The organism is Methylobacter sp. BlB1 (genome assembly GCF_015476545.1).
GTDB lineage: Bacteria > Pseudomonadota > Gammaproteobacteria > Methylococcales > Methylomonadaceae > Methylobacter.
The window spans coordinates 23,528-80,478 of record NZ_JADMKV010000003.1; the positions used below are offsets into that span (position 1 = coordinate 23,528).

Genomic DNA, 56,951 nt, shown 5'->3' on the forward strand with positions numbered 1-56,951 from the left:
ATACTGTTCAGACCTACACCAGCAACTGGTCGGACAGCAACGGAGGCAGCGGCTCCAGTACGTCGACTTACACCTATGACGCCAGCGGCCAGTTTATTGGCAGCACATACTCTGACGGTATCACTACCACGGTATACGACAGCAACTGGAACATCGTGAGCCAAAGCGTCGATGTTTCACAGCTCACGCCGGACGGCCAAGGCGGCTATTTCCATGATGACGGATACGGCAATATCACCACTTATGACGCGAACGGCGTGGTAACCGGTCATAGCAGCACCTATAGCTACGATGACGGTTTGGGCAACAGCTACAGCAGCACCAGCTATTACGATGCGAACGGAAACTCCTGGGGCAGCAGCACCTCTACCGATAGTCAAGGCTATAGGTACACCTCCAATTGGAGCAACAGTACCAGTACCGACAGCGCCGGCAATACCGTCCAGACTTACATCAGTAGCTGGTCGGATAGCAACGGAGGCGGCGGCTACAGCGAGTCGACTTCCACCTACGACGCGAGCGGAAACTCCTGGGGCAGCAGCACCACTACCGACAATCAGGGCTACAGTTACACCTCAGAATGGAGCAACATCACCAGCACTGACAGCGCCGGCAATACCGTACAAACCTACAGCAGCAGCTGGTCGGACAGCAACGGAGGCAGCGGCTCCAGCGAGTCGACTTACACCTATGATGCCGGCGGCCAGTTTATTGGCAACACGTACTCTGACGGCATCACTACTACCTGGTACGATAGTAATGGGCAAATTATTGACCAAGTGTCTTCAGACGAGACTGCGCCGACACTGCAGTTCACCACACCGCAGGACGATGCACTTGATGTGGCTGTCAACAGCGATATTATCCTGACCTTTGATGAGAGCATTCAACCCGGCAGCGGCAATATTGTCATCAGTGACGGTCTGGGCGATGTGCGCACTATCGACGTCAATGACAGCAGTCAGGTGAGTTTTGGCTTCAGTAAGAACGGCACGACCAATACCGTCACCATCAATCCGGCGGAAGATCTGCTGGCGGACAGCAATTATTTCGTCCAGCTGGACGCGGGCGTAGTTACGGATCTGGTAGGCAATGCCTTTGCGGGTGTGAACGACGAAACTACGCTGAACTTTGTGACAGCGCCGCTCGATACGGTTGCGCCGACACTGCAGTCCATCACGCCGCAGGACGATGCGTTTGATGTGGCGGTCAACAGCGATATTATCTTGACCTTTGATGAGAGCATTCAACCCGGCAGCGGCAATATTGTCATCAGCAATGGTCTGGACGATGTGCGTACTATCGACATCAACGACGGCAGCCAGGTGAGTTTTGGCTTCAGTAAGAACGGCACGACCAATACCTTGACCATTAATCCGGCGGAAGATCTGCTGACAGACAGCAATTATTTCGTCCAGCTGGACGCGGGCGTGGTTACGGATCTGACCGGCAATGCCTTTGCAGGCGTGAGTGATGAAACCACGCTGAACTTTGCGACAGCACTTGGTACGACAGAGCCAGTATCGCAGACCAGCGTTCCGTTAGACAGTGCGCCTGTAGCTCCGGATAACAGCGGTATCACTGTAACTACCCCTGTCGGTCGAGATATTACCGTAACTACTCCAGCCGACAATGATATTGCCGTAACTACCCCGACCAGCAGCCATATTAGCGTTCCAACTCCAGCCAGCAGGGATATTAGGGTGACAGCCCCAGCCAGCAGTGATGTAGCCGCTCCAGCAGCCGATCCGGCGGCAAGAGTTAATCACGGAAGCGCGCCGGATAATGGCGATGCATTGGATGTGCATAGAGATACTGGTGATGTGACTTTCTCCATTGAGAATGATGCAGTTCCTGAAAACCCTATCTCGCTTGTAGGAGTAACCGATATAGCTGGTAATCAAGCCGGTGTTTTATACTCAGTGTAGTAAGGTTTAAATTTATCATGATTGAATTGAGCCTCAGTTTAAGATCAGGCTCAACGAGAATGATATTTTTTAAACTTGCATGATAAGAAATACCCATCAGGAGGTTAAATCCTGGTGGGTATTTTCCAGTCGCCTCGATGAAAAGGAGTGATAGTGGTGGCAGCGATTGTTTCAACGGTTTCGTTGTCGGATGCCTTGAGAAAGATTGTCGGTTATCTGCAAGCAGGACAATTTGAAAAAGCGGAAACATTATGTCAGCGAGTAAATGCAAGGCATCCGAATCAGCCGGATGCCTTGCATTTACTCGCTATTATTTATGCGCGAACACGGCGTTACGAAATAGCTAATGAGTATTTCATTAAAGCGATAACCAGTGCTCCTAAGCGCGCTGAATTTTATGGGAATTATGGTAATGCATTATTGGAGCAGGAACGTATCGATGATGCTATAAAGTATTGCAAATATGCTTTATCGTTGGACAGTACCCGCTTGGAAGTGTACAACACGCTAGGCAATGCTATGTACAGAATGGGTAAGATAAGCGATGCCATTGACTGTTATCGTAAAGTGATCGATTTGCAGCCAGATAGTCCAGACGCTTATAACAACTTAGGGCAGGCTCTGAAAGAACAATATAACGCCATTGAGGCACAAGAATGCTTTCGTAAGGCATTAGAGCTACGGCCTGATTTTGATAAAGCGGCTTCTAATCTCGCTGAAGTTGACCCGATATGGCTTGAATCGCTCTATGGGAAAAGGATTTGCCTAAAGCGTTTTTGTGAAGATGATGCTGCGTATCTGTGGCGCTGTTCTCAAAATCGTGAGTTTATGGCGCTATATAACTGTTTTATTCCTCGCAATAAGGACCCGGAAAGTCTGGCTTTAAAACTTCGAGAAGAGGAGTTGATTCATCCTTGTCGAAAAAAGTCGATGAGCTGGGTTATTACCAGGATATCTGATTCGCACACCAAGTGTTCTATAGGCATTGCCAATCTTGTTGATATTCAGATGGATCATAGAAAAGCCGAGTTTCTGATTGGTATTCCAGATCCTGTAGATCGTAATGGCTCTATTGGCGCAGAGGCTACTCTTTTAGTAATGGATTTTGCGTTTAATAAAATTCGTCTTAATAAATTAGTGACCTTCGTATACAGCTACAATTTGGCATCTCAGAAAAACACTTTAAAAATAGGTTTTAACCAGGAAAGTTTTTTTCGGCAACACCTCTGGTTGCCTGAAACCAGAGAGTTTATCGATGTGTACGGTAACGGTATGACGCAGAATGATTTTCGCATGAACAAGCGAGCGGCTAAGCTCTCACAGCGATTGCTGGGAAGAGATATTACTCGGACGTAAAGTCCGGGATTCACTTCATAAAGCTACTCACAAAGGAAATGAGCCGGAGCGTATATGCAGGGCTTAATTATATGGAATTTTAGAAATCCACATTTTTCTTTCAATATGGAAAGGGTAGTATCTTAATTTATTATCCAATTATGATATGACGATTAAGCGCAATACTCTGCCAAGTGATCAAGAAAGTGGATAATCTGAGATATGCTTAAACATAACTTTTTATATGCAATCTAAATTTAAAAATACTGTTTGTAAAATGTTAATGTTTTTCTTTCGCTATACACTTTTTTAGAAATTGAAATTATGCATTATTAATAAGGCGACTATTAAAAAGCAGCGTTTTAATTGCAACAAAGAAGTTATTTATTTGAGAAGCTATATAATTTAAGGACATATTATGAACAATGAATTGAGTACAAAAGCGCTTAATGACTTACTTGAGGTTCAAAAAAAACAAATTGCAGAACTGGTTATTCAACAGCGAAATCAGATGTCTTCTATACTGAAGCAACAGCAGATCCAAATAGAAAACGTAAAAAGGCAACATGAAATACAAATGGAAAGCCTTAACAGGCATCATCAGATTCAAATAGAGAATTTAAATAAAAACGCCAATTCTTCTCTAATGCAGGAAGTCAGTTCGGCAAGCACTCATTGATTAAAGCCGCAGGAGTGAGGATGTCGTAGAATTCTGCGCCACAAATTGCTGTCATATGCAGGTTCGGGCCTGATCTGGCCGTTTCTGGCTTTCTGGAAACGTCTGTCAAATTAAATTTGGCGTAAAAATTATCGCTCCATATGGATTTGCCAACGTGCAAGTTAGCTGTTGATATCAATCGCAATACCTTGCGCTGATAGGCCCATTGATTTTTAGTGATTGTTTGAAGGCAAGCATTAGATGTAATCACTCAATAAAGCTCTCCAGCGTCAAACCTAACAAGTTATCTGCCCGCTCGAATCACTGCCTAATCTAACGGCCAGAATAAGATCCAGCGGGCTGCCCGGTATCTCTGTCTCTATGCTGGCATGAATTTTAGTAGTAAAATTGTTTTTTAAGCGCCATAAGGCTTCGCTCAGTTAGCTGTTCTGCCAGTCGCTCCGACAGCACAGGTATATCGCAGGTGTTTGCACTATCGATCGAGACTTTCCGCACCTGGGCATTGACTGCAGTCCGTATGCAAAAAACTTCCCTACTTCATATTCCCAACAGTGTAAAAACGTTTGAAATTCAAATACGTTCAACGACTATTGGTTAGAAATTTCATTGTTTTTATCGGCTAGTTTCGTTCCGCTATTCATCTGTGCTCAGGATGGGCAGAGATTTTGTTGGATTTTTATGAAATGTCGATAGAACCTAAACCATTTTCTCTTACTAGAGGTATCTAATGTCATTTGAACAACTCGGATTAACCGAGGAACTCCTTAAAGCCGTCGCCGATCAAGGCTATGCCACACCTACACCTGTTCAGCAGCAGGCTATTCCTTTGATTCTGGAAGGTCGCGATGTGCTGGCTGGCGCTCAGACAGGCACCGGCAAAACGGCGGGTTTCACGCTGCCTTTGCTGCAGCGTTTAATGGTGCATTCAATGCGCCCGCAAAAACCGCGTCCTGTGCGTGCGCTGATCCTGACGCCGACCCGCGAACTGGCCGTTCAGGTCTATGAGAGCGTCAAAACTTACGGAAAATACTTGCCGCTTCACGCACAAGCGATTTACGGCGGCGTCAACATCAACTGGCAGATGCGCAATTTGCGTAGGGGGTGCGATATCATCATCGCCACGCCTGGCCGCTTGATCGATCATGTACAGCAGAAAAACGTCGACTTGTCGAAGGTGGAAATGCTGGTGCTCGACGAGGCCGATCGCATGCTCGACATGGGATTCATGCCCGATATCCGCAAGATTATCTCGTGGGTGCCTGCTGACCGCCAGAATCTCCTGTTTTCAGCCACGTATTCGAGCGAGATAAAAGGGTTGGCTGCATCGGTGCTGAATGATCCGGTCGAAGTTGAAGTCGCAAGGCAAAATGCCACGGCGGACTCTATTACAGAGAAGGTTTATGGCATCAATCGCGAGTACAAACGGGAGTTGCTGTCCTATCTGATCGGCAGCGGCAACTGGAAGCAGGTTCTGGTTTTTGTGCGAACCAAACATGGCGCAGACAGGCTGGAAAAACAACTGCAAAAGGACGGCATTCGCGCCGGAGCACTGCACGGCGATAAGACGCAAGGCGCGCGCAACAAGGTGCTGGAGTATTTTAAAGCCGGCAAGATCGCCGTACTGGTTGCAACCGACATCGCCGCGCGCGGTCTCGATATCGACCAGTTGCCGCATGTGGTTAATTTCGATTTGCCGCAGGTGGCCGAAGATTATGTGCACCGTATCGGACGTACCGGACGCGCCGGCTCAAGCGGCGAAGCGCTGTCGCTGGTATGCCCTGAAGAAGCCTATCTGCTGGCGGAAATAGAAAAACTGCTGAAACGCCAGATCCCGCGCGTTGCCGACACCGGCTATGAACCGGTGTCGTTAAAGGTTGTCGATATGCCCAAAAAGAATGCGCCGAATAAAACGACCGGTAAAAAGGATTATCGGCACAAGAAAAGCATCGACAGGCGCCGGGCCAGCCCCGGCAACAGTGCCGACAAGGAAGTTAGAAGAGGCTCAAGAGGCAAGGCCAGGGCGGCGCGATAAGCACTAGCCCTGGACCAATATCCAGGGCTTGACCACTACGCACCAAACCTGAGCGTCCGCTTCAAACCAGCTGAGGGCCTGCTGATCCGATACCAGGCCCAATTGGTTGTTTTGAAGCCATTGCTCGACCTGAGCCTTGTTATCCATTGAAAACTGATAGGCCACTTCAACCAGATCCAGTTCCGGCGCTACATAGACGGCCGTGCCGTTGGCGAAGAAGCGTTGCAGTTCTTTCCAGGCTATTTGCGAAGTTTCCAGATTGACTTTTTCCCTAGCCAGATCGGTTTCAGTGTGACTCATTAAAGCGCTCTCTTGGTTGTGTTTCAGTCATGTGTTTATTGACACATTGAATCCGGACATTAGAATGCAAGGTTGCTGTATCAATAACCATAATTATAACCCACTAGATGAGGAGATAGGCGCATGTCGTTATTCGGAGCATTTGCAAAAAGAGCCAAGCTGAATTCAGCCATTAAACAGACAGCAGAGGCGCGCAAAAGTGAAGCCGGCAAGGCTGACCAATTGTTTAAAAGGGTCTATCAGGGCTATGCCGAAGTCGTAAGCGACCATCCTATGCTGGCCGAAGCCTTGTACAACTGGGGATTTGCCTTATTGCATCATGCCAAACTGAAATCTGGCGAAGAAGCCGCCGCTCTTTACCAGGAAGCCATATCGAAATTCGCTTTTTGCCTGACGCTTGAGCCTTATTACCTGGGCGCGGCCATAGATGGTGGCGTGGCGTATATGGATCTGGCCCGCGTTAAAGGCGTCAAGCCCGAGGATCACTTGTATGACATGGCTGAAGAACAGTTTGAAAAAGCCAATGCGATTCAGGCTGGATCAGCTTCCTATAACCTGGCCTGTATTTATGCCTTGCGCGGCGATGAAACTGCTTGTCTGAATGCCTTGGAGGATTCCAGAGATAGAGGCAGCTTGCCTAGTGTTGATGACGTAATGAATGACCCGGATATCGCAGCTGTCAGAGAACAGGGCTGGTTTGTTGAGTTCATGGAAGCGGTGAGGGCAAAAAAAGAAGCGGTACCTGAAGAACCTGCGGCCCCTGAAACTAAGGCCGGCGAAGAACTTCCGGTTGAAGAAGAGGTTAGAATGGAGGGGCATGAGCCTCCTGCCAAGGAAGAGACGCCTGCAGAAGAGGAAGCAAGCAAGGAAGAATCGCCTTCTACTGGCGAAGAAGCCAAATAATCTTTCCAGAACCCCGGCAGAAGGCGTAAGACATCGCTTACGCCTTCTGCGCTGTTTTTTATCGGCCTGCTTCGGTGCTTTATTGCCCCGCTTGATAGCAGGCCGCTAACAAAGCCTGCATTTTGGCCAGGCCTAAACGCCGCGTCAGTTCGATATTGCGCTCGGGGATGTTTTCAGGATGCGGGTAGGCGGCCACGGCCCGCTCGATGCTTTCTTCCCGTATCAGATGAAGCATCGGATAGGGAGAGCGGTTTGTATAATTAGCTGGGTCATCCTGTGCCGCGCCTTCAAAACAGTAGCCGGGATGAAAGCTCGCCAGCTGATAAATGCCTTCATAGCCCTGCTCGATCAGCAAACGTTCGGCGATGTCCAGATAGTCCAGATAATCGTCGAAGCTCGATAAAGCCTCCGGGTAAATCAGCAGCGTGGTTTCAATGCCGTCATCGCTGTCCAGCCGCTCGCATTCCTGTATCAGCTGCTCCAAAAAATATTCAATGTCCGCAGTGCGTTTGACCGTGTAATAAATGCTGCCGCGGTCCCATTCGCGTTTCGCGAAAGGGCAAATGCTGTAGCCGATGATGAATGATTTCACCCAGGCTTGGGTGGTGCTGATGGCTTGCTGATCGGTAAGTAATTTAGGCATTATTCATTGCCGCTCATGGTTTGCGCGTGGTTTTCATTGGTTTTTTCGATTGTTGAGAACACCCGGAGAATATCGGTTGCCGACAAAATGCCTACCAGTTTGTCGTCCTTATTGACGACGGGCAGTGCGCCGACTTTGTTATCAGCCATTAAGGCGGCAGCTTCCGAAGCATAGGTGTCAGGAGTGACGGTCAACACGCCGCGGCGCATGATGTTCTGCACTTTTTTCGGAATCACATGCATTTCGGTAACGCCCGTTTCAATGACGTTGGGGTTGTTTTTGGGGCCGAGCGCCTTGTACAGGTCGCGGTCGGATACCATGCCGACCACTTTGCCTTTTTTAACGACCGGCAAATGGCGGATTTTCTCGTAGTGAATCAGGAAAAAAGCCCGATCTATTAGGTCCTGTTGTTCGACGGTAAATACTTTTGAGGTCATCAATTCTTTAACGCGCATCGAATTTCCTCCTAAAAGATAAGGATTACAGATAAGAATAGGGATTCATGCGCATTTTTACAAGAGATTTAATGGGTTGTGTTATAAAATAGGCGATTCTAATTTTATCTGGCCATAAAATCAGTGCTCGGTTTTGTGGCGGCACATTTGGAGAATTTATGCGCATCATCCTTTTAGGGAGCCCCGGTTCAGGCAAGGGAACTCAAGCTCAGTTTATCACTGAAAAATACGGCATTCCGCAGATTTCCACCGGCGATATGCTCAGGGCGGCAGTACGGGCAGGCACGCCTCTGGGCCTGGAAGCCAAGAAAGTGATGGATGCCGGCGGCCTGGTGTCCGACGACATCATTTTAGGATTGATCAAAGAGCGCATAGCTCAACCTGACTGCGCCAATGGTTTCCTGCTGGACGGCTTTCCGCGCACGATTGCCCAGGCCGAAGGGCTGGAAGCGATGGGCGTGACCATCGATACCGTCATTGAAATTGTCGTTGCCGATGAGGAAATCGTCAAACGCATGGCAGGCCGCCGCGTACACTTGTCTTCAGGTCGTACCTATCATACCGAATTCAATCCTCCCAAAGTCGACAACGCCGATGATATTACCGGTGAGCCCTTGATTCAGCGCGACGATGACAAAGAAGAAACCGTGCGTAAGCGCCTCAGCGTTTATCACGAACAGACCAAACCGCTGGTTGGCTATTATTCCGCCGAAGGCCGCCCGGTCAAGTTCGCATCGATCAGCGGCATTGGATCGGTTGAAGACATCACTGCCAAGGTTTTCGAGATTTTAGGCTGAACAGTCAGGACACTTCATATTAATGCAGCCGTCCGGGCGGACGGCTTAACCCTACCAGAGAGTTATGTCAGGTAAAACTTTATACGACAAATTATGGGAAGACCACGTCGTTTGTACTCAGGACGACGGTTCTTCGCTGATCTACATCGACCGCCAACTATTGCACGAGGTCACTTCGCCGCAGGCTTTTGAAGGTCTGCGGATGGAAGGCAGAAAGCCGTGGCGGCAATCCCGCAATCTAGCCGTGGCCGATCACAACGTGCCGACGACCGACCGCCATAAAGGCATCGCCGATCCGGTCTCGCATCTGCAAGTTGAAACGCTGGACCAAAACTGCGCCGAATTCGGCATTACCGAATTTGATATGGCCGACGAGCGCCAGGGCATTGTTCATGTAGTCGGCCCCGAACAGGGCGCGACTTTGCCCGGCATGACGGTCGTCTGCGGCGACTCGCACACCTCCACGCACGGCGCTTCCGGCGCGCTGGCTTTCGGCATCGGCACGTCCGAAGTCGAGCATGTGCTGGCCACGCAATGCCTGGTCCAGAAGAAAGCTAAAAACATGCTGATCAACGTGAACGGCCAAACCGGCCCTGGCGTGACGGCTAAAGACATCGTGCTGGCGATTATCGGCAGGATCGGCACGGCCGGCGGTACCGGTTACACGATCGAATTCGCGGGCAACGCCATTCGTGGCCTGTCAATGGAAGGTCGCATGACGGTCTGCAACATGGCCATAGAAGCCGGTGCGCGCGCCGGTCTGATTGCTGTCGATGATGTCACGATCGACTATTATCGCAACCGGCCTTATTCACCTAAAGGTTCGGATTGGTTTATGGCCGAACGCATGTGGCAGCGCCTGCATTCCGATCCCGATGCCGTGTTCGACAAAGTGGTCGAGATCGATGCGGCTACTATCAAGCCGCAAGTGACTTGGGGTACTTCGCCGGAACTGGTCGTGGCTGTTGACGAAAGTATTCCCGATCCGGCGCTGGAAACCAATCCGGTCAAACAGCAGAGCATGATTCGTTCGCTCGAATATATGGATCTGAAGGCCGGCCAGGCCATTACCGATATCAGGCTCGACAAGGTCTTTATCGGCTCCTGCACCAATTCGCGCATTGAAGACCTGCGTGCCGCGGCTGCTGTCGCCAAAGGCAAGAAAGTGGCCAGCAACATCAGGCAGGCATTGGTAGTGCCGGGCTCCGGTCTGGTAAAAAGTCAGGCGGAATCGGAAGGCCTGGACAAGATTTTTATCGAAGCGGGCTTTGAATGGCGCGATCCGGGCTGCTCCATGTGTCTGGCCATGAATGCCGATCGACTGGAACCGGGCGAGCGTTGTGCATCAACGTCGAACCGTAATTTTGAAGGCAGACAGGGTTACGGCGGCCGCACGCATCTGGTCAGCCCTGCGATGGCTGCCGCTGCGGCAATTGCCGGCCATTTTGTCGATGTCAGCACCTGGGAGGGTCAGTAATATGAAAGCCTTTACTAAAATCACGGCGCTGGTCGCACCGCTGGATCGAGCCAATGTCGATACCGATGCGATCATTCCGAAGCAATTTCTGAAATCGATACAGCGTGCCGGTTTCGGCCCCTATTTGTTCGATGAATGGCGCTATCTGGATCACGGCGAGCCGGGAATGGATTGTACAAATCGCCCGCTCAACCAGGATTTCATTCTGAACAAGCCGGAATATCAAGGTGCCGAGATTTTGCTGACGCGCGAGAATTTCGGCTGCGGCTCCTCTCGCGAGCATGCGCCCTGGGCGCTGGAGGATTACGGCTTCAGAGCCATTATCGCGCCCAGTTTCGCTGATATTTTTTATAACAACTGCTTCAAGAATGGTTTGTTGCCGATTCATCTGCCCGCCGACGTGGTCGACAGTCTGTTCAATGAATTGACGGAAGGCTACCGGCTGACTATTGATCTGGCTGCACAGAAGATTACAACGCAATCCGGTCGGGAAATCGCTTTTGATGTCGATGAAAACCGCAAATACCGTTTGCTGAATGGCCTTGATGATATCGGTTTGACCTTACAGCAGGCTGATGAGATTAAAGCTTACGAAGCGGCGCGCGCGAAAAGAGCCCCTTGGCTGTTTGCTGACTAATGGTAACGGTTTAAACGTATTCATAATATAAAAAGAAGGTTTTAAAGTTAATGACAAAGAAAATTGCAGTGTTGCCCGGTGACGGCATAGGCCCTGAAATTGTCGCGGAAGCGGTTAAGGTGCTGGAATGCCTGAATGCCGAGATGAATCTAGGGCTGGTTTTTGAAAATGGTTTGATCGGCGGTGCAGCCTATGATGTGCACGGCACGCCTTTCCCGCAACAGACGCTCGATCTGGCCAAAGAAGCCGATGCCGTGCTGTTGGGCGCGGTCGGCGGCCCGAAATGGGAGTCGCTGGATATTTCGGTACGTCCTGAGAAAGGCCTGCTCGGAATACGTTCGGAACTGCAGCTGTTCTCGAATCTGCGTCCGGCCATTTTGTATCCGCAACTGGCTGATGCTTCCACCTTGAAGCCGGAAGTCGTGGCAGGCCTCGATATCATGATCGTGCGCGAACTGACCGGCGGCATTTACTTCGGTCAACCGCGCGGCATCAGAATGCTTGAAAACGGCGAACGTCAAGGATTCAACACGCTGGTCTACAGCGAATCGGAAATCCGCCGCATTGCCCATTCCGCGTTCCGCATCGCACAAAAAAGAAATCGCCGCCTGTGCTCAGTCGACAAGGCCAACGTGCTCGAGTGCACCGAGCTGTGGCGTGAAGTCGTGACCGAGGTCGGCAAGGACTACCCCGATGTCGCGCTCAGCCATATGTATGTCGATAACGCGGCCATGCAGCTGGTGCGCGCGCCTAAGCAGTTCGACGTGCTTGTGACCACCAACATGTTCGGCGATATCCTGTCCGATGCGGCTTCCATGCTGACCGGTTCCATCGGCATGCTGCCGTCTGCCTCGCTTGATGCGAACGGTAAAGGCATGTACGAGCCGATTCACGGCTCAGCCCCTGACATCGCCGGCAAAGGCATCGCCAATCCGCTGGCGACCATTTTGTCGGCCGGCATGATGTTGCGTTACACCTTTAATCAGGCCGAGGCGGCCGACCGTATCGAGAAAGCGGTCAATGCGGCGCTGGATGCCAAGGTTCGTACCGCCGATATTTATTCCGAGGGCATGACTAAAGTCAGCACGGCACAAATGGGTGATGCCGTGGTTTCAGCTTTAAGAGCGGGAGCATAGTCAATGAGCAAGCTTTATAACGTTGCAGTCGTGGGCGCGACCGGTGCGGTCGGCGAAGCGATGCTGTCCATTCTGGAAGAGCGCAATTTTCCGGTCGGCGAGGTGTACGCTCTGGCGAGCAGCAATTCGGTCGGCAAGCGCATTCCGTTCAAAGGCGGCAATTTAGTGGTGCAGGATCTGGCCGAATTTGATTTTTCCAAGGCGCAGATCGGCCTGTTTTCGCCCGGCGCTTCGGTATCGGCCATCTATGCGCCGAAAGCGGCCGCTGCGGGCTGTATCGTAATCGATAACACGTCAGAGTTCCGTTACGACGACGATATTCCGCTGGTCGTGCCCGAAGTGAATCCTGAAAAAATCGCCGAATACAAGAACCGCGGCATTATTGCGAACCCAAACTGCTCGACGATTCAAATGCTGGTGGCGCTGAAGCCGATTTACGATGCGGTCGGCATCGACAGGATCAACGTCTGCACTTATCAGGCTGTTTCCGGTACCGGCAAGGACGCTATCGAGGAGCTGGCCAAGCAGACAGCGCAATTGTTGAACGGCAAACCTGCTGAGTCCAATGTTTATCCGAAACAGATCGCCTTCAACGTGTTGCCGCAAATCGATGTCTTCCAGGACAACGGCTATACCAAGGAAGAGATGAAGATGGTGTGGGAAACGCGCAAAATCCTCGGCGATGACAGCGTCAGGGTCAATGCCACAGCGGTACGGGTGCCGGTTTTTTACGGCCACTCCGAAGCCGTGCATGTTGAAACGCACAAGAAAATTGATGTCGCGGCAGTCAGGGCGTTGCTTGAAAAAGCACCCGGCGTCAAAGTGCTCGATGAGCGCAAGGACGGCAGCTATCCGACTGCGGTGACCGATTCGTCAGGCCACGATGATGTGTTCGTCGGCCGCATCAGAGAAGACATCTCGCATCCTCAGGGAATCGATTTATGGGTTGTTGGCGACAATGTCCGCAAAGGAGCAGCATTAAATAGCGTGCAAATTGCAGAAGTGCTGGTAAAAAATTACATCTAGTCTAAGCTTATCTGTAATTTGATTGTTCACGGTAAGAGACTGTGGTAAATATTTGTGGAGGAGGCAATGTGCGCAATTTAACTAAAACTTTAGCGGTTGTTTCATTACTGGCGCCAATTGGTGCTCATCCGTTAGGGATTGGCGATATTAAATTGCACTCAGCCCTTAATCAGAATCTGAATGCTGAGATCCCTTTGGTTGTTTCGGCAGGTGAAAACGCTGCTGATATCAAAGTAAATTTGGCCCCACCTGATAAATTTGATGAGGCAGGAGTACCGTGGTCGTATTTCCTGTCAAAAATCAAATTTGAACCGGTTGTTGGCTCTAATGGTTCGGTTGTTATCAAGCTCAGTTCAAGAGAAGCATTAAAAGAGCCCGTTCTGGATCTGCTGCTCGAAGTAAGCTGGCCTAAAGGCAATCTATATCGGGAATTTACCGTACTGGTGGATCCTCCTGCCGCTTATAGCCAAGCCACGATCCCTGTCTCGACGCGCGTTGAAAGCTACGAGCCTTACGAGCCGGAGCAAGATATTACCCCTCAACGTCAACAGGCGCCAAGACCACAGGCAGGACCGCAACGTACTGCAGGCATTGAGAAAGGGTATGTCATCGTCAATAGGAATGACTCGCTCTGGAAGGTAGCCAAGCGCGTGAACAATCATCGTGATGTGTCCATGGAACAGATGATGGTGGCGTTGTATCAGCAAAATCCTGCTGCATTCTATAAACAGAATGTAAACGCCTTGATCGCCGGGAAAAAACTGAAAATTCCGGAAAAAGAGGCCATTCTGAAGTTGTCCAGGAAGGATGCCTTGGCTGAATTCAACCGGCAAAAAGAGGCTTGGAAAAATCGCGCCGATGCGCCAGCTCCTGTCGAGAAAGCTGTTCCTGCTGAAAAACCGGCACCGGTGGAGAAGGCTGCTTCTGTTGAGAAGCCAGCTTCTGTTTCGGCAGATGCGGCTAAGGAAACGGCCGGCGATAATCATTTAAAACTGATTGCGCCGACCGAGGCAACAGTGACAGAAAATGTGGCAATCGCTGCAAAAAGCGATCAGCCTACAGCCGATAAATCAGCAACTGACGCACAACAGACGAAGGTTGAGGCGGCGGCTGCCCCTACAGGCGCGAGCGGGGCAGCGGCAACCGATGCGGCGGCCCAACAAAAATTGGCTGAGCTTGAAAATCAGCTGGCTGAGACGCAAAGATTGCTGGCGTTAAAAGATGAACAGCTTGCCTCATTGCAGAATCAACCTGCAAGCCCGGCTGCTGTTGAGTCAGCCAAGCCGGCGGCTCAGCCAGCACCTGAGCCTAAGCCTAAGCCGGTTGTTCATCCGGAGCCTGAGTCCGATAATTATTATCTGGCCGTTGGTGGCATGGGGGTTGGCGTTTTATCCTTGCTGGGTTGGCTATGGTGGCGTAAACGCAAGATTGATGAGGAAATGAGCGCGGAGAGCATGTTCGCATCGTCCAGCTGGAGGAACAGAACGGAGACTTCTGAAAATCTCTCTGTGCCGATTGTTGATGACAGCATGGCCTATAATGTCGGCACAGTTGGCGAAAGTTCTTTCTTAAGCGAGTTCACGCCCAGTGATTTTGGCGCATTCGACACGGATCAGAATGAAATTGACCCGATTTCCGAAGCCGATGTTTATCTGGCCTATGGCAGATATCAACAAGCGGAAGAACTCATGCGGCATGCCATTAAAGAGCAGCCGGACCGTGATGAATGCATGTTGAAATTGCTGGAAATTTTCTATTCTAATGAAAATAAACAGGCTTTTGAGACTTATGCCAGCGAATTGGCAGCGGCAGGAAAAAAAGATGAGCCTGATTTCTGGGCAAAAGTTGTTGAGATGGGTAGTGAAATCTGCCCTGATTCCGCGCTGTTTTCTTCTGAGCCTGTCTTGAATGAAAGTGCAGTCGTTGAGGAAAACAGGCATGCCGATTTCACAGAGGCGCATAACGATGATACCGCGGAATCGGACGATGTCGGTGAAATGGATTTTGAGATGTTTGAGTTTGATTCATCACCAGCTCAAGATGTAATCGAAACAGAGGATAAACTGTCAAATTCCGATGCGATAGCTTTTGACGTTTCTTCTGATCAGGAAGCCGCCGAATACAAGGATGCTGCACTGGATTTTGACATGACGGCTTTTGAAGTTGAAGACGATCATGGAAATAATGATAGTCTTGATTTAAATCTATTAGTACAAGACTCGGCCAGCGCAGAATCAGTTGGCGAAAGCATAGACGATGCGCGTGAGCAAGAAATTGAATCGTTTGATTTCAAGTCAAATGAAACCGAAGCAAAAGAAAACGGTGAATTCGATTTAATTACTCTGGACGATAATGATGCAACTTTAAATTTCCAGGATTTCGATTTTACTGTCGATAATTCAGCAGACGCGGATAAGGATGTCCACGATGATTTTGAGTTCAATTTTGATCTGGATATGCCGATTTCAGAAGGGGAGGACGGCGAGTCTTATGTTTCCGAGTTGTCCGATATGGACGAATGGGCGACCAAGCTGGATCTGGCAAAAGCTTATTTTGATATGGGCGATGCCGAGGCGGCCAGAGATATTGCTGATGAGGTATATGAAAAAGGCTCGTCGGAGCAGAGAAAGGTGGCGCTGGAATTGCTTGATGAGTTGAAATAATCCTAGCCTGCCAGTCTTGCCACAATAAAAAAGCCCGCTAAGGGCTTTTTTATTGTCTTGAATTATCGACAAGCTCGGCGATTATGGCAGTCTGATGACTGGTAAAATTCAGGATGCATCGCCGCAATACTTGGAAATGCCGATTAGCTGACTCGTAATCATGATTCAATAAATTGCTTTCCAGAGCGCATGCCGGTTCTTGTATGTCGTTTAAGCCGCAAAAACTTGCCGAGCCGTGCAATTTATGGGTGATTTGCTGGGCAACTGAGTACTGTTGGCTATCCAGTGCATCCTTGATGGCATCGATTTGCTCAGGAAGCTCTTCAAATAGTTTCTTAAAAATGGTTAAAGCAAGAGAATGATTGCCGCGTGTTTTGTCCAGCAGGATCTTGATATAACTGGCGGCCTGCTTTGTGGATAGCATCATAATGGATTTGGGTAGATTGCATTAAAAATAGTGATGGTTTTCTGATGAGTATTTCTTAAGCCTCAGATTCTTCGTAGTTGTCATATCTCGTGTGCTGGCCTGTGAGATATAACCAACAGTCTAACGGCGTACTGAAACAAATTCAATGGCACTGGCTGGCTATTGCGCAGATTCGTTATCTGGGTGAATCGATATGTTTAACTTCATCTGTGAGGTGCGAGGCTGCGCTAGTATCAGAATTATTAAGCGTACGGCTCATGACGCGGCGGCTTAATTGGTCCGCCTGCGGGCTGTGAATGCAATAGGTATTGTGGCTAAATTGCTCCGGGATGAGGCGATTGCTTGTCTGGCGGCCTTGGTTTTTCCAATTGACGCCCGAATTCATCCAGTTGCTTTTCCAGTTCCTGGCCTAAAGACTCAATTTGTTTTTTAATCAGTGGGAGTTGTCTTTCCAGCTCCAGACCGAAAGACTCGACTTGCTTTTCAATAAACGGGAGTTGCCGTTCCAGCTGTTTGTGCAAGACGTCACCAATCTCCTGCAAGCTCCTGAGAATAACATTGAATGGCAGGCTAGAAATATTAATCAGAGTTTGCCGGTAGTCAATCAGCCATTTATCGTGTTCCTTTGCCAGAACGGTGTTAAAAGTTAAGGACTTGCCGGTTTCTCCATTGCTTGCCAAGGTAACGATGGTCTCTACCGACGAGGTAGGGCCATCGATGGATATTTGGCCAGTTTCCACTGACGCATCTTCGAGATACGGCTCTTTTTCGATCAGATCGCGGCTTGCCGGCGTGGCATAGGTTTTGGCGGTCTTAAGGTTGCCGTCTATCAAGGCTTCCCAGAATGCCGCCGTTACCTCATCGGGCGTTTTCGCAGTCTGACAGCCTGCAAGTAACAACAAAATAAAAAGTCCGGCCAGATAAGCCGGACTTTGCTTCGCACCCTGGATAAGGGCGGCAAGGGACGCTTTAGTCGTCGCCACCGAAAACACCCAGTAGTTGCAACAAGCTCAGGAACAGGTTGTAGATGGAGACGTACAGCGATACGGTGGCGGAAATATAGTTGGTTTCACCGCCGTGTATGATGGCGCTGGTCTGGAACAGGATCATGCCGGACATCAGCAGAATAAACATGGACGATACAGCCAGGGATAGACCAGGCATGGAGAAGACCATTGCGCCGATACCGGCCAGAAACGCTACCAATATGCCGACCATCAGGAAGCCGCCCAGAAAGCTGAAATCCCTGCGCGTGGTTAAGGCGTAGCCTGACAGGCCTAAAAAGATGACGCCGGTTCCGCCTAATGCAGTCATGATCAGCTCATGACCGTTGCTGAAGGCATGCAGGTACATGTTCAAGATAGGGCCCAGCGTTAAGCCCATGAAACCGGTCAATGCAAAGACAAAAACCAGACCCAAGCCGCTGTTCTTGAATTTTTCAGTCAGGAACAACAAGCCGAAATAGCCCACTAAGGTGATGATCATGCCAGGGTGGGGCAGATTCATATACATCGAAACACCGGCAATCAACGCGCTGAAAAGCAATGTCATTGACAATAACAGATAGGTGTTTTTCAGCATTTTATTGGTCGCCAGAATACTGGCTTCCGGACGGGAAACAGCGGTATTTAATCTCATTTTATTCAGATTCCTCAAACAAAAGGTTAACAAAACAGAAAGACCTTTAAATCTTACAAGAGTTTCGAGATGTTGGTAACAAAAATTGAGTAAAATATGGGCTTAAGCGCAGTAATTTTAGAGTTAAATGATGACAGAAATTATACAGAAGACGCCTTATGAGCTTATCGGCGGTGAAAAAGCGTTATTAAGTCTAGTCGATCGTTTTTATTTTTTTATGGATACGATGCCGGAGGCGGCCGGCATTAGGGCCATGCATGCAAAAAGCCTATCAGGAGCCCGCGATAAGTTGTTCAAGTTCCTATCGGGCTGGCTGGGCGGTCCTGATCTGTTTATCCAGCAGTATGGACATCCACGTTTGCGGCAACGGCATTTTCCTTTTGCCATAGGGCAATCTGAAAGAGATCAATGGATGTTATGCATGAATAAGGCGTTAAACGAAATGCCCATGGATGCCGTTTTCAGGGAAAATCTAAGCCAGGCTCTACAACAATTGGCTACTCATATGATTAATCAGCATGAATAAAATCAGCTGATCCATGCAGAACGCACAAGGCTAGCCGCTACTTTATCCCAATAACTTCATCCAGATAAAGAGCTCAAACTGGTTAATATGGATACTATATTTGTCAATGGTATGCTACATTGAGTGCTGAAAATTATTGGATGACGCCGCTTGAATTTCTGGCTGTCGGCATAGATGATAGGGCGGGATTACTCCATCATGTTGCTTGTTTACAAGTCTGACAGCGCCAATTTATGGCAGGCTAAAGCCGAAGGCGCTGGGCAATCGTTTTGACGGTTCAGCTTGGCCAATTTGGGGGCTGGGCTTAAATTAAGGAAAATAGAATAATTTGTTGTATTAGAGAGCTGTTATTTTTAATCTACCTTTTTCTTATCACATTCGCCACAGTCAGCGTGCTACCCGAGTACGCATTGTTGTAACGCCCGGCAAGGTTGAAGTTGTAGCGCCCGTGAAAGCTTCGCCGCTGCGCATTGAGCAATTTGTTCTGGAAAAGCAGCAGTGGATCATGCAGACCTTGGCGAACATGGAAGCTAAAAGTCATCTGTTTGGCCGTCGTGCGCCGTCCGATTATAAACAGGGCGTCGACATCCCTTTTCAAGGAAAACAGTATCAATTGGCGGTCAAACCTTCAGCATTAAAAAGGGTCAAAATAGAGTTTTCGGATACATTCGTTGCTCATGTCCCTGAGGCCCTGGTTGCCAGGGAGCATGGCGAGGATATCAGAAAAGCCTTGATACGCTGGATGAAGACGACATCAAAGCTGCATGTGGAGCAGCTGGTAAACACCCATGCCGACAAAAGGCAGCTGTTTCCGCGCTCCATCAAGATCAAGACCCAAAAGAGCCGTTGGGGCAGTTGCGGCATTCACAACGATATCAATATCAATTGGCTGTTGATCATGGCTCCGCCTGAAGTGCTGGAATATGTGGTTGTTCATGAACTTTGCCATATTCAGGTTAAAAATCATTCCCGGCATTTCTGGACGCTGGTGGCCGAGCATTTGCCCGATTATCAGCAGCGAAGGCATTGGCTGAAAAAACATGGCAGCCATCTGATGATGGGACTGTAGTTTCTAACGCAAGCATCCTCAGGCAGAGAAGATAATAGGGCAACTGGGTTGCAGTCACTAAATAATTTGATAAGCGAGGATGACGGTATTTTCTAGGTTTTGATATCGTCTTAATCAACATGAGCAAAAAAAACAAAACAGCGTTTGTTTGCGATCAGTGCGGAGCGGATTTTCCGCGTTGGGCGGGGCAATGCACGAGTTGCGGCGCATGGAATACGGTCAAGGAAGTCAGGCTCGGGGCGGCGGCTTCCGGTCGTCCCGGCCGCATGGCAGGCTACGCCGGAAGCCGGTCGGAAGTTAAATTGTTGTCTGACATCAATCTTTCGCAGGCCGAACGCATTTCCACCCGGATTTCGGAGTTTGACCGCGTTTTGGGCGGCGGGATTGTCAGGGGCAGCGTGGTTTTGATCGGTGGCGCGCCAGGGGCCGGCAAGAGCACTATCTTGCTGCAGGCTATTGCCAATATTGCCAACGATGGCGTGAAAGTGCTGTATGTCTCCGGTGAGGAGTCGCTGCAACAGATTGCCGAAAGAGCGCACAGGCTCAAGCTGCCGGTTGATAACATCATGATGCTGGCCGAAACTTCGGTGCAGAGCATATGCGATGTGCTGGACGAAGTGCAGCCGCAGATTCTGGTGATCGATTCGATCCAGGTTATGCATACGCTGGATACGGACTCAGCACCCGGATCAGTTTCTCAGGTTCGAGAGTCGGCCAGCTACCTGACTCAGTACGCCAAAAAACACAATGTGTCCATCTTTATGGTCGGTCATGTCACCAAGGATCAGTCGCTGGCTGGCCCCATGACATTGAGCCACATTGTCGATACGCAGGTGATTCTGGCTTCGACAGATGATGCCCGGTTCAGGGTTTTAAGGGCCGATAAAAACCGCTTTGGCAGTGTCGGTGAGCTGGGGTTTTTCGCCATGGACAGTTCGGGGCTTAAGGAAGTCAAGAATCCGTCGGCCATGTTTTTGAACCGGGCCGAAAAACCATCGTCGGGCAGCGTTGTGACCGTACTCTGGGAGGGTACGCGGCCTTTGCTGGTGGAAATCCAGGCGCTGGTTATTGAGTGCCAGTATGGCAATCCGCGGCGCCTGGCCGTCGGTTTCGACCAGAACCGTCTTGCCATGCTGCTGGCTGTACTGGCGCGGCACGGCGGCATTTTAACCGGCAATGACGAAATTTACGCCAATGTGGTCGGCGGCATCAAAGTCACGGAAACAAGCTCTGATTTGGCTATTGTCGTCGGGATTGTGTCCAGCCTGAGGGATAAAGTGATTCCGCATGATGCATTCTTTTTTGGCGAGATTGGTCTTAATGGCGAGATCAGGCCTGTTGCTAACGGTCATGCGCGCCTTAATGACGCGGCAAAGCACGGTTTCAAAAAAGCGGTTATTCCGAAAGCCAATGCGCCGAGAAAACCGATTGAAGGACTGGAGATCCACGCGGTTTCCCATGTTTCCGAAGCACTGGAAATTTTTTCGGATCTTTAATGGTGAAGATAGGCGGATAGCTGTGTTTATGGTTATTGTGTAATTTAGTCTGCCGGCTCTTTAGCACAAAAAGAACTGCAGGCTTGTACCGTCAATAACGATTACATCATTGTTGCTCAGTTTGAGGGAGTTATCATCCAAAGGTTGGTTATTGACTGTGATCTGACTCTTATTTTCCAGTGCGGCGATGAAGTAGCCTTCCTTTCTTCTCGATATGACGACCAGACCGCTACCGCTATGGCCAAGCCGCGTCATTGCATTTTTCAAAAGCAGGATTTTGCCTATATTCGGGCCATCCATAACCTGCAGATTAGCGGCAGTTATGGGTGGATGGGCGCCGGTTTTATGATCAGTTGGCTTGTTGTCCTTGTTGCTTGCGGCGTTCTGTCGAACCTGCTCTGATGCCGATTCAGTTGTATTGTAGATGATGTCATGCTTGCCGACAGAAATCGTGTCATTGTTATTGAGATGGCATTCTTTAACTTTTACACGATTGACGATTAATGGAAAATCATCATTCAACTGCTTGATGATGCAACTGCCGTCGCGAATGACAAGAGCCGCATGAGCCGGAGCCACTGCGAGGCTATCGATAGTTAAATCATTAGTCTCATCGCGACCAATATGTATAACGCCGTTTTCAAACAGGTCTGAGTGGATCGCTTTATCTTTAAAGAAAACAGTGAGTCTTGCCATTGCTGCCGTAAATTAACTCCTAAACGGTTTTAATTATAGACGGATTCTTTTAGTTAGCCAAAAAAACACAAGTTTTTTGATGAGACTTATCGGTATGAATGCAACTGTCTATTTTTGCGGCAGAAACTTAACCAATTTAACGGTATTTTCATCGCGCTTTAGAATTTCCAATGGATAGCCGTGCAATTTTATACTGGTGCCCGGCTCCGGGATGGTTTCCATGAACTCAAGGATCAGTCCGTTCAGAGTCTTTGGGCCTTCAGTCGGTAGCGACCATTGCGTGACACGGTTTAGTTCTCTTACAGTAATGTTGGCATCCACTAGAAAACTGCCGTCACTTTGTTCTCTGACGGTGACGTCGTCGGTAATCAGTTCGCCTACTATTTCTTGCAGCAAATCGTCCAGAGTAACGAGTCCTTCCACATCTCCGTACTCGTCAACAACCAGCCCGATGCGTATTTTCTCGATTTTAAACCGGTGGATCTGCTTATGCACAGGGGTGCTTTCCGGGATGAAAGAAGGCTTGATCAGCTGATTGATAATAGTTTGTTTGTCAAAATCCTCATTATTCACTACCATGAGGATTTTCCTTAAATGCAGGAAACCGATTACTCTATCGATGCTTTTTTTATAAACAGGCAGACGGGTGTGCGGGCTGGCTTTGATCTGCCGGATGATCTCTTCGATCGGCAATTCGAGGTCAATGCCGACAATTTCATTGCGCGGCGTCATGATGTCTTCAACCGTCGCCGATTCAAGATCAAGTATGCCCATCAGCATTTTCTGGTAGCGTGAGGGCATTAGGCTTTCTGCTTCAGCCACGATGCTTTTCAATTCTTCTTTATTGAGCAGGTCATGGTTGTGCTTTTTAACATTGATGCCGACCAAATTTAGTAGCTGGCCGGTAATCAGGTTGACGGTCCATACAATCGGATAGAAGAGCTTCAGTAAAGGGGTGAAGATCCATGCCGCCGGAAAGGCGAGAAGTTCAGGCTTGACCGCAGCCAGTGTCTTCGGCGCAACTTCTGAGAAAATGAGAAGCACGATAGTTAAAATCCCGGCGGCGATGGCAATGCTGGATTCGCTTTCGCCATATAAACGGATGGCAATGACTGTTGTTATTGATGAGGCGACAACGTTGACAAAGTTGTTGCCCAATAAAATCAGACTGATTAGGTGATCGGGTCTTTGCAGCAAATGATGAGCTTTTATGGCGCCGGAATGCTTGAGCTTCACTAAATGCTTCAAACGGTAACGGTTCAGGGTCATTAGAGACGTTTCGGAACCGGAGAAAAAAGCCGAAATAATAAGCATTAAAGCCAGTATGCCAAAGAGCATACTAAGGGGTATGTCGTTCAAAGAAGGATTGCTCTGAGTAGTGAAAACTCCTCTAGTGTCTACAGTGGGAAATTTTTGTCAAGCCTGAATGTAAGCTGAATGCGATCTTTATGCTTGCATTTATTTTTAAATTATTTAGAAAAGTTATAAAACACTTTGAAAATTAAGGTTATTTTAACATTGGCCAGGTTTCTGTCCGTTTTTCGAGTTGTTCATGGCATCCTGATTTTCGCGCCATTGATGGCTGCGAAGATCATCAATACTATAAATATCGTTCAGTTTTGCCGTTTGAGTCTCTTGCCTGTGAATCTTCAAGCAATGAGAAAGTTTTCTGCAAACTAAAGCCGATAAAAAATTAATATTGCTGATTTTTTAATCAGTTTAGATTCACTTTTGCCTTGATGTTTGTGTTTGGCCTTTCCAATGTTTTAAAAAGCCCCTATAATAGTTGGTTCTTTGAGGCATTCGGCCTCTCCTTGCTTTACCATCTTTATTAAGAGAGATGGAAGGCTTTAAACCGTAAGGAAAAATTATGCGACATTATGAAATTGTCTTTTTAGTCCATCCCGACCAAAGTTCTCAGGTTCCGGCGATGATTGATCGTTATAGATCAACTATCGAAGGCGCAGCCGGCAAAATCCACCGTTTGGAAGACTGGGGTCGTAGGCATCTGGCTTATCCCATCAATAAAATTCATAAAGCTCATTATGTGTTAATGAATGTTGAATGCGATCAAGCTACATTGGAAGAGCTGGAAAGCGGCTTTCGTTTTAACGATGCCATTTTGCGTAGCATGACTTTGCTGCAAAAAGAAGCTATCACTACGCCATCCCCCATTGCCACAGCAACTGCTGAAGAAGGCAGAGCGGCTGAATCCAGAGCTAGAGATGCTGCAGCCAAAGAAGCGGCAGCAGAAGACAGCGACGAAGATGTCAGTCTGGACGATGAAGGTTTCGACATTGACGAAATCGCTTCTGAATAAAACTTTTAACACTTGGACAAGAGATTATTATGGCACGCAATGTAAGACGTAAAAAATTCTGCCGATTCAGCGCAGACGACGGCACACAGATTGATTATAAAGATCTGGATCTATTAAGCGATTATATTACTGAAACCGGCAAGATTGTTCCTAGCCGTATTACAGGAACCAGCGCTAAATATCAAAGACAGTTAGGTGTGGCAATTAAACGCGCGCGTTTTATTGCATTATTGCCTTTCTGCGACGCTCACAAATAATCAGTACCGGGGCCGTCAGTGAGCTTTTTAGCCGCTTACATCATGCGGGGACGGCTGCAAGCCATGATAGTGGCTTCCAGCCTCGCATTGCTATCGCTGATTATGCCTCCGGTAAGTATAGTAAGTTCAGCCTCCGTTGCTCTCGTCACATTGAGGCGGGGCGCTTTTGAAGGCTTGTATGTTTTAGTCTGTTCAAGTGCGGCGGCCTCATTACTGGGGCTCTTCCTGTTAGGCAGTTACCAGTTTGCCTTGCTTTACAGCATGGTGTTGTGGCTGCCTGTCTGGTTGATTTCAATCGTCTTGAGAGAAGGGCGTCATTTATCTCTGGCGGTTGAATTTGCGGTGTTGATAGGTGTGCTCGGGGTTGTTGGTTTCTACCTCTATGAGGCGGAGCCTGCGGCCATGTGGAAAGAGGCTCTTTCCCGTATGGTGCCACCCAATATGCCTGTTGATGAGATTCAACGCACTTTGGATGTTCTGTCTCATTATATGACCGGAGTGGCGGCAGCAGGAACCGTATTCGGTTTGTTGTTTGGCCTGTTTCTAGGGCGCTGGTGGCAATCGGTGCTTTATAACCCCGGCGGCTTCAAGCAAGAGTTTCTGTCGCTGCACACGAAACCCCGGCTGGCAATGGGCAGTATAGTCGTTGTGGCGGTTGCCTGGGCAAGTTCCGGAGCGCTCTCCGAGGTTGCCTGGAATATGACTATTTTGCTGTTTGTGTTATACACCTGTATCGGAACGGCCGTACTGCATGCGGTTTTTGCTTCGATGAAACTCGGCCGCTATCTGGTGCCGATGTTTTATCTGACATTGTTTTTGATACCCCATGCCATGTTGCCCGTGGCTTTAGTGGGCTTAAGCGACGCATGGATGAACTTACGAAACAAAATTTCAAATCAAACTAGCGCCTGACGGCGAAAAATAATTAGCTAAAACCGAAAGGTGAGGTATTAAAAGATGGAAGTTATTCTTCTTGAAAAGATAGCAAACTTGGGTAACCTGGGCGATAAAGTCACAGTTAGACCCGGCTATGGCAGAAACTATCTGGTTCCACAAGGCAAGGCTGTTGCTGCAACGGCTAAGAAAATTGCTGAATTCGAAGCGCGCCGCGCAGAGCTTGAAAAAATCGCCGCTGAAAAATTGGCCGCCGCTCAAGCACGTGCGAATGCGCTGAGCAAGCTTGAAGTCGTCATTACGCACAAAGCGGGGGACGAAGGCAAACTGTTCGGCTCTATCGGTACACACAATATCGCTGATGCGATCACTGCAGCAGGTGTTGCGGTTGAAAAGCAGGAAGTGCGCATGCCGAAAGGCGTTATTCGTCAAGTTGGCGAATACGACATCGACATCAACCTGCATACCGATGTCGTCGTAACGATGCCTATCAAAATTGCTGCTGAAGCGTAATAGTTAAAGGCAAAAGGTGCAAGGCAAAAGGTGAAGCGACGGCTTTTCAACCTTGCGCCTTGAGCCTTGCGCCTTTCTAGTATGCGTTTTTTCTATTCACTCCTTTTTTACCTGCTCGTCCCTTTTATACTGTGCCGCCTGCTTTGGCGGAGTGTCAAAGCGCCTGCCTATCGCCATCGATGGCTCGAACGGTTTGCCTATTATCCTAAACATTATGCGCCAGGCGTCATCTGGTTCCATGCCGTTTCAGTCGGCGAGGCTGAAGCCTTATTTCCGTTAATCCGGCAAATACAAACTCTGCATCCTGATGCGCGACTTTTAATAACGACCACGACGCCGACCGGATCCGCACGTGTCAAGGGGGTGCTGCAGGAAACGGTTGAGCATGTTTATCTGCCGTATGATACGCCCGACGCTGTCAATCGTTTTATGCATTGCTTTAAACCGGGCATCGCCGTGATTGTGGAGACGGAAATCTGGCCCAATCTGTTTGCCTGCTGCGGCAGAAACGGTATTCCGCTCTATATGATCAATGCCCGGTTATCTGAAAAATCGGCGCGCGGTTATCAAAAAATTCCCTCGCTGGTTCATCCAGCCTTGGCGCAAGTTAAATCAATTGCCGCGCAAACCCAGGATGATGCGGACCGATTCATTGCTATCGGCGCCGAAAAACGGCAGGTGACTGTCGCCGGCAATATCAAGTTTGACATTGACATCGCCAATGAAACGATAGAGCAGGGCCGGCAGCTAAAGGAGGATTTGTTCAAGAGTCGATTCGTCTGGATTATTGCTAGCACGCATAAAGATGAAGAAGCGATATTTCTTGAGATTTATAAACAGATAAAGCTGCAAATCCCCGAGTTGTTGCTGGTACTGGTGCCGAGACATCCCGAGCGCTTCGGCGAAGTCGAGAAATTGTGTAAGCTGCGGCAGTTGTCAGTAATAAGGCGCACATCCGATGAGAGCTGTCATCAGGACGTTGATGTATATCTGGCCGATACCATGGGGGAACTGAAGATGCTGTATGCGAGCGCCGATGTCGCGTTTGTCGGCGGCAGCATGGTGGCGGTAGGCGGACATAATGTGCTTGAGCCTGCTGCAGTGGGCGTGCCGGTAATGTTCGGACCTTTTATGGCCAATTTTAAAGAGATTGCCGGAGGGATTCTGCAGCGAGGCGCGGCCATACAATGCCAGAATAAGGACGATGTCGCCAGAGTCGTCTATGCACTATATGAAGATGCCGGCTATAGGGCGTCGTTAATTGAAAAAGCCAAAGTATTTGTCTGCCAGAACCGGGGCGCGAAAGCCAAACTCTCTGACATGCTTGATCAGGCCATTACTCAAGTGGCGCTGTGAATCCATTCAACGCAATTCAGGCTCTGGCGCATGCCCAGACATCAACCCGACTGGCTCCGGCCTTTTTCAATAGCGCGGCAAGTTCATCGACGGTAGAGCCGGTCGTCATGACATCATCGATAATAGCTATGTGTTTGACCTGAATCGGCTTCATCAGCGAGAAGGCATTTTTCAGGTTTTTACGCCGCTGCTTGGCCAGCAAACTGGTTTGATGCGGCGTATTGCGATGTCTCTGGCAGGACGAAAGATCGACGGGCAGCTGTAATTCACGGGCGACGGTTCTGGCGATTTCAATAGACTGGTTAAATCCGCGCTGGCGGTAGCGGGCTTTATGCAACGGTACGGGCATGATGCAGTCCGGCCTTTCCGCTGACTCTTTGATATGTTCCGCCAGTAATTGGCCCAACAGGCGTGCATTCTTGTAATGGGCATGAAATTTTAGCGAGGTAATCAGGTGTCGCATGGCGCCCTGATGCACGAATGGCGCGTAAGTTCGATCATAGGCTGGCGTTCGGCTTTGGCAGCGGCCGCATAGAACCGTTATTGACGTCGGCGTTTCAAAAGGCTGGGCACAGCGATAACAGCACGGGTCGTTTCTGTGTAAATGCCGGTAACAGGAATGGCAGAGGTCGCGAGAGGAAAAGCCAGCGTTTCCGCATAAGATGCAGATAGGCGGAAGCAGGTAATCCTGTATAATATCGATCCAGTTGTAATCTATTTTCATTTGAATAGGTTGACAAGTACCGTGACTGTCTTCCTTAAAATAATAATGTAGCCGGAGATTAACAGAATGTCTGCAAGCCCTGCAATAAGCCCGACCCAACAGTCGACGACCACTCGTCATGACTGGCAATTGGATGAAGTTCAAGCGCTTTATGCGTTGCCGTTTAATGATCTGATTTTTAAAGCACAGACGATTCATAGAGAGAACTTCGATCCGAATGAGATTCAGGTGAGCAGTCTGCTGAGCATTAAAACCGGTTCATGCTCGGAAGATTGCGGTTATTGCCCGCAAAGCGCGCGCTATGATTCGGATTTGACGCCCGAAGCGCTAATGCCGGTTGATGTTGTTTTGAAAGCCGCCCAAAAAGCCAAGGAGCAGGGTGCATCCCGGTTCTGCATGGGCGCGGCTTGGCGCCAACCGAAAGACAGAGACATCGAGCGCGTGGTCGAAATGGTGCAGGGCGTCAAGGCGCTGGGCATGGAAACCTGCGTTACGTTGGGCATGCTGACCGATACGCAGACAGCGAGGCTGAAGGAAGGCGGACTCGATTACTACAATCATAATCTGGATACGTCGGAAGATTATTATTCCGAGATTATCACGACACGCACTTATCAGGATCGGCTCGATACGTTGGCGCGCGTCAGAGAGGCCGGCATTAATGTCTGTTGCGGCGGTATCGTCGGTATGGGCGAAAGCGACGTCGACCGCTCAAAGCTGCTGATAGAACTGGCCAATCTGCCCAAACATCCTGAAAGCGTACCGGTTAATATGCTGGTGCAGGTCGAAGGAACGCCGCTGATGGGTACCGAAGCGCTGGATCCGCTTATTTTCATCAGAACCATCGCCGTGGCACGCATCATGATGCCTAAGTCGCGCGTGCGCCTGTCGGCAGGCCGCAATAATATGAGTGATGAAATGCAGGCTTTGTGTTTTCTGGCCGGCGCCAACTCGATCTTTTACGGCGACAAATTATTGACGACCGACAACCCGATGACCAGCCATGATAGCCGGTTATTCGAGCGTTTGGGCCTGCATTCAGGCGGTTCCAGCTACGCAAATGACTGATGCATTCTCGGCTTTGCCCGGCAATCTCGAAGCCATTGCCGGGCAGGGACTATACCGTTCGCGACGTATTACAGAATCGCCTCAAGGCATCCATCTGCAGATCGACGGCAGGAAAGTGCTGAATTTTTGCAGTAACGATTATCTGGGGCTGGCCAATCATCCTGCCGTGGTGCAGGCGTTTAAGGCAGGGGCTGATCGTTACGGGGTTGGCAGCGGATCGGCGCATCTGATTTGCGGGCACAGCGCCGCGCATCATGCTCTGGAGGAGGAGTTGGCAGCCTTTACCGGTCGAGATAGGGCTTTGTTGTTTTCGGCCGGTTACATGGCGAACATGGGCGTTATTTCAGCCTTGATCGGGCGAAGCGATACGGTGTTCGAAGACCGATTGAACCATGCTTCCTTGCTGGATGGCGGTCTGCTGTCCGGAGCTAGGTTCAATCGTTATGCCCATGGCGACGTCAGCCATTTGAATGCCAAACTCGAAACAGCGCAAGGGCGCAAGTTGATCGTGACAGACGGCATCTTCAGCATGGACGGCGATTTTGCGCCGTTGCAGTCATTGTCGGAAACGGCAAAAAGCCATGATGCCTGGCTGATGGTCGACGATGCGCATGGCTTGGGCGTGATTGGCGAGCAGGGTCGTGGCATTGTTGATTATTACGGTCTCGGCCAGGACGATGTGCCGATACTGATCGGTACGTTGGGCAAGGCCTTCGGCACGTTTGGCGCCTTCGTGGCAGGCTCTGATGTATTGATCGAAACGCTGATTCAGAAAGCCCGAACTTATATTTATACGACGGCATTGCCGGCGGCCGTAGCCGAAGCGACACGGGCCAGCTTAAAAATAGTCATGACCGAAAACTGGCGCCGGGACAAGCTCAAAATGTTGTTCGAGCGTTTCAGGCAAGGCGCACAGCAGCTCGGCCTGCAGTTGATGCCGTCTTCCTCGGCCATTCAGCCTGTCTTAATAGGCGACAGCCAGCGCGCTGTTGACATTAGCAATGCCTTGCTGAACGAAGGTTTGCTGGTCAGTGCGATACGTCCGCCTACCGTGCCGCAGGGCAGTGCCAGGTTGCGTGTGACTTTCTCGGCGCAACATGAAGAGCGACACGTCGATCGGCTGCTTGCCGCACTGGATAACTTGCATCCATGACAAAACTCCATAGTGAAACATTCGGCCGGGGCGCGCCGGTTGTGCTTGTGCACGGCTGGGCCATGCATTCCGGCGTGTGGCGTGATTTTGCCAGGGCGCTGGCACGGCATTGCCGAGTCACTTGCATCGATTTGCCGGGGCATGGACGCAGCGAAAAAATCAGTCCGTTTACACTGGAGCAGATTAGCGTTGCATTGGTCAATTCGCTGCCCGAACAGCCATGCAGTTGGCTGGGCTGGTCCTTGGGCGCGACAGTCGTGCTCGACATCGCCGAGCGCTTTCCCGAACGCGTTAGTTCGCTGGTGGTGCTGGCCGGTAATCCGCTGTTTATGCAAGCAGAAGCCTGGCCTGGCATGGAAGCGGGTTTGCTGGATGCGTTTGCCGATGGCTTGAATGATAATTGTCAGGCGACCTTATCACGTTTTCTGGCTCTGCAGGTGAATGGCCTGGCGGATTACAAGATTATATTGAAAGAGCTGAGAGAATCCGTGTATGAATGCGCTATGCCGGACTCGCAGGTATTGCAGAGCGGTCTGGCTATCTTGAAACAGTCGGACCTCAGGCCGGTCCTGTCCCGGCTGAAATGCCCTGTATCGGCCATATTGGGCGGCAAAGATATGCTGATTCCTGTCGCAGTCGGTCGGCAGTTATCACGGCTGAATGCCGGTTGCGAAGTCAATATTATTGAACAGGCCGGGCACGTGCCGTTTTTATCGCACCAGCAAGAGGTTCTGGCTATTGTTTCCCGTTTTCTTGGTCAAGCATGAGTGCTGTTCCATGTTAGATAAAAGCAAAGTCAAGCGCTCTTTTTCTGCAGCCTGTGCATCTTACGATGCTGTCGCCGAATTGCAGCGCACGGTAGGCAGAGATCTGCTGACCCGTATCGAAACAGACAGTTTGACCGGTACGATACTGGATATCGGTTGCGGTACCGGGTTTTTAACCGCGGAATTATTGGTTTGGCCGGGCAGCAAGTACATGCTGGCGCTGGATATTGCATTGCCTATGCTGCAAATCACGCGCAGAAAACTGGCTGGGGCAAACAATGTCATGTATTTATGCGCCGATGCGGAATCATTGCCGGTTGCCTGTCATATTGCCGATCACGTGTTCTCGAATCTGGCTTTGCAATGGTGCGAAAATCTGGAGGAGGTTTTCACCGATATCAAGCGCACGCTAAAGCCTGGCCGCCAGTTGATTTGTTCGACATTCGGCCCCCATACCCTGCAGGAATTGAAAAGCGCATGGGCAGAGGTTGACGACTATAGTCACGTTAACGAGTTTTATAATCAGGAGCAGATCGGTTGTTTTCTTAGAAGAGCCGGCTTTCGTCAGATAAAGATGGAAAGCAAGATGCACAGGCCGGCTTATGACTCCGTTTTGGCGTTGATGAAGGAGTTGAAGCATATCGGGGCGCACAACATGACGGTTGGACGCAACAGGAGCATCACCACCAAAGCACAAATGCAGGGCATGATTGCGGCTTATGAAGTCTATAGATCCCAAGGCCTAATCCCGGCGACTTTCGAAGTTATCATGATTACAGCGCAGGCGTGACAGCATGAAGCAGGGTTATTTCATTACCGGTACTGATACCAACGTTGGAAAAACCTGGGCTACGATTGCGCTGATGCGTTATTTCAAGAGGCTGGGCAAATCCGTCGTCGGCATGAAGCCGGTAGCGTCCGGATGCCTAATGCAAAACGGCGTCTTACGAAATGAAGATGCATTGCTGATTCAGGAAAATGCCTCATTATCTGTTGAATATGAACTGATTAACCCTTATGCCTATGAAGCGCCCGTCTCGCCTCATATTGCCGGTGCCGATAATCCGGTGCTGCTGCATAAAATTGTTGCCGACTTTAATACTTTGAAAAAAAAGGCTGACATTCTGTTGGTTGAAGGGGCTGGCGGCTGGATGTCGCCGATCAACGCTACTGAAGATATTGCCGACCTTGCAAAAGCGCTGGCCCTGCCGGTCATTATCGTCGTGGCGATCAGGCTGGGCTGCATCAATCATGCAAAATTGACTTACCAGGCCATTCGCTCTTCGGGTATGCCTTGCGCAGGCTGGATTGCAATGTGCACTGAACCTGGCTTGTTGAGCCAGGATGAAAATATTCAGACTATAGCTACCTCCTTGGATTCGCCTTTACTAGGCGTATTGCCGTACTGTGCTCAAGCTGACTTTGATGCATTCTCATTAAATCTCTCGGTTGATCTAAGTAAAAATTGATTTAGGTCAACATTTGAGAGAGAGTAAAAACTATAATTTTTGTGCGGTTATTAATTACTATAACAATTTTGAGGAGTACATTTATGGCTTTAATTACTTGGACAGCTGCACAATTCGGCACTAATGTAGGCTTCGCTGATGAAGAGCATCAAATTCTGTTTGATAAATTGAATAAATTATATGATCTGGCAACCGGTGGCGCAGACCGTTCCGCTGTGGGTGCCCAACTGGATGATTTGATCTCTTATGTCGTAGGGCATTTTGCTCATGAAGAAAGAGAAATGCTGGCAAAAGACTTCAGTAATTACACTGCCCACAAGGCCGAGCATGAGGCTTTAATCGGTATATGCGCCGGGCTGCAAACAAAATTTCATGCCGGCGAGGCCGAAGTTACTGAAGAAGTCGGTCAAATGGTGAAAGGTTGGTTGGATAACCACATCCCTGTATTTGATAAGGCTTATGCCGATGCATTGAATAGCTGAGGAATAGTCATTCCATAAGTCTAAAAAGGCTTGTGAAGCGATGTTTCACAAGCCTTTTTTATATCATAAAGCAAAAACTCAATTGGCACACTTTGTGCCCAGAGCATATCATTATGCATATGTTCTTCAAATTATATAAAGTTCAGGCAAATTTAATTATATTTTTAGTTTTTAACCCCTTGTATCTGTTTTTTTGGGTAAAAACAGCTAAAATTCATGTAGAAAATCTTTCGCATGAATTTTGAGAGTTAATGCATGATTATTTGCCAGAAATTGATTACTTGCGGTGAGGGACAAAATGACACTCATGGATTCCACGAGTGGAATAATATTTTTCCGCCATCAGATTCGGATGCTTTTAGTTTTGTCGATAACGGATTACCTGATCAGGTCTTAAGAAATCTTGTTTTTCGCATTTCCAGAAAGCCCAGGCAATTAATTACTCATATTCAGCGTATCTATTATTGTTACCATGCAAATTTATCGGAACAGCTTTTTGCCGCGCTTGTTGATTTTCTGGTTATTTTAGAACGGCGCGGCGCGGACATCAGTCGGCGCATGATAATCGGGACAAGCTCCAAATTATCTCGGGAGCATTATAAGTCGCTAAAGGCATTTATGACGAACGAAATGGATGTTGCACTGTTAGAAGGAAATCAATATTCCATTTTCACAAAAGGGCTGCTCGGTACTCAAAACCTAGTGCAGCAGGTCATCTCTTCAGATGAACAAGCCTATGATCCGTTGGATTTGGCGCGTGATTATATTGAATATAGTCAGCTATCCGAGGCAAAAGATGTGCTGGAAAACGCTATCATAAACGAACCGCACAGGCTGGAGTTACATCAGAGCTTGTTAGAACTTTATAAATCAACACAGGATATTTCAGGATTGAAAAAAATGGTTGAATTTTTCGCCAGCTTGAATATACCTAAACCTGATGGTTGGGATGAATTAATGACGCTTTTCATGAGCGCTAGCAATGAACGATAAACGCAAAAGCTCTTTAAAAGTTGCGCTCCACTGCATGGATGGGCGCACTTATAAAACAATGGTGATGTATCTTCAAGGTCCTTGCAAAGGAGCCGCGGCTGTCGTTGAAGATTTGGACGCTGAAGTCGATATAATTGATGCCGATTCCATCAATGCCAAAGCATTGCTTGAACAGAAATTGGCTGAGAATTCTAGCAGGCCCATTATTGTATTATCTTTGCAGGAACTGAAACTGGATAATGCATTGTATGTAAGAAAACCGATCAAGACGGTCGAGATGTTAGAGGCCTTGAGCAAAGCCGAAGCTTTGTTGGCTGTGAAGCAGAAATCGAATGAAAATGTTCAGACTAGCAAGAAGCTGTTTATAAATACGGATGAGCGCAAAAAGACATCCAAACATCAAACGGCGATGCATCTTGATGAAGGGAATTTCAATGCGTTTATAGGTTCCATTCCTGGTCTGGATGTAAATGATCCGAAGCAATTTCCCAATGCTTCTTATAATCCCAAAGAATATTTTCAGGGCTATTTTCAGTCCGCTTGCCTTATAGCGCAGACAAAAAAGCAGGTATTACATCTTAACTCTGGCTGGAAGTCGCTGATTATCTTCCCTCATAATCATGAAATCTGGTTCGATGCGGATGACAAACAGCTGAGGTCGTTTGCCGGCTTACCAATAAAAAGCCTGTCAGGCGCAGGCATGTCGCTTACTCCGGCCAGCGCACATGCCTTATCTGCCAACAGAGAGTTGGATAAATTCCACAATGTGGACGCCTTTTTATGGAAACTGGCCGTATGGTCATCCAGAGGCCGCTATCCGGTTGCCCTGGATATTGATAGGCCGGTTTTTTTAAAACACTGGCCGAACTTTACGCGTCTCATTGTTACGCCCCATGCATTAAGGATTTCGGCATTGCTTATAGCGGGGCCGAGAACCTTACCTGATATTGCTGAAACTTTAAAAATTAAACCTCAATATGTATTTGTTTTTATCAGCGCAGCGCATGCACTTGGCTTGGTTAAACAAGCTAAACGGCAATCCGATGAAATTATCCAGCCGCCAGCTATCAAGAAAAATACTGAGCGGCAGGGATTATTAACTCGAATTCTTAGCAAATTACGCGGAAACAAATCATAAAGTTAGGAACAATATGAGCCAATACAAAATCATCTTTACCGGTCCTGTTGGCGCTGGTAAAACAACAGCTATTGAATCAATAAGCGATGTGCCGCCGGTTAAAACGGACGCGGCTGCCAGCGATATGACAAAGAACAAAAAAGCATCAACCACTGTCGCCATGGATTACGGAATCATGAATCTCGCCGGCGGTGAGAAGATTCACCTTTATGGTACCCCTGGGCAGGAACGCTTTGACTTTATGTGGGATATTCTTACTACAGGCGGCATAGGACTGATTTTGTTGCTTGATAATACCCGAGCGGATCCTTTCCAGGATATGAAGTTTTTTTTGGATTCGTTTCAGTCGTTTATAGCAAAAACGAATGTAGCCATCGGTGTAACGCAGATGGATCTGAGCGATAAGCCTGCCATCAATGATTATCATGTCCAACTGCAAGGAATGGGGCTCAATCCGCCGGTGTTCTCTGTGGATGCTCGCGTTAAAAATGATGTATCTATTTTAGTGCAGTCTTTATTGTACTCCTTGGACCCTGAACTCGAGGAGTAACGTATGAGCAACTATGTCTTGACGGAAGGATTGCATTTGTATCCGACTCCAGCTGGCGCTTATTATGCAGCCTGTTCTGTCAATAAGGATAAAACCCGGCAGTTCTTGAGAGCCTTGTTATTACAGGAGAAAACCCCAGCGCTTAACTTAGCCAATTTGCGGAAATTAATGGACCAGCATGAAGAAGCAAAATGCCTGGAACTGTTGCATCATTGCCAAAAATTAGGTTGGGTTCAAGGAATTGATACTGCACTGCATTATCCGCAGGATGCACTTGAAGCTATTCTGCCTGATCTATTAAGTAAAATTTCGGAAAATGGCAAGGTGCTCCTGGCGGACAGTCAAGGTTTCTATCTGTCCAGCCATGGGTTTCCGCATGAAGTTGCTGAAGAGCTATCGGCATTAAGCGCGGAAATTGCTACCATTCACGAGCGGCGGTCAGGTTTGTTGATGAACAATATGGGGCTGGCCAGCAACGCATGGGCGGTTATTGATGCGTACGGTAATAGCCAGCTTGGATTTTGGCCTTTATTTATTGGTAATAATCGTTTTGTTATTGCTATTTCAGGCATTCCCCATTTTAACCATCCGGAATTCGTTTCTCTGGTTTGGGCATTGAGCATGCGTTATGCCACTAAATAACGCTTAATAATTTATCAATTAATTATCAAAGATAAGAGACAAAAATATGCGCGCAGATATGCTAGCTTCAATACTCACAGAACTTAATGGCACTTCAGCAGATATTGAAGCATCGGGAGTAATATCGACTGACGGTTTAATGATGGCTTCTGTATTGCCTGCTGGACTGGATGAAGATCGGGTAGGTGCTATGAGCGCCGCAATGCTGTCATTGGGTGATCGTACTGCTCAGGAATTGGCAAGGGGATCACTAGAACAGGTTTTAATAAAAGGCGCCAAAGGTTATGTCCTGATGGTTTATGCCGGAAATGAATCGGTGTTAACCGTTTTGGCAAAACCTAATGCTAAGTTAGGCTTGATTTTCCTGGACGTAAAACGGGCTGCGAGCAGTATTTCTGAATTGCTGTAGGGACTTTATTTAGCACAGAATTAACTGGTTTTAAATATCCTACAGTTATTTGTCTAAATAACTATAGGGTTTATATGATAAAAACGAATAATTATTGAAATATTGCCAATAATATTATTGAGGTAATAAGTTCAATATATTCAATGCCAGGAAAAATAAATGTCATTAAATTTCAACGAATTAATTGAATATGCCAAGGCATTTTCCGGTTTGACGCCTGAGCTTGAGGCATGCCTGAAAGATATCGGTCCGGAAATCACACCACAACTGCAAGCTGTCACCGATTCCTTTTATGACCAGCTAGCTACCATACCTGAGACCGCTAAATATTTGGAAGGTCGCGTGGCAACTTTAAAAATAGCCCATTTAAGATGGATGACAGGGTTGTTTTCCAGCAATATCGATGCTGAGTTTGCACGAAGCATGTATCAGGTAGGTGATATTCATGTCAAAGTCAATTTGCCTGTTGAATTTATGGCGGGTGCTATGACCTTGATCAATAATGAACTCACCCGCATAGTTATCGAGACATTCGGACATAATAGTGAAAAATGCACGAAAGCGCTGCAAGCGATCGCTTCGGTTACAGGGCTTGCGCTAATGATAATGCAACAGTCCTATCAAGAATCCACACTTGCCGAAGAACTGGAGAAATTTCTCACTATTTCTGGCATGAGCAGAACGCTATTTGCCAATCTTGCCAAGGCGTATAAATAATCAAAAATTAACTCCCCGTATCAATACTCAACCATTTCTGAAAATGGTTGAGTATTGATACCCTTGATTCTGCTGCGAAACAGCAGCGTTCTTGACCTAGATCACAAGAAATAGTAACGACTCAATTATTCTATGCGTCTACATTGAATTATTTGCCCTATAAAGTTAAGGCTCAGTTTATCGGGACGCTACCAGAATGGAGATATACAATGCTTTATGATATGAAACCTGAGGATATAATCGGTGATTATCAGGAGGTTACTCTGAATTTATATGGCGGTATAAAGCGTAAGGTTTTATATACCCAAATTGAGACACCCTATCCTGACGGTAAACTGATCGTTTCAACGACAGATCCGGACGGCATTATTACTCATGTAAATCAAGCTTTTATTGAAATGTCCGGATACACCGAAGATGAGCTGATCGGTGCGCCTCATTCGATTCTCAGACATCCTGATATGCCCTCGGTAGCGTTCAAGGATTTGTGGGATACTGTGCAGCAAGGCAATAAATGGCAGGGATTTGTTAAGAACTTGCGTAAGGACGGCGGTTATTACTGGGTTAAGGCTACCGTTATTCCCAATGTAAGAAAAGGCAAGGTCGTTGGCTATACCTCTGTGCGCCGTAAGCCTTCACGAACTAAAGTGGAAGAATGCGCCAAGCTTTATCCGACCTTGTTTTAACCTATACGGAGCCTAGTTATGCCGAACATGTTCACAGTCAGTCCAGATTTTCCTCCTGACCATATTTCCGGCTGGTATATCTTTAATACCTGGCTTCAAAAACAGAGCGGAGAGGCCATTCATTTGGAAATGTATGACAACTTTCCCAAGCAGAGAGAAGCTATCACCCAGGATAAAATTGATTTGATTTATGCTAATCCATTTGATGCCGCCATGCTGGTACGCGAAAAAGGTTTTTTACCTTTGGTAAGGCCGGCCGGTAAATCTGATGAGGCCATTATCGCCATTAATGCCCAAAATACTGTGGATGATGTCGCTCATTTGTCGCCGGGTATTCGAGTTGCCGTTACTGAAGATCCTGATGTTCATTTGATGGGCATGATAATGCTGGAAGCTGGGGATTTGGATGAAAGCAATATAGAGACAATGGTTTGCGATTCGTATGTTCTGATTGCAAAACAGTTACTGCGCGGGAACGCCGATGTCGGTATTTTCTTGGCTGAAGCTTATGATAACTTATCAAATATCATTAAAAGTCAGCTAAAAGTGCTGGTCCGTAGCCAGATTAGTGTTGTCCATCATTCACTGATGATCGGGCCGAAATTGGCCGAAAAAAGAGCTGTCTTACAAAAATTGCTGGTCGACATGAATAATGATGAGAAAGGGCGGGGTGTTCTGGAAAGTCTGGGTTTTGACGCCTGGATGCCTGTCGATGATGAGGAAATGGAATTCATGATTGATCTGATGGATACTTTAAATACATAAAGTATCCATCTTCTAGTAAAACGCTTGTAAAAGTCTGCTTCAGCCAGTAAAGTTCGAGGCTGTCAGTTTAAATCACTGTCATCATTTCGCTTTTGCGCGTTCGTCACAAGGGAGGGGCTTGGCGTCGAAATGAGTTAATTCTGCTTATTCTTAAGGTTATTTCATGTGTATTTCTTCTGCTGTGCTTGAAAGAGTGGTCCGTGAAGCCGGATCTGTCGCTTTGAATTATTTTAGAAATCTGAAGCATCTGGAAGTTAGCAAGAAAAGCCCGCGCGATTTTGTGACCGAGGCAGATATCGCTGTGGAAGCTTTTTTAAAAGAAGCGCTATCTAGAGAGTATCCGCAATTCGGTTTCTGGGGAGAGGAAAGCGGAGAGACTGAAAATCAATCCTCCCGCTGGATTGTCGACCCGATCGATGGTACACATTCTTTTTCCCGAGGCCAGTATTTTTGGGCACTGAGTGTGGCGCTGGAAATTGACCAGGAATTGGTGGCGGGTGTGGTCTATGCGCCTGCGCTTGATGATTATTATTACGCTGAGAAAGGTAAAGGCGCATGGAAAAATGGCCAGCCTATCACCGTCTCATCTCAGGCTGAACTTGCTACGGCGATGGTGTCAACGGGGTTTGCTTGTGTGCGCAATTATCTGGAACACAATAATCTGGAGCGTTTTTGCCGTATTGCCCAGGCTACGACAGGGCAGCGACGTTTTGGCTCCGCCGCTCTGGATGTGTGCCTGGTTGCCGACGGCCAGGTCGACGCGTTCTGGGAGCAGGAGTTGATGCTGTATGATATTGCCGCTGGCGTTGTGATTGCTAGAGAGGCGGGGGCAACGGTAACGGATTTTCAGGGGAATGAGGGAATTTTTCCAAAGCAGATTTTAGTCACAAACGGGAAGATCCTTGAGCAGATCCTCCCGCTTATGTAGAGTTTTAAACGCTTATTCCGCTTTGGCTATTTCAGCGCGCATGGCGTCGATCACTGCTTTATAGTCAGGCTGGCTGAAGATGGCCGAGCCCGCTACGAAGGTATCGGCGCCGGCTGCTTTGATTTCGCGGATATTGTCGACTTTGACGCCGCCGTCAATTTCCAGACGAATATTCAGGCCGCTGTCGTCAATGCGTTTTCTGACTTCGCGCAGTTTGGGCAATGCGGACGGGATAAAAGACTGGCCGCCGAAGCCCGGATTGACCGACATCAACAAAATCATGTCGATTTTATCCATCACATAATCCAGATAGCTTAACGGCGTAGACGGATTGAATACCAGGCCTGCCTTACAGCCGCAGTCATGGATCAGTTGCAGCGTTCGGTCGACATGAATCGACGCTTCCGGATGGAAAGTGATATAGCTGGCGCCCGCCTTAGCGAAATCAGGAATTATGCGGTCCACCGGCTCAATCATTAAATGTACGTCGATAGGTGCAGTAACACCGTGTTTTCTCAGCGCTTCACAGACCAGCGGGCCAATGGTCAGGTTAGGTACAAAATGATTGTCCATGACGTCAAAATGCACCACGTCGGCGCCGGCTTTTAAAACATTGTCGACTTCTTCACCCAGCTTGGCGAAATTCGCGGACAGGATGGAAGGAGCAATCCAGTTTTCATTCATTGTTTTATATCCTCTTAATGTAAGTGAAATGATTGAATGTCTGAAATAGAAGCCGCCTAAGCTTTAGACGGCTACCTATTGTGATCTATGGCGGGAACGGGCTCTGATGAGCCTTCCGGTATGAACCTTATAAAGTAACGACTTCGTTGCCTTTGCCAACCAGCACGATATCGGCGCCTCTCAGTGCAAACAGACCGACGGTCACAACGCCCGGAATATTGTTAATGATTTTTTCCAGTTCGACGGGATTAGTGATATTCAGGTTGCGGATATCGATAATCTCATTACCGTTATCGGTAATGAAATTTTCTCTCCAAACCGGCTGGCCGCCCAGCTTGACCATTTCGCGTGCAACGAAGCTGCGGGCCATCGGAATGACTTCGATAGGCAGTGGGAATGCGCCTAATACGTCTACGCATTTGGTTTCATCAGCAATGCAGACAAATTTTTCACTGGCTTCGGCGATGATTTTTTCGCGTGTCAAAGCACCGCCGCCGCCTTTGATCAATTTCTTGTCGGGATTGACTTCATCCGCACCGTCTATGTAGATTTTAAGATCGTTGACAGCATTCAGATCCAGAACCGGAATGCCGACTTTTTTCAAACGTTCGGTAGTGCCAATGGAACTGGAGACGGCGCCTTCGATATCGGCTTTATAGTCGGCCAGCATTTCGATAAAGAAATTAACCGTTGAGCCAGTGCCGACACCAATAATAGGAATATCTTTAACATATTGCAGGGCGGCTTCAGCAACTTTTTTTTTCAGTTCGTTTTGAGTCATAGGTCGTTTTTAATATGAAGGGTTAATGGTGCCGCATATAGGCGGTTCGTATTTTTCGTATTTAAAGCAATAACCGATAATCGGCTCATTTAACAGCAATGGTGGGAAATTATATAAAAAATAACACCGTTTGAGTAATGATAAGTAAGGATAATAAGCATTTATCACTGATTATAAGTCTTAACGCTGATCGCCCGATTGTCGGGCATCATCTTATAATCATTAGGTCTATTCAAAATCTTCACAACCATTTAGGAGGAAAGCATGGCGGCAACCACTTCAAACATGATGCCTTTAGGCACTATTGCACCGGATTTCGATTTGTTCAATCCTGTTACAGGTTCTCACAATAGTCTTCAGGAACTGAAAGGGGAAAAAGGCACAGTGGTGATGTTCATCTGTAATCATTGTCCGTATGTGCAGCATATCAAGGATCAATTGATTGATATTGCCCGACATTATGTCCCGCTTGGGATCAGCACCATCGCGATCAGTTCCAATGATATCGAAAACTATCCAGAGGATGCACCCGATAAAATGAAGGACATGATGGAAGCCTGGGGGCACCCTTTCGCTGCCTACCTATATGATGAAAGCCAGGGTACAGCCAGGGATTATCAGGCAGCCTGCACGCCGGACATTTACTTGTTTGATCAGGAATTGGCCTGCGTCTACCGCGGCCGTCTGGATGCCTCAACGCCTAAGAACGATGTGCCGTTGACCGGCGAGGATTTGCGCAATGCGCTGGATGATCTGTTGGCAAACAGGCCCATCAATGAAAAACAGCTTCCCAGCATTGGCTGCAACATTAAATGGCAGGAAGCCTAGAAAAGGTTCGCTACAGGATACATTTGTATCCTGTAGCGGTTGGGGAAAACTTATTTTCTCAGCGCAGCCGCTTCAGTGGCGCGGCGTTTGATTTCGTCCCAATCTTCCTTGTCCACGAGATCGGCAGGCGCCATCCATGAGCCGCCGATACAGGCGACATTGCTCAACGCCAGGTAATCGGCCGCGTTTTTCAGGCTGATACCGCCGGTCGGGCAGAAGGTCACCTGCGGCAGCGGGCCTCCGATCGATTTCAGCATCGGGATGCCGCCGGCGGCTTCGGCCGGGAAGAACTTCATTTCGGTGATGCCTTTTTCCATCAGGCGCATGACTTCGCTCGGGCTGATGACGCCTGGCAAAATAGGTACACTGGATTTAATTGCCGCATCGATCAGGCTTTCGGTTACGCCTGGGCTGACAATAAATTCAGAGCCGGCATCGATGGCTTTCTGCAGGGTGTCCACATTGATGACCGTACCGGCACCGACAATAGCGCCTGGCACTTCGGCTTTGATTCGTTTGATCGCATCCAGGGCAATCGGCGTGCGCAGGGTGATTTCCAGCACTTTCAAGCCGCCTTCAACCAACGCATGCGCCAGCGGTACGGCGTGTTCCAGTTTGTTGATGACCATCACCGGCACGACCGGGGATGTGTACATAATATCTTTAATAGATACAGTCATTATAAATTCCAGTTTATAAAATAAAAGATAGCCGCTCAGGCTCTGTAAAGAGGCGGCCCGGAATAGAACCCGAGCCGCAATATTGCTTAGTCTTCAGCCCACAGGTTTGAGGCGCCTGTTTCTGACGATGATGCGCCGCGGCGGAAAGCGCCGAACAGTTCGCGTCCCATGCCGTAGTGATGGTTAGTGGCTGTATTGACGGCCGGCGTACGCGCATTGAATTCGGCTTCATCAACCAGCACATTGATTTCTCCGGTCTGCGTATTCAAATAAATCATATCGCCGTCGCGGACTTTAGCCAGCGGGCCGCCGTCGGCACACTCAGGGCACATGTGGATCGCTGAAGGCACCTTGCCGGAAGCGCCGGACATACGGCCGTCGGTGACAAGCGCGACTTTGAAGCCTTTGTCCTGGAGCACGCCCAGCGGCGGTGTCAGTTTGTGCAGTTCGGGCATGCCATTCGATTTAGGGCCTTGGAAACGGATGACTGCAATAAAGTCTTTTTCCAGTTCGCCGCGCTTAAACGCCGCCATCATGTCGTCCTGATCATCGAATACGACCGCTGGCGCTTTAACGATTTGATGCTCCTCCGCGACGGCAGATATTTTGGAGACGCCGCGGCCCAGGTTGCCGTGCATCACGTGCAGGCCGCCGCCGGTTGCGAATGGCTTGGCGACGGTGCTGAGCACTTCGGTATCCAGCGGCGCTTCAGGGCAGGGTTCCCAGGTCAGTTTGCCGTCTATCAGACGAGGTTCCTGCATGTAATTCTTCATGCCGCGCTCGTCAGCGACGGTCAGGAGGTCTTCATGCAGCAGGCCGTTTCGCAGCAATTCGGCGATCAGGACGCCCATGCCGCCTGCGGCCTGGAAGTGGTTGACGTCGGCCTGGCCGTTCGGATAGATGCGCGTCAGCAGCGGGATGATGCGGGACAGTTTGTCAAAGTCATCCCAGTTGATGATGATGCCGGCGGCGCGCGCAATAGCAATCAGATGGATCGTGTGGTTAGTCGAACCGCCTGTAGCCAATAAGCCAATGATAGCGTTCACGATCGCTTTTTCGTTGATCATGTGCGCGATTGGACGGAAATCGTCGCCTTGAGTCGTGAATTTCAGAACCTGTCTGGCGGCGGCTTTAGTCAGTTCGTCGCGCAGTGGCGTGTAGGGGTTGATGAATGAGCTGCCGGGCAGGTGCAAGCCCATGATTTCAACCATCATCTGGTTGCTGTTGGCCGTGCCGTAGAAGGTGCAGGTGCCGGCGCTGTGATAAGACTGCGATTCCGATTCCAGCAATTCCTTGCGGCCGACTTTGCCTTCTGCATACAGTTGGCGAATGCGGACTTTTTCCTTGTTAGGCAGGCCGCTGGGCATGGGGCCTGCCGGTACGAACACAGCCGGCAGATGGCCGAAGCTCAGCGCGCCGATCAACAGTCCCGGCACGATTTTGTCGCATACGCCCAAGTACAAGGCGCCGTCGAACATGTTATGGCTCAAGCTGACTGCTGTCGCCATGGCGATTACGTCACGGCTGAACAGGGACAGCTCCATGCCGGGCTGGCCTTGCGTGATGCCGTCGCACATGGCCGGCACGCCGCCGGCAAACTGGGCAACGCCGCCCGCTTCCTTGATGGCTTGTTTAATCAGCACCGGCGCGTCTTTAAACGGCTCATGAGCGGATAGCATGTCATTATAAGAAGAGACAATCGCAATATTGGGTTTCTCGCTGCCGGCCAGATCGGCTTTTTCGCCGGCCGCACAGGCGGCGAAGCCATGCGCGAGGTTGCCGCACGCCAGTTTCGCGCGATGCGGGCCTTTTTCAATGGCCGCGTCGACGCGTGCCAGATAAGCGCTGCGCATATCGCGGCTGCGCTCAATGATTTCTTCAGTAACTTTTTCTAATACGGGATGCATAATATTCTCTTCTTACGACAGCTTATAATGACGGCTTAACATTTAATAATACCTCAAGGCGCCCAATACAGTTCAACCGGCACTTTGTTCTGGCGCAGCACGGCGCGCACAGGCATGTCTTCCACAGATCCTTCGGCCATGGCCTTGCGGAATACGGCGAGTTTTTCTTCGCCGGTCAATAAAATGATCAAGCGTTCGGATTGCAACAGGCCGCTCAGCGTCAGTGTCAAGCGTTCAGTGTTAGGTCCTGTAACATCGCTTTGCTTGGCCATGATGGGCGCGGTAAGCTGCTGATTATCTTCAGATAGCGCTTCCGCCAGGCCATTCGCATGCGGAAATAGGGACGCTGTATGGCCGTCATTGCCCATGCCCAATATGGAGATGGCAAATGGTCTCGGCAATGCCTGATACATGGCTTCTGTTTCAGCGCAGCCTTCAGCAGCGCTTTTAGCTGCCGTTTTCATACCGGTGAAAGGCGCTTTAGCTGCATTATTGATCAGAAGTGAACGATAGATAAGTGCTTCGTTGCTGGCGCTATGCTCTTTGTCCACCCAGCGCTCATCGACCAGCGCGACATTGATGTTATCCCAATCCAGATCGGACAGGGATAAGGCCTCAAATAATGGGGCTGGAGTGCTGCCGCCTGAGACCATGAAGGTTGTGGCGCCTCGGTCAGCCAGGGCTTTCGCCAGATGCGCCCGACAGTCGCTTGCCAGTGCGGCAAATAAGCCGGCGCGGTCTTCATATAAAAATTCTTTAACCATGAAGTATGCTCTTTAATTTTCTATTTACAGCCCTCTTTATATAGACAGCGAGGGCAGCCTTTTATTTATAGCAAGGTTCTATCCAGGCTCTGCCGTCCCGGGCAAGCAGTTCGTCAGCTTCGGCAGGTCCCCAAGTGCCTGCCGGGTAAGGTTTAGGGGTTGCATCAATATGCTTCCAGGCGTCCTGGATGGAATCAATCCATGTCCAGGCCTGCTCAATTTCTTCACGGCTGATAAAGAGCGTAGGATTGCCTCGCATGGCTTCTAGCACCAGCTTTTCATAACCGCCGAAAAGGCTGCTTTTTCTGAAGGTTTCGTCAAAGCTCAAGTCCAGTTTGGTTTTGTGTAATCTGATTTGCTCATCAATACCCGGCACTTTGTTCAGCATGACAAAATCGATGCCTTCATTCGGTTGGAGGTGGATGATGAGCTTATTGGATGGCAGAACGTCGAAGCTGTCTTTAAAAATATTGTGCGGCAGCTGCTTAAAGTAAACGACAATCTCGGTGCGCTTGCCGGCCAAACGTTTGCCCGTACGCAAATAGAAAGGCACATCCGCCCAGCGCCAGTTATCGATGTCGACGCGTAGTGCGACAAAGCTTTCCGTTGTGCTGTCCTTGTTGGCGCCTTCTTCGTCCAGATAGCCTGGCACCGCGCTGCCTTTGATAACGCCGGTGGAGTATTGCCCGCGCACGGTTTTTTCTTCAACATTTTCGAGGGTGATGGGGCGCAGGGCTTCAAGTACTTTGATCTTTTCTCTATGGATGTTCTGTGCTTCCAAGTTGACTGGCGGATCCATGGCGACAAAAGTCAGAATCTGCAGCAGGTGGTTCTGCAACATGTCGCGCAATTGCCCGGTTTTATCGAAATACTCCCAGCGGCCTTCAATGCCGACTTCCTCTGCAACCGTAATCTGAACATGATCAATAGTATTGTGATCCCAGTTGGAGGTGAAAATGGAATTGGCAAAGCGCAGCGCCAATAAGTTCAGCACGGTTTCTTTGCCTAAATAATGATCGATGCGGAAAACCTGATCTTCACTGAAAACTTCAGCGACGACATCATTGATTTCTTTAGACGACTGAAGGTCATGGCCGATAGGTTTTTCCATGACCATGCGTGATTCTTTGTTTAAAACCCCTGATTGATCAAGCCCATGACAGATGCTTTTGAATAAAAACGGAGCCACGGCAAAATAATTGACCATAACCCTTGAATCTGGATCAAGGACGTCATGCAATTTCTTGTATTGATCCAGTTGAGTCAAATCGATTTGCAGATATGAAAGTCTCGCTGACAGCAGTTTCCATACGCTGGTGTCGATTTCTTCATTCAAAAACGCTTGCAGGCTTTTATAAGCAATATCGACATAGGCTGCGCTGTCTTGATCAACTCTATCTACGCCTATGATTTTCGTATCAGGCTCAATTAAATTGGCTTTTTCGAGCCGATACAAAGAAATGAGCAGCTTGCGGCGGGATAAATCTCCCATGGCCCCATAAATGACTAAATCGCAGGGTTTAAATGTTATTGTTTGCATTTTTATTATGTTGAGAAATAAGATGAAATTTAATGAATATCGTTGTTGCTATTGGGAATCAGGCTGACGCGCGCTATTTGCATTTGCTGATGAAAAAAACAAATATAGTGAAAACTCGGGAATAATTCCGGCACTGGCTGGAAAAAACTGAAAAGTATTATCGGCCCAGAATTTATTACCTAGAAGATAACTATTGCCTGTGCGTCGGGTAATGATGGAAGATGGTTGCTTCATGGGCTTTTTGACAAGCAAATAGTTAATTATGTTTCCAAGGAATAGTTGACGTGTCAATACTTTTCTGCTCTTTGGTATTTCATGCCGTCCCGACACATATAATAGCGGACAGGCTCTTATCTACCGATTAAATATCCATAATCCAGGCAAGTGGATCATCCAGTTATTATACATGAAGGTCTTTATGCTGCTCGAGCCAGGTGTAATGTTCTTCTCTTGAAGGAATGCCCAGGCGAGCGCCTATCTTCGTGCAGCAAAGTGCCCCGGCAGCGCTGGCGTAGCGCAGTAGTTCAAGCCATTCCATATCTAAAGCGACACCGGCGGCAAATGCGCCATGAAAAGCATCGCCCGCGCCGGTTGTATCGATTGCAGCAACTGGAAATGCAGGCATGGCGCCGCCGTGCTTTTTGCCTCGCCGCCAAAGCAGTCCTTTTTCGCCCAGCGTGACGACGACGGCAGGAGCGGTTTCCGACAGGCGTGTTAAGGCTGCCTCTACATCGCCGGCAAATTGCCGGGCAAATTTTTCCGAACAGACCAAATAATCGACCTTGTTTATTAAGGCTAGTGTGCCTTCATGTAGGGAGCCGGCATCCAATACGCTGGGAATGTGATCGCGGCGGGCATGCTCGGCCAAAGGCACGGATAAATGCGGCTCATGGCCATCGAACAGAATGACTTTGGGTTTGACTGAAGAGAAGTCCACCGCATTTGACGGCAAGGCTTGGGTATCGCCTTTGTAATTAATCAAGGCTCTTTTGCCATCCGGCTTGACCAGTATTGTCGACAGCGGCGTAGGCGATGGGCCTCGGGCGATGAGTTGGGTATTCACATCGTACTCGGCGAACTCCTGGGCGTGCTTGTCTCCATAAAGGTCCTGGCCCAGATAACCGGCGAAGGCTGATTTGAGCCCCAATCGCGAAACCATCACCGCTGCATTAGCCGCCGGCCCTCCGCCGCAGCTGATAAGGCTGTCCGCGAAAATCTTTTCATCTTCGGTCGGGTGATGCGGAACTGAGAAAATCAGATCGTAAGAAGCGTGGCCTACGCACAGTACGTCCACTTGCATTGGGTAAGTCGTCATTAAGTCAAAGTGATTCGGTATCAAAAACAACCTGTATTAAGAGGGTGATTTTGCAGATTATCATTTCGCCGCATTTACTGGCAAGCCATTACATTAAGAGAAGAATAGTCAGGATTTTTGCCTATTTGATCAAATTGTTCTGATTTAATTATATTGAGTACGGATCTGACATCTCAACTGGACAGGATGATAAATTGCACGCTATTCTCCTGGTTCTCAATGTTCTGAATGGGAAACAGCTATGCAACTCACTCCTCAATTATTGCCTGACCTGATTCAGGTCATAGCCGATGCGATCGAAAATAACGCTGAAGAAGTAACTGCTCTGGATCAGGCTATTGGCGACGGCGATCATGTGTTTAACTTGCAGCGCGGCATCCAGGCCCTTAAGGCACAAAGCGCCGAATTAGGCCAAATGGATTGGGCTGCTGCCTGGCAGAAAATTGGCATGACATTGATGACAACTATAGGCGGTGCGTCGGGCTCACTATATGGCACCTTGTTTATGGCCATGAGCAAAGCCGCTCGCGATCGATCTTTGGATTTGCGCGCTTTTGCAGAGGTTTATGCTCAGGGTGTGGAGGCTGTCAAGCAGAGAGGAAAAGCTGATGTTGGCGAAAAAACCATGCTTGACGTTCTGGTTCCTGTGGCGGACAGCCTGCTTCAGTCATCGGCGGAGGCTGTTGAGTTGCCTGTGGCATTGGGCAAGCTGACGGATGTTGCACTCGCGGGCATGGAGTCTACCCGCGATATGGTGGCTACCAAGGGCCGTGCCTCTTTTCTGGAAGAGCGGAGCAGGGGGCATATTGATGCCGGCGCCAAAACCGCTCAGTTAATGATCTGCGCGATAGTCGCTTTGCTGGTCGAGCGTCTAGCAGCCCCAACGTAAAGCCGCGGTATGGACCGGCGCATCCCAGAGGCGAATCAATTCATCATCAAGCAGCGTCAGCGTGACTGAACAGCCGGCCATATCGAGTGACGTGGTATAGTTGCCAACCAGAGAGCGGCAGATAGTAATGCCGCGTTTTTCAAAGAAGCTGGCAGCCAAGTCGTAAACCAGATGCAATTCCATCAGCGGTGTAGCGCCGAATCCATTGATATGCAACAACACCGGCTGGCCTTTTTGCGGCTTCAGTTCTTCATCGATGGCATGTGCCAGATGCTCGACAATTTCGGTAGCGCTGGTTAATGCCATCGTTTCACGCCCTCGCTCGCCATGTATGCCGACACCCATTTCCATTTCATCGTCGCCAATGGTAAATGTAGGATGGCCGAGAGCCGGTACGGTGCAACTGCTCAGCGCCACGCCCATGGATGCCGTAGCCAGATTGACGCGCTCGCCGAGGGCTTTGCAGGCAGCCAAATCCGCACCGTTTTCTGCTGCCGCGCCGACGATTTTTTCTACAATCAATGTGCCTGCTACGCCACGTCGTCCGGTGCTGTGGTTTTTAGGCAACGATACATCATCGTTTACCAGGACGGTTTCATGCGGGCAGTCCAGCATTTCCGAGGCAATCTCGAAATTCATGACGTCTCCGGCATAATTTTTGACTATGAACAAGACGCCGCCGCCATTCTCGACGGCCTGCGCAGCGGCCAGCATTTGATCGGGCGTAGGCGAGGTGAATATCTGGCCGGGGCAGGCGGCATCCAGCATGCCGCTGCCGACAAAGCCTGTATGCAAAGGCTCATGGCCTGAGCCGCCGCCGGAGATTAGCGCTACCTTGCCCGCAGGGGTAGCGCTTATGCGCCTGACAAAGTGAGGCTGAGTGTTGAACTGGATAATATCAGCATGGGCTCTGGCGAAACCACGCAGGCTTTCGTCGAGCAACGTGGCGGTACTGTTAATGAATTTTTTCATGGCGGCGATTCCGGTTTTTTAGAGTTTTGCTTATGGTAGCGTGCACTGATGACGCGATCAATCGGCTTCTGAGGCACTGGTGTTTGATTTATAGCTACAAGAAATATTCCGGTTGGCCTTGTAATGCTTGGGTTATGGCGCGGATATCGGGCATGACCCAGGTCGGCTGGTAATCCGATTTTTGCAAGTCTTTTTCAGTAGATATGCCCGATAGAACCATAAGGCTGCGTATGCCGGCACGGACGGCGCCTAAAATATCCGTTTCCAGCCGATCGCCGATGGCCACCGTTTGCGATGGATCAGTTCCTAGTAAAGAAAGCGCTTGCTGGTACATGATCGGTTCCGGTTTGCCTATGATGGTTGGTGTTACGCCAGTGGCGACCTGAAGGGCGGCCAGAATGGCGCCGTTGCCAAGTATGGTGCCGTGCTCTGTTGGCAATGTGGTATCGGCATTCGTGCCTATGAATGTTGCTCCTGCCCGGATATTTAATGTTGCTGTCGCGAGTTTGTCCCAAGTCAGCGTATGGTCCTTGCCGCAGACGACAATATGAGCGCCCAGGTTGGGTGTTTCTTTGCTGCTGTCGTTGACTTCATAGAGTCCTGTAAGCGTAAAGCCTTGATCCAGAAGCGGGCGCCTGAGACCTTCTTCGCCGACAATAAATACCCGGGTTGCCTCGGGGCGGTTATGTTCGGCCAGATATAGGGCTGTAGCCGTGGCAGAAGTCAGGATGTTATCCCGAGTTACCGTCGTTACGCCCATGCGTGTGAGTTTCGCAACATACTGTTCCGGCGTCAGGCTGGCGTTATTGGTTGCCAAAATAAACCGGATCTGATGATCATGCAGGGCTTGAAAAAAGCCCTGTAATCCTGGTTGCGGTTGCTCGCCGTGCCATAAAACGCCATCCATATCGATGATAAAGGCGCGGATATTATTAAAAGAGGCCATTAGTAAAATTTCTCAAATAATTAATTGTATTGGATTGAAAGTGTAATAAAGAATTAGGTGTAGTCTACCGCTTAAATGTGAGATATGCTGATTCAACGCATTGAATGCAAGGCCAAAGCTGTCTCTGATTTTCCTGTATTGGCCTAATTCACCAGCTATCGGTTAAGTCGTTTGCGCAGAGAGTAATAGGGTTGGTTTTACGTCAAACTGCGTTTTCAAGGTATTTTACTTCATTGCTTAAAGCTCTGAGCATTATGCTCATCTAGCTTGCTGGTATGGAAATGCATTAAATTTTTAGAGAGGCTGTTTTAGATCGAAGGATTAATGGTTTTCTTCGCAATGGCGGTTGTAACTGCTCAATTCCATATATAAAAATGCATAATTGCAGGTTTGAAAATGCCAGTTCCAATACATTCGATCAGTTCTCATCCTTGTATTGCCGTCGGGATTGGGCATTGACAGGCGTCCCCTTTCTAATTTACAGTTAGCATCGCATTAAATTTATGTAACCAAACTATAAATAAATAAAACATATCGGAGCACGATCATGGCAAAACCATTAATTCAAATGGCATTAGATTCATTAGATTTCAACGCAACAATTGCACTTGCAGAGCAAGTAGCGCCTCATGTTGACATTTTTGAAATCGGAACACCATGCATTAAGCATAACGGCATCAATCTGGTTAAAGACTTGAGAAACAGATTCCCAGATAAATTGCTGTTAGTTGACTTGAAAACAATGGACGCTGGCGAGTACGAAGCAACTCCTTTCTATGCTGCAGGTGCTGATATTTGTACAGTTCTGGGTGTATCAGGCCTTGCAACTTGCGCTGGCGTTATCAAAGCAGCGAATGCGCATGGTGCAGAAGCGCAAATCGACTTGATCAATGTTGAAGATAAAGCAGGCTGCGCACGCGCTACTGCTGAATTGGGCGCTCATATCATGGGTGTTCACACTGGTCTTGACGCACAAGCAGCTGGTCATACTCCATTCGGCGACTTGAACGATATCGCTAGATTAGGCTTAAACGTCAGAATTTCAGTTGCTGGCGGTATTAAGCAATCTACTGTTCAAGACGTTGTAAAAGCTGGCGCAAGCATTATCGTTGTTGGTGCAGCAATCTACGGTGCTCCATCCCCAGCAGAAGCAGCTAAAGAAATCCGTCAATTGGTTAATGCAGTTAGGGTATAAGTATGCATCAGCGACTTATCATTGATAAAATTTCCGGTATTCTGGCAGCTACAAACGACTCATACGACGTACAGCTGACTGAGATGCTTGATAAAGCGTCTCGCATTTTTGTTTCAGGCGCAGGCCGGTCAGGTTTGATCGGAAGATTCTTCGCCATGAGACTGATGCACAGCGGTTATGATGTGAGTGTCGTTGGTGAGATTGTTACGCCGAGCATTAAAAAAGGTGACCTGTTGATCATTATCTCAGGCTCCGGAGAAACTGAACAATTGGTGGCCTTCACCAAACGTGCTAAAGACATAGGCGCTCAAATTGTTTTAATCACGGCGAAAAGCGAATCAACCATTGGCGATATGGCAGATGCGGTATTCCAAATCGGCACTTCTGAACAATATGGTAAAGTTGTCGGTATGCCAATGGGAACGGTATTTGAATTGTCCACATTGCTCTTTTTGGAAGCCTTAATTTCTCATGTAATCCATGAAAAAGGAATTCCTGAAGAAGAGATGAGGTCAAGACACGCTAACTTAGAGTAGCGTTGAAAAGCGAGTGGCGATCGCCACTCGCTTTTAACCGTATCAGATGTCAGATATCGAAATTATGTCGTGACAAAGTTGATAAGGCTGATTAATTCATCATTTATACTCAACGCAGATCAAAATTCGGATAATTTTATTCTCTTTTCTATAACCGAAAATAAACGGTAAGAAGAGATATAATGACCCGGGTTTTGGTCTGTAAACATTTTAGAAACTTATCTCTAAGGAGAAGAATATGACTTCGCGCCGAGAATTAGCGAACGCCATACGCGCTTTGAGCATGGATGCCGTACAGAAAGCAAATTCTGGTCACCCAGGTGCCCCTATGGGCATGGCGGACATTGCTGAAGTTTTGTGGAATGACTTCATGCGCCATAACCCGACCAATCCAAAATGGTCAAACCGCGACCGCTTCGTTCTATCCAACGGTCATGGTTCAATGCTGATTTATTCACTGCTGCATCTGACCGGCTATGATCTGTCTATCGAAGATCTGAAAAACTTCCGTCAATTGCATTCTAAAACAGCAGGCCATCCTGAATATGGCTATGCTCCCGGCGTTGAAACCACTACGGGTCCATTAGGTCAGGGTATTACCAATGCTGTCGGTATGGCTATCGCTGAAAAAGCACTGGCTGCTGAATTTAACAGACCCGACCATAAAATTGTTGACCACCACACCTATGTGTTCATGGGCGACGGTTGCTTAATGGAAGGTATCTCGCATGAAGCTTGTTCTTTGGCGGGCACCTTGGGATTGGGCAATCTGATTGCGTTCTGGGACGACAATGGCATTTCCATTGACGGCCATGTTGAAGGCTGGTTCACTGATAACACGCCAATGCGCTTTGAATCGTATGGCTGGCATGTAATCCCTGATGTTGACGGCCATGATTCGCAAGCTATTCATAAAGCGATCGAGATGGCTAAAGCCATGACCGACAAGCCAACATTGATCTGCTGCAAGACAACAATCGGCTTTGGCTCTCCTAACAAAAAAGGTTCTCACGCTTGTCACGGCGCCCCTCTGGGTCAAGACGAAATCAACCTGACCAAAGCTGCTTTAGGTTGGGACCATGATGCGTTTGAAGTTCCAGCTAATATCTACGCCGGTTGGGATGCAAAAGCCAAAGGCGCTAAAGCTGAGCAGGAATGGAATGAAAAATTCGCTGCTTATAAAGCAGCTTATCCTGAATTGGCAGCCGAATATGAGCGTCGTATGTCTGGCGAACTGCCAAGCAACTGGACAGCCGAAGCAGACAATTTTGTTAGCGCTGTTAATGCTGAAGCTAAAACTACGGCTACACGTCTTTCTTCACTGGCTTCAATTGAAGGTTATGCAAAAGTATTGCCTGAAATCTTTGGCGGGTCAGCTGATTTAGGTTGCTCTAACATGACTGAATGGTCCGGTTACAGACCAATGCGCGCAGATAAACCGCATGCCAATTACATCAATTACGGTGTACGTGAGTTCGGTATGTCAGCCATCATGAACGGTTTGGCGTTGCATGGCGGCGTTATCCCATTCGGTGCAACTTTCCTGATGTTCTCAGAATATGCACGTAATGCGATCCGTATGGCGTCATTAATGAAGATCCGTTCGATCTTTGTTTATACTCATGACTCTATCGGTCTGGGTGAAGACGGTCCGACTCATCAACCGATCGAACAGACCGCTACTTTGCGCATGATTCCAAACATGCACGTATGGCGTCCATGTGATGCGGTAGAAACAGCCGTATCGTGGAGATCAGCTATCGAACGTAAGGATGGCCCTTCAGTTCTGGTATTTTCACGTCAGAACCTGCCACACATGGCTCGCACTCAAGAACAAATTAGCGCCATTTCCCGTGGCGGCTATGTTTTGAAAGACAGCGATGGCCAACCTGAAGCTATCATCATCGCTACCGGTTCTGAAGTTGAGCTGGCAGTGAAAGCAGCGGAAGAGTTGACAGCTAAAGGGCGGAAAATCCGTGTGGTCTCTATGCCTTCTACTAACATTTTCGACGCTCAAGATGCAGCCTATCGCGAGTCAGTATTGCCATCTGCCGTGACCAAACGTGTAGCTGTGGAAGCGGGTGTGACCATTGGCTGGTGGAAATATGTGGGCACCAACGGCAAGATCGTAGGCCTTGATCGCTTCGGTGAGTCAGCGCCAGCGGGAGTACTCTTCAAAGAGTTCGGCTTCACCGTTGAAAACGTAGTCAAAAACGTAGAAGCAGTACTTTAATTTAAAAGTAATATATACACTATAAATTTGGCGAGGGTCCCTTTTTATATCTGGATGAATCCAATTGCCCGTCCAGCCTTAAGGGGGCCCGATCCGTTTATTACGACTCATAGGTGAACAACGTGAAAAAGAATAATTTGACGACAGGCGTGCTTGCAGCGCTGCTGCTGGCAAGTCCTATAGCGGGAGCAGAAACAGAATATCCAGCATCCGATTTCAAACCGAAAGTTCTGTACAAGGACGCTGAATATAAGCATCAGGCTGCTACCCCATCTGCATCGGCTGCGAAATCTAAACCAGTTGCTGCAGAAACTGCTAAACCAGATCCAAACTATCCTGCGGCAACCTTCAAACCGCAAGTTGTCTATAAAGATGCCGAGTATAAGCACTCTTCATCGGCTCCTTCTGCTCCAGCATCAAAACCAGCTGCTTCTGAATCAGTTTCTGGTGGCGAGTCAGAATCTACTGGCGCGGTAGCTACTACAGAAAAGAAAGAAGAACAGTCAATGACTAACTATTTAGTCGGTTTAGGCGCATTTGCACTGGCTGGGCTGTTTTTCTTTGGCAGAAAACCTAAAGCTCAAGCTGAAAGACCTGCTCCTGTATATACCAGAGACACTACTGGCGGACTTACCGGTGTTGCCAAATACCTGAAAGAACAGGAAGCCGCTTCAGCAACTGGAGTTACCAAATACCTGAATAGACAGGTTGCGTCTGAAGAAGTGGCAACTGCTGCGGCTCCAGTGACTGGTGTTGCCAAGTATCTGGATAAAAAAGCAGAAGCAGATGCAACGGGCGTAGAAAAATATCTGCGCAAACAGGGTTAATACATACCTGAAATCCGGGGCATATCCGCTGCCCCGAATCCAAGAGAACTAGGTTCCTACTCAAAGCAAGAGTGCTTAAGTGGGCTCGATTGGTGTGTGACTGCCCCCGACTATTCGAGGGCAGTGGCCTTTTCTTGACGAGAAGCGGAAAATCCGCGCTTAAATGGCATTTAGTTATCATTGACCAAATAACTGATTCACGCCAGCATCCTGATCACGGATGAAAAAATCGTTGCTGGATCGCTTGAAGCCGGAATGATTCCATTCCGGAGCAAAACGTCACAAAGAAATTACAATCCCCATATTTCTTAACTTAGGATTGAGGTAAGATATGCTCACGGATTTACTTCAATGGTGAGTTGTCCGCTCACAGTCTAACTAGTGCATTCTTTATTATATTTTGATTATAATGAGCGGCTCTGCGGATTTTTTTAATTTGAAAACGAAAGGTACCATTTATGGCAAAGAACTTACTTGAACAACTGAGGGAAATGACCGTGGTTGTAGCCGATACAGGCGATATCCAGGCCATTGAAACTTTCAAACCACGCGATGCTACAACCAATCCTTCATTGATTACTGCCGCTGCTCAAATGCCTCAATATCAAAGTATCGTTGATGATACACTGAAAGGTGCCAGAGCAACATTGGGCGGCAGCGCATCGGCAGCAGAGGTTGCTAATCTTGCTTTCGAACGTCTGGCTGTTGCTTTCGGGATTAAGATACTCGAAGTTATTCCAGGCCGCGTTTCTACTGAAGTAGACGCACGTCTGTCTTATGACATCGAAGCCACTATCGCTGTTGGCCGTCAGTTAATTAAGATGTACGAAGAACAAGGTATCTCACGCGAGCGAGTACTTATCAAAGTTGCAGCAACTTGGGAAGGTATTCAGGCTGCGGCGGTACTGGAAAAAGAAGGCATTCACTGTAACCTGACGCTGTTGTTCGGCTTGCACCAAGCGATTGCTTGCGCCGAGAATGGCATTACCCTGATTTCTCCGTTTGTCGGACGTATCCTCGACTGGTACAAAAAAGATACCGGCCGTGATTCTTATGCACCTGCCGAAGATCCAGGCGTAATTTCAGTTACTGATGTATATAACTATTACAAAAAATTTGGTTATAAAACTGAAGTCATGGGCGCCAGCTTCCGTAACATC

59 protein-coding genes and 1 pseudogene (1 of these 60 cut by a window edge) are annotated in these 56,951 nt (G+C 48.5%); 41 read left to right on the forward strand and 19 right to left on the reverse strand.

What is annotated here, in order from left to right; translation table 11 throughout:
• The 4 genes from IT781_RS02100 to IT781_RS02115 all read left to right on the forward strand — a co-directional run.
• Positions 1–1,928, forward strand: a 1,928-nt coding sequence (locus IT781_RS02100) for an Ig-like domain-containing protein (RefSeq protein WP_194968476.1), incomplete at its 5' end; no start/stop codon positions are given.
• 156 nt (positions 1,929–2,084) lie between these two features.
• Complete coding sequence (locus tag IT781_RS02105) at positions 2,085–3,284, forward strand: GNAT family N-acetyltransferase (protein ID WP_194968477.1); 1,200 nt, start codon at positions 2,085–2,087, stop codon at positions 3,282–3,284.
• Between the two features lie 397 nt (positions 3,285–3,681).
• Entirely contained in the window at positions 3,682–3,942 is a 261-nt protein-coding gene (locus tag IT781_RS02110) for a hypothetical protein (protein WP_194968478.1), read from the forward strand.
• Positions 3,943–4,669: 727 nt separating this feature from the next.
• Complete coding sequence (locus IT781_RS02115; RefSeq protein ID WP_194968479.1) at positions 4,670–5,974, forward strand: DEAD/DEAH box helicase; 1,305 nt, start codon at positions 4,670–4,672, stop codon at positions 5,972–5,974.
• Between the two features lie 3 nt (positions 5,975–5,977).
• Here the strand turns inward: IT781_RS02115 and IT781_RS02120 are convergent, their stop codons facing one another.
• Positions 5,978–6,274, reverse strand: coding sequence for a DUF2288 domain-containing protein (locus IT781_RS02120; RefSeq protein WP_194968480.1), 297 nt, complete (start codon positions 6,272–6,274; stop codon positions 5,978–5,980).
• Positions 6,275–6,397: 123 nt separating this feature from the next.
• Between IT781_RS02120 and IT781_RS02125 the strand changes: the two genes are divergently transcribed.
• Positions 6,398–7,177: a hypothetical protein gene (locus IT781_RS02125; protein WP_194968481.1), complete on the forward strand. Its 780-nt coding sequence runs from the start codon at positions 6,398–6,400 to the stop codon at positions 7,175–7,177.
• 79 nt (positions 7,178–7,256) lie between these two features.
• Here IT781_RS02125 and IT781_RS02130 read toward each other — a convergent pair whose 3' ends face one another.
• Both IT781_RS02130 and IT781_RS02135 read right to left on the reverse strand, forming a co-directional pair.
• Positions 7,257–7,820 carry a DUF1415 domain-containing protein gene (locus IT781_RS02130; RefSeq protein WP_194968482.1) on the reverse strand — a complete coding sequence of 188 codons (564 nt, stop codon included), beginning with the start codon at positions 7,818–7,820 and terminating at the stop codon, positions 7,257–7,259.
• Positions 7,820–8,275: a CBS domain-containing protein gene (locus IT781_RS02135; RefSeq protein WP_194968483.1), complete on the reverse strand. Its 456-nt coding sequence runs from the start codon at positions 8,273–8,275 to the stop codon at positions 7,820–7,822. The genes IT781_RS02130 and IT781_RS02135 overlap by 1 nt, the downstream gene beginning before the upstream one ends.
• Before the next feature lie 158 nt (positions 8,276–8,433).
• On the opposite strand from IT781_RS02135, the gene adk reads away from it, so the two are divergent.
• The 6 genes from adk (at position 8,434) to IT781_RS02165 (ending at position 16,011) form a co-directional block, all read left to right on the forward strand.
• Positions 8,434–9,072: an adenylate kinase gene (gene adk / locus IT781_RS02140; protein ID WP_194968484.1), complete on the forward strand. Its 639-nt coding sequence runs from the start codon at positions 8,434–8,436 to the stop codon at positions 9,070–9,072.
• Positions 9,073–9,136: 64 nt separating this feature from the next.
• Entirely contained in the window at positions 9,137–10,549 is a 1,413-nt protein-coding gene (gene leuC, locus IT781_RS02145) for a 3-isopropylmalate dehydratase large subunit (RefSeq protein ID WP_194968485.1), read from the forward strand.
• A 1-nt stretch (position 10,550) separates the two neighbouring features.
• Complete coding sequence (leuD, locus tag IT781_RS02150) at positions 10,551–11,186, forward strand: 3-isopropylmalate dehydratase small subunit (RefSeq protein WP_194968486.1); 636 nt, start codon at positions 10,551–10,553, stop codon at positions 11,184–11,186.
• Between the two features lie 50 nt (positions 11,187–11,236).
• Positions 11,237–12,322 (forward strand): 3-isopropylmalate dehydrogenase, encoded by a 1,086-nt coding sequence (leuB, locus tag IT781_RS02155; protein ID WP_194968487.1) that lies wholly within the window; start codon positions 11,237–11,239, stop codon positions 12,320–12,322.
• 3 nt (positions 12,323–12,325) lie between these two features.
• Positions 12,326–13,348: an aspartate-semialdehyde dehydrogenase gene (locus IT781_RS02160; protein WP_194968488.1), complete on the forward strand. Its 1,023-nt coding sequence runs from the start codon at positions 12,326–12,328 to the stop codon at positions 13,346–13,348.
• A gap of 68 nt (positions 13,349–13,416) precedes the next feature.
• Positions 13,417–16,011, forward strand: a complete 2,595-nt coding sequence (locus IT781_RS02165) for a FimV/HubP family polar landmark protein (protein ID WP_370526892.1) — start codon at positions 13,417–13,419, stop codon at positions 16,009–16,011.
• A gap of 49 nt (positions 16,012–16,060) precedes the next feature.
• Here the strand turns inward: IT781_RS02165 and IT781_RS02170 are convergent, their stop codons facing one another.
• The 3 genes from IT781_RS02170 to IT781_RS02180 form a co-directional block, all read right to left on the reverse strand.
• On the reverse strand, positions 16,061–16,438 hold the full coding sequence (locus IT781_RS02170; protein WP_228778862.1) for an Hpt domain-containing protein: 378 nt from the start codon (positions 16,436–16,438) through the stop codon (positions 16,061–16,063).
• A 314-nt stretch (positions 16,439–16,752) separates the two neighbouring features.
• A complete protein-coding gene (locus tag IT781_RS02175; protein WP_194968489.1) occupies positions 16,753–17,421 on the reverse strand; it encodes a hypothetical protein in 669 nt (222 codons plus the stop codon).
• Positions 17,408–18,076, reverse strand: coding sequence for a Bax inhibitor-1/YccA family protein (locus IT781_RS02180; protein ID WP_194968490.1), 669 nt, complete (start codon positions 18,074–18,076; stop codon positions 17,408–17,410). Before IT781_RS02180 ends, IT781_RS02175 begins: the two co-directional genes overlap by 14 nt.
• Positions 18,077–18,206: 130 nt before the next feature.
• Between IT781_RS02180 and IT781_RS02185 the strand changes: the two genes are divergently transcribed.
• From IT781_RS02185 to radA, 3 genes are all read left to right on the forward strand, one after another.
• Positions 18,207–18,602 (forward strand): group II truncated hemoglobin, encoded by a 396-nt coding sequence (locus IT781_RS02185; RefSeq protein ID WP_194968611.1) that lies wholly within the window; start codon positions 18,207–18,209, stop codon positions 18,600–18,602.
• Positions 18,603–19,011: 409 nt separating this feature from the next.
• Positions 19,012–19,671 (forward strand): M48 family metallopeptidase, encoded by a 660-nt coding sequence (locus IT781_RS02190; protein WP_370526900.1) that lies wholly within the window; start codon positions 19,012–19,014, stop codon positions 19,669–19,671.
• Between the two features lie 119 nt (positions 19,672–19,790).
• Positions 19,791–21,167, forward strand: a complete 1,377-nt coding sequence (gene radA, locus IT781_RS02195; RefSeq protein WP_194968491.1) for a DNA repair protein RadA — start codon at positions 19,791–19,793, stop codon at positions 21,165–21,167.
• A gap of 60 nt (positions 21,168–21,227) precedes the next feature.
• Here the strand turns inward: radA and IT781_RS02200 are convergent, their stop codons facing one another.
• Positions 21,228–21,863 (reverse strand): FHA domain-containing protein, encoded by a 636-nt coding sequence (locus tag IT781_RS02200; protein WP_194968492.1) that lies wholly within the window; start codon positions 21,861–21,863, stop codon positions 21,228–21,230.
• A gap of 108 nt (positions 21,864–21,971) precedes the next feature.
• On the reverse strand, positions 21,972–23,177 hold the full coding sequence (locus tag IT781_RS02205; RefSeq protein WP_228778863.1) for an HlyC/CorC family transporter: 1,206 nt from the start codon (positions 23,175–23,177) through the stop codon (positions 21,972–21,974).
• Between the two features lie 556 nt (positions 23,178–23,733).
• Here IT781_RS02205 and rpsF point away from each other — a divergent pair.
• The 5 genes from rpsF to waaA all read left to right on the forward strand — a co-directional run bounded on the left by rpsF (position 23,734) and on the right by waaA (position 27,203).
• Positions 23,734–24,183 (forward strand): 30S ribosomal protein S6, encoded by a 450-nt coding sequence (gene rpsF, locus IT781_RS02210; protein WP_194968494.1) that lies wholly within the window; start codon positions 23,734–23,736, stop codon positions 24,181–24,183.
• A gap of 29 nt (positions 24,184–24,212) precedes the next feature.
• Positions 24,213–24,440, forward strand: coding sequence for a 30S ribosomal protein S18 (gene rpsR / locus IT781_RS02215; RefSeq protein ID WP_194968495.1), 228 nt, complete (start codon positions 24,213–24,215; stop codon positions 24,438–24,440).
• An 18-nt stretch (positions 24,441–24,458) separates the two neighbouring features.
• Complete coding sequence (locus IT781_RS02220; RefSeq protein ID WP_370526893.1) at positions 24,459–25,352, forward strand: hypothetical protein; 894 nt, start codon at positions 24,459–24,461, stop codon at positions 25,350–25,352.
• A 45-nt stretch (positions 25,353–25,397) separates the two neighbouring features.
• Complete coding sequence (gene rplI, locus IT781_RS02225) at positions 25,398–25,847, forward strand: 50S ribosomal protein L9 (RefSeq protein WP_194968496.1); 450 nt, start codon at positions 25,398–25,400, stop codon at positions 25,845–25,847.
• An 81-nt stretch (positions 25,848–25,928) separates the two neighbouring features.
• Positions 25,929–27,203 carry a lipid IV(A) 3-deoxy-D-manno-octulosonic acid transferase gene (waaA, locus tag IT781_RS02230; protein WP_194968497.1) on the forward strand — a complete coding sequence of 425 codons (1,275 nt, stop codon included), beginning with the start codon at positions 25,929–25,931 and terminating at the stop codon, positions 27,201–27,203.
• A gap of 16 nt (positions 27,204–27,219) precedes the next feature.
• Here waaA and IT781_RS22775 read toward each other — a convergent pair whose 3' ends face one another.
• Complete coding sequence (locus IT781_RS22775; RefSeq protein ID WP_370526901.1) at positions 27,220–27,666, reverse strand: ComF family protein; 447 nt, start codon at positions 27,664–27,666, stop codon at positions 27,220–27,222.
• Between the two features lie 66 nt (positions 27,667–27,732).
• Positions 27,733–28,047 (reverse strand): annotated as a pseudogene (locus IT781_RS22780) (double zinc ribbon domain-containing protein); the annotation flags it as partial.
• Between IT781_RS22780 and bioB the strand changes: the two are divergent.
• The 15 genes from bioB (at position 27,994) to IT781_RS02310 (ending at position 39,694) form a co-directional block, all read left to right on the forward strand.
• Positions 27,994–28,995, forward strand: coding sequence for a biotin synthase BioB (gene bioB, locus IT781_RS02240; protein ID WP_194968499.1), 1,002 nt, complete (start codon positions 27,994–27,996; stop codon positions 28,993–28,995). The pseudogene IT781_RS22780 and the gene bioB overlap by 54 nt on opposite strands.
• Entirely contained in the window at positions 28,988–30,148 is a 1,161-nt protein-coding gene (bioF, locus tag IT781_RS02245) for an 8-amino-7-oxononanoate synthase (protein ID WP_194968500.1), read from the forward strand. Before bioB ends, bioF begins: the two co-directional genes overlap by 8 nt.
• Positions 30,145–30,915 (forward strand): pimeloyl-ACP methyl ester esterase BioH, encoded by a 771-nt coding sequence (gene bioH / locus IT781_RS02250; RefSeq protein WP_194968501.1) that lies wholly within the window; start codon positions 30,145–30,147, stop codon positions 30,913–30,915. Before bioF ends, bioH begins: the two co-directional genes overlap by 4 nt.
• 10 nt (positions 30,916–30,925) lie before the next feature.
• Positions 30,926–31,705, forward strand: a complete 780-nt coding sequence (bioC, locus tag IT781_RS02255) for a malonyl-ACP O-methyltransferase BioC (protein ID WP_194968502.1) — start codon at positions 30,926–30,928, stop codon at positions 31,703–31,705.
• 4 nt (positions 31,706–31,709) lie between these two features.
• Positions 31,710–32,384: a dethiobiotin synthase gene (gene bioD, locus IT781_RS02260; protein WP_194968503.1), complete on the forward strand. Its 675-nt coding sequence runs from the start codon at positions 31,710–31,712 to the stop codon at positions 32,382–32,384.
• A gap of 83 nt (positions 32,385–32,467) precedes the next feature.
• On the forward strand, positions 32,468–32,866 hold the full coding sequence (locus tag IT781_RS02265) for a bacteriohemerythrin (protein ID WP_194968504.1): 399 nt from the start codon (positions 32,468–32,470) through the stop codon (positions 32,864–32,866).
• Positions 32,867–33,121: 255 nt separating this feature from the next.
• Complete coding sequence (locus tag IT781_RS02270; protein ID WP_194968505.1) at positions 33,122–33,859, forward strand: FimV family protein; 738 nt, start codon at positions 33,122–33,124, stop codon at positions 33,857–33,859.
• Positions 33,849–34,997, forward strand: coding sequence for a hypothetical protein (locus IT781_RS02275; protein ID WP_194968506.1), 1,149 nt, complete (start codon positions 33,849–33,851; stop codon positions 34,995–34,997). Before IT781_RS02270 ends, IT781_RS02275 begins: the two co-directional genes overlap by 11 nt.
• A gap of 13 nt (positions 34,998–35,010) precedes the next feature.
• Positions 35,011–35,547 (forward strand): ATP/GTP-binding protein, encoded by a 537-nt coding sequence (locus tag IT781_RS02280; protein WP_194968507.1) that lies wholly within the window; start codon positions 35,011–35,013, stop codon positions 35,545–35,547.
• 3 nt (positions 35,548–35,550) lie between these two features.
• Positions 35,551–36,189, forward strand: coding sequence for a hypothetical protein (locus IT781_RS02285; protein ID WP_194968508.1), 639 nt, complete (start codon positions 35,551–35,553; stop codon positions 36,187–36,189).
• Between the two features lie 46 nt (positions 36,190–36,235).
• The gene (locus tag IT781_RS02290; RefSeq protein WP_194968509.1) at positions 36,236–36,598 is read left to right on the forward strand and encodes a roadblock/LC7 domain-containing protein; all 363 of its coding nucleotides are present in this window, start codon (positions 36,236–36,238) and stop codon (positions 36,596–36,598) included.
• Positions 36,599–36,757: 159 nt separating this feature from the next.
• Positions 36,758–37,315 carry a protoglobin domain-containing protein gene (locus tag IT781_RS02295; RefSeq protein ID WP_194968510.1) on the forward strand — a complete coding sequence of 186 codons (558 nt, stop codon included), beginning with the start codon at positions 36,758–36,760 and terminating at the stop codon, positions 37,313–37,315.
• Positions 37,316–37,524: 209 nt separating this feature from the next.
• Positions 37,525–38,001 carry a PAS domain-containing protein gene (locus IT781_RS02300; protein WP_194968511.1) on the forward strand — a complete coding sequence of 159 codons (477 nt, stop codon included), beginning with the start codon at positions 37,525–37,527 and terminating at the stop codon, positions 37,999–38,001.
• Positions 38,002–38,019: 18 nt separating this feature from the next.
• A complete protein-coding gene (locus IT781_RS02305; RefSeq protein ID WP_194968512.1) occupies positions 38,020–38,766 on the forward strand; it encodes a phosphate/phosphite/phosphonate ABC transporter substrate-binding protein in 747 nt (248 codons plus the stop codon).
• 163 nt (positions 38,767–38,929) lie between these two features.
• Positions 38,930–39,694: an inositol monophosphatase family protein gene (locus tag IT781_RS02310; protein WP_194968513.1), complete on the forward strand. Its 765-nt coding sequence runs from the start codon at positions 38,930–38,932 to the stop codon at positions 39,692–39,694.
• A gap of 12 nt (positions 39,695–39,706) precedes the next feature.
• Here IT781_RS02310 and rpe read toward each other — a convergent pair whose 3' ends face one another.
• Entirely contained in the window at positions 39,707–40,378 is a 672-nt protein-coding gene (rpe, locus tag IT781_RS02315; protein ID WP_194968514.1) for a ribulose-phosphate 3-epimerase, read from the reverse strand.
• Between the two features lie 127 nt (positions 40,379–40,505).
• On the reverse strand, positions 40,506–41,159 hold the full coding sequence (rpiA, locus tag IT781_RS02320) for a ribose-5-phosphate isomerase RpiA (protein ID WP_194968515.1): 654 nt from the start codon (positions 41,157–41,159) through the stop codon (positions 40,506–40,508).
• 264 nt (positions 41,160–41,423) lie between these two features.
• Here rpiA and IT781_RS02325 point away from each other — a divergent pair, with 264 nt between their 5' ends.
• Positions 41,424–41,987 carry a thioredoxin family protein gene (locus IT781_RS02325; protein WP_194968516.1) on the forward strand — a complete coding sequence of 188 codons (564 nt, stop codon included), beginning with the start codon at positions 41,424–41,426 and terminating at the stop codon, positions 41,985–41,987.
• Positions 41,988–42,037: 50 nt separating this feature from the next.
• Here the strand turns inward: IT781_RS02325 and IT781_RS02330 are convergent, their stop codons facing one another.
• From IT781_RS02330 to IT781_RS02350, 5 genes are all read right to left on the reverse strand, one after another.
• Positions 42,038–42,667 carry a bifunctional 4-hydroxy-2-oxoglutarate aldolase/2-dehydro-3-deoxy-phosphogluconate aldolase gene (locus tag IT781_RS02330; RefSeq protein ID WP_194968517.1) on the reverse strand — a complete coding sequence of 210 codons (630 nt, stop codon included), beginning with the start codon at positions 42,665–42,667 and terminating at the stop codon, positions 42,038–42,040.
• An 86-nt stretch (positions 42,668–42,753) separates the two neighbouring features.
• Positions 42,754–44,574: a phosphogluconate dehydratase gene (gene edd / locus IT781_RS02335; RefSeq protein ID WP_194968518.1), complete on the reverse strand. Its 1,821-nt coding sequence runs from the start codon at positions 44,572–44,574 to the stop codon at positions 42,754–42,756.
• Positions 44,575–44,627: 53 nt separating this feature from the next.
• Positions 44,628–45,338, reverse strand: a complete 711-nt coding sequence (pgl, locus tag IT781_RS02340) for a 6-phosphogluconolactonase (protein ID WP_194968519.1) — start codon at positions 45,336–45,338, stop codon at positions 44,628–44,630.
• Between the two features lie 61 nt (positions 45,339–45,399).
• Positions 45,400–46,878 carry a glucose-6-phosphate dehydrogenase gene (gene zwf / locus IT781_RS02345; RefSeq protein WP_194968520.1) on the reverse strand — a complete coding sequence of 493 codons (1,479 nt, stop codon included), beginning with the start codon at positions 46,876–46,878 and terminating at the stop codon, positions 45,400–45,402.
• 400 nt (positions 46,879–47,278) lie between these two features.
• Complete coding sequence (locus IT781_RS02350) at positions 47,279–48,178, reverse strand: carbohydrate kinase family protein (RefSeq protein ID WP_194968521.1); 900 nt, start codon at positions 48,176–48,178, stop codon at positions 47,279–47,281.
• 256 nt (positions 48,179–48,434) lie between these two features.
• Between IT781_RS02350 and dhaL the strand changes: the two genes are divergently transcribed.
• Positions 48,435–49,082, forward strand: a complete 648-nt coding sequence (gene dhaL, locus IT781_RS02355) for a dihydroxyacetone kinase subunit DhaL (RefSeq protein WP_194968522.1) — start codon at positions 48,435–48,437, stop codon at positions 49,080–49,082.
• Here dhaL and dhaK read toward each other — a convergent pair.
• Both dhaK and IT781_RS02365 read right to left on the reverse strand, forming a co-directional pair.
• On the reverse strand, positions 49,065–50,054 hold the full coding sequence (gene dhaK, locus IT781_RS02360) for a dihydroxyacetone kinase subunit DhaK (RefSeq protein ID WP_194968523.1): 990 nt from the start codon (positions 50,052–50,054) through the stop codon (positions 49,065–49,067). The genes dhaL and dhaK overlap by 18 nt on opposite strands.
• A 94-nt stretch (positions 50,055–50,148) precedes the next feature.
• Positions 50,149–51,000, reverse strand: coding sequence for an HAD-IIA family hydrolase (locus IT781_RS02365; protein ID WP_194968524.1), 852 nt, complete (start codon positions 50,998–51,000; stop codon positions 50,149–50,151).
• Positions 51,001–51,547: 547 nt separating this feature from the next.
• Between IT781_RS02365 and hxlA the strand changes: the two genes are divergently transcribed.
• The 5 genes from hxlA to IT781_RS02390 form a co-directional block, all read left to right on the forward strand.
• Positions 51,548–52,195: a 3-hexulose-6-phosphate synthase gene (hxlA, locus tag IT781_RS02370; RefSeq protein WP_194968525.1), complete on the forward strand. Its 648-nt coding sequence runs from the start codon at positions 51,548–51,550 to the stop codon at positions 52,193–52,195.
• Positions 52,196–52,197: 2 nt separating this feature from the next.
• Positions 52,198–52,731, forward strand: a complete 534-nt coding sequence (hxlB, locus tag IT781_RS02375) for a 6-phospho-3-hexuloisomerase (RefSeq protein WP_194968526.1) — start codon at positions 52,198–52,200, stop codon at positions 52,729–52,731.
• Positions 52,732–52,969: 238 nt separating this feature from the next.
• Entirely contained in the window at positions 52,970–54,964 is a 1,995-nt protein-coding gene (tkt, locus tag IT781_RS02380) for a transketolase (protein WP_194968527.1), read from the forward strand.
• Positions 54,965–55,086: 122 nt separating this feature from the next.
• Complete coding sequence (locus IT781_RS02385) at positions 55,087–55,791, forward strand: hypothetical protein (RefSeq protein ID WP_194968528.1); 705 nt, start codon at positions 55,087–55,089, stop codon at positions 55,789–55,791.
• A gap of 458 nt (positions 55,792–56,249) precedes the next feature.
• On the forward strand, positions 56,250–56,951 hold the 5' portion of the coding sequence (locus tag IT781_RS02390; RefSeq protein ID WP_194968529.1) for a transaldolase. Its footprint extends 285 nt past the window's final position; only the first 702 of its 987 coding nucleotides appear in the window; its start codon is at positions 56,250–56,252; the stop codon falls past the right edge of the window.

Bases quoted from the DNA above. Each gene is read 5' to 3' on its own strand.
- IT781_RS02275 (WP_194968506.1), top strand. From the start codon at position 33,849: ATGAACGATAAACGCAAAAGCTCTTTAAAAGTTGCGCTCCACTGCATG.
- IT781_RS02115 (WP_194968479.1), top strand. From the start codon at position 4,670: ATGTCATTTGAACAACTCGGATTAACCGAGGAACTCCTTAAAGCCGTC.
- leuB (WP_194968487.1), top strand. From the start codon at position 11,237: ATGACAAAGAAAATTGCAGTGTTGCCCGGTGACGGCATAGGCCCTGAA.
- IT781_RS02125 (WP_194968481.1), top strand. From the start codon at position 6,398: ATGTCGTTATTCGGAGCATTTGCAAAAAGAGCCAAGCTGAATTCAGCC.
- zwf (WP_194968520.1), bottom strand. From the start codon at position 46,878: ATGCAAACAATAACATTTAAACCCTGCGATTTAGTCATTTATGGGGCC.
- IT781_RS02285 (WP_194968508.1), top strand. From the start codon at position 35,551: ATGAGCAACTATGTCTTGACGGAAGGATTGCATTTGTATCCGACTCCA.
- IT781_RS02135 (WP_194968483.1), bottom strand. From the start codon at position 8,275: ATGCGCGTTAAAGAATTGATGACCTCAAAAGTATTTACCGTCGAACAA.
- IT781_RS02130 (WP_194968482.1), bottom strand. From the start codon at position 7,820: ATGCCTAAATTACTTACCGATCAGCAAGCCATCAGCACCACCCAAGCC.
- hxlA (WP_194968525.1), top strand. From the start codon at position 51,548: ATGGCAAAACCATTAATTCAAATGGCATTAGATTCATTAGATTTCAAC.
- bioD (WP_194968503.1), top strand. From the start codon at position 31,710: ATGAAGCAGGGTTATTTCATTACCGGTACTGATACCAACGTTGGAAAA.
- rplI (WP_194968496.1), top strand. From the start codon at position 25,398: ATGGAAGTTATTCTTCTTGAAAAGATAGCAAACTTGGGTAACCTGGGC.
- dhaK (WP_194968523.1), bottom strand. From the start codon at position 50,054: ATGAAAAAATTCATTAACAGTACCGCCACGTTGCTCGACGAAAGCCTG.
- leuC (WP_194968485.1), top strand. From the start codon at position 9,137: ATGTCAGGTAAAACTTTATACGACAAATTATGGGAAGACCACGTCGTT.
- IT781_RS02350 (WP_194968521.1), bottom strand. From the start codon at position 48,178: ATGCAAGTGGACGTACTGTGCGTAGGCCACGCTTCTTACGATCTGATT.
- IT781_RS02280 (WP_194968507.1), top strand. From the start codon at position 35,011: ATGAGCCAATACAAAATCATCTTTACCGGTCCTGTTGGCGCTGGTAAA.
- bioB (WP_194968499.1), top strand. From the start codon at position 27,994: ATGTCTGCAAGCCCTGCAATAAGCCCGACCCAACAGTCGACGACCACT.
- hxlB (WP_194968526.1), top strand. From the start codon at position 52,198: ATGCATCAGCGACTTATCATTGATAAAATTTCCGGTATTCTGGCAGCT.
- dhaL (WP_194968522.1), top strand. From the start codon at position 48,435: ATGCAACTCACTCCTCAATTATTGCCTGACCTGATTCAGGTCATAGCC.
- bioF (WP_194968500.1), top strand. From the start codon at position 28,988: ATGACTGATGCATTCTCGGCTTTGCCCGGCAATCTCGAAGCCATTGCC.
- IT781_RS02120 (WP_194968480.1), bottom strand. From the start codon at position 6,274: ATGAGTCACACTGAAACCGATCTGGCTAGGGAAAAAGTCAATCTGGAA.
- IT781_RS02170 (WP_228778862.1), bottom strand. From the start codon at position 16,438: ATGATGCTATCCACAAAGCAGGCCGCCAGTTATATCAAGATCCTGCTG.
- rpiA (WP_194968515.1), bottom strand. From the start codon at position 41,159: ATGACTCAAAACGAACTGAAAAAAAAAGTTGCTGAAGCCGCCCTGCAA.
- IT781_RS02180 (WP_194968490.1), bottom strand. From the start codon at position 18,076: ATGAGATTAAATACCGCTGTTTCCCGTCCGGAAGCCAGTATTCTGGCG.
- IT781_RS02325 (WP_194968516.1), top strand. From the start codon at position 41,424: ATGGCGGCAACCACTTCAAACATGATGCCTTTAGGCACTATTGCACCG.
- radA (WP_194968491.1), top strand. From the start codon at position 19,791: ATGAGCAAAAAAAACAAAACAGCGTTTGTTTGCGATCAGTGCGGAGCG.
- IT781_RS02295 (WP_194968510.1), top strand. From the start codon at position 36,758: ATGTCATTAAATTTCAACGAATTAATTGAATATGCCAAGGCATTTTCC.
- IT781_RS02305 (WP_194968512.1), top strand. From the start codon at position 38,020: ATGCCGAACATGTTCACAGTCAGTCCAGATTTTCCTCCTGACCATATT.
- IT781_RS02310 (WP_194968513.1), top strand. From the start codon at position 38,930: ATGTGTATTTCTTCTGCTGTGCTTGAAAGAGTGGTCCGTGAAGCCGGA.
- IT781_RS02290 (WP_194968509.1), top strand. From the start codon at position 36,236: ATGCGCGCAGATATGCTAGCTTCAATACTCACAGAACTTAATGGCACT.
- tkt (WP_194968527.1), top strand. From the start codon at position 52,970: ATGACTTCGCGCCGAGAATTAGCGAACGCCATACGCGCTTTGAGCATG.
- rpe (WP_194968514.1), bottom strand. From the start codon at position 40,378: ATGAATGAAAACTGGATTGCTCCTTCCATCCTGTCCGCGAATTTCGCC.
- IT781_RS02365 (WP_194968524.1), bottom strand. From the start codon at position 51,000: ATGGCCTCTTTTAATAATATCCGCGCCTTTATCATCGATATGGATGGC.
- edd (WP_194968518.1), bottom strand. From the start codon at position 44,574: ATGCATCCCGTATTAGAAAAAGTTACTGAAGAAATCATTGAGCGCAGC.
- leuD (WP_194968486.1), top strand. From the start codon at position 10,551: ATGAAAGCCTTTACTAAAATCACGGCGCTGGTCGCACCGCTGGATCGA.
- IT781_RS02110 (WP_194968478.1), top strand. From the start codon at position 3,682: ATGAACAATGAATTGAGTACAAAAGCGCTTAATGACTTACTTGAGGTT.
- IT781_RS02265 (WP_194968504.1), top strand. From the start codon at position 32,468: ATGGCTTTAATTACTTGGACAGCTGCACAATTCGGCACTAATGTAGGC.
- rpsR (WP_194968495.1), top strand. From the start codon at position 24,213: ATGGCACGCAATGTAAGACGTAAAAAATTCTGCCGATTCAGCGCAGAC.
- IT781_RS02185 (WP_194968611.1), top strand. From the start codon at position 18,207: ATGACAGAAATTATACAGAAGACGCCTTATGAGCTTATCGGCGGTGAA.
- IT781_RS02205 (WP_228778863.1), bottom strand. From the start codon at position 23,177: ATGCTTATTATTTCGGCTTTTTTCTCCGGTTCCGAAACGTCTCTAATG.
- IT781_RS02330 (WP_194968517.1), bottom strand. From the start codon at position 42,667: ATGACTGTATCTATTAAAGATATTATGTACACATCCCCGGTCGTGCCG.
- IT781_RS22775 (WP_370526901.1), bottom strand. From the start codon at position 27,666: ATGCGACACCTGATTACCTCGCTAAAATTTCATGCCCATTACAAGAAT.
- IT781_RS02270 (WP_194968505.1), top strand. From the start codon at position 33,122: ATGATTATTTGCCAGAAATTGATTACTTGCGGTGAGGGACAAAATGAC.
- pgl (WP_194968519.1), bottom strand. From the start codon at position 45,338: ATGGTTAAAGAATTTTTATATGAAGACCGCGCCGGCTTATTTGCCGCA.
- bioH (WP_194968501.1), top strand. From the start codon at position 30,145: ATGACAAAACTCCATAGTGAAACATTCGGCCGGGGCGCGCCGGTTGTG.
- waaA (WP_194968497.1), top strand. From the start codon at position 25,929: ATGCGTTTTTTCTATTCACTCCTTTTTTACCTGCTCGTCCCTTTTATA.
- bioC (WP_194968502.1), top strand. From the start codon at position 30,926: ATGTTAGATAAAAGCAAAGTCAAGCGCTCTTTTTCTGCAGCCTGTGCA.
- adk (WP_194968484.1), top strand. From the start codon at position 8,434: ATGCGCATCATCCTTTTAGGGAGCCCCGGTTCAGGCAAGGGAACTCAA.
- rpsF (WP_194968494.1), top strand. From the start codon at position 23,734: ATGCGACATTATGAAATTGTCTTTTTAGTCCATCCCGACCAAAGTTCT.
- IT781_RS02160 (WP_194968488.1), top strand. From the start codon at position 12,326: ATGAGCAAGCTTTATAACGTTGCAGTCGTGGGCGCGACCGGTGCGGTC.
- IT781_RS02300 (WP_194968511.1), top strand. From the start codon at position 37,525: ATGCTTTATGATATGAAACCTGAGGATATAATCGGTGATTATCAGGAG.
- IT781_RS02200 (WP_194968492.1), bottom strand. From the start codon at position 21,863: ATGGCAAGACTCACTGTTTTCTTTAAAGATAAAGCGATCCACTCAGAC.